Here is a 57671-nt window from a genome sequence, read left to right as displayed (position 1 = left end):
CAGATCCGCGACGTCATGCTGCGTTACGCGCGCGGGGTGGATCGACGCGATTGGGAACTGGTCCGCGCGACCTTCTTCGAAGACGGCTACGACGATCACGCGGATTTCAGCGGCAAGCGCGACGATTTCGTCGCGTTCGTCCGGGAGAAGCACGATGCGAGCAGCTTTTGCAAATCCACGCATCTGCTCGGCAACTGCCTCATCGAGTTCGCATCGGATCACGTCGCCGCAGTGGAGACCTATTTCGTGGCGAAGTTGCAGATGGGACCGGACGCCGGCAGCCAGCGCGCCATGCTCGGCGCGCAGCATGCCGACAGTCGCGAGAACATGCGGGTCGAAGTCGTCGGGCGCTATGTCGACCGGTTCGAGAGGCGCCACGGCGAGTGGCGTGTCGCGCGGCGGCGCACGGTGTTCGATACGATCCGCACGGAGCTCGGCGGATCGCCCGACGGCGGGCTGAATCCCGCATGGGTGCTCGGCAGGCGTGACGCGCAGGACCCCGTCTTCGTCTCACGCGCCGAAGCGGGGCTGCGATAGTCGGCGTCTCGTTTCAGAGTACGGATCGGATTCTCAGGTTGCATTGACGGTCTTTTTTGCGGCCAATTAAATGGGCCGGCAGTTCGATGGCGAAGCGCCTGGCATTGGGTTGTCAACGATTAGTAATCCAAAGTGTTAAGGACGCTGAAAGAGCTGCAAAGAAACTCAAAACAATCATGGAGACGTTCGATGAAGAAAGCGATTGCGCTCTGCGCGGCGGCAGGGTTCGTAACCGGTGTTGCGCATGCGCAGAGCAGCGTGCGGTTGTACGGCATTCTGGATGAAGGCTTGAACTACAACAGCAACGCAGGCGGCAGCCATCAATACGCGATGGCAAGCGGCGTACTGAATGGAAGCCGCTGGGGATTGCGCGGACAGGAAGATCTCGGCGGCGGATTCAATGCGATCTTCGTGCTCGAAAACGGCTTCGACATCAACACGGGCAGACTGGGTCAGGGCGGCCTCGAATTCGGGCGACAAGCGTATGTGGGCGTGTCGAGTCCATACGGCACCTTCACGTTCGGCCGTCAGTACGATTCCGTCGTCGATAACCTCGGTATTCTGGAAGTCGGCGATCAATGGGGCGGCTATATGGCCGCACATCCTTCCGATAACGACAACTTCAACAACACGAACCGCACCAACAACGCAATCAAGTACACGAGCCCGACTTTTCATGGCGTGACGGCGAGCGGCCTGTATTCGCTGGGCGGTGTGCCGGGAAGCGTGGGACGCAATCAGGTCTGGTCGGTCGGTGCGAACTATTCGCAAGGTCCGCTTTACGCGGGCGTCGGCTACCTCAACGTGCGCAACCCGAATACCTCGTTCTATGGCGCGGGCGGCACCGTCGCGCCGACCGTGGGCGGCGTGCCAGGCTCCAACTTCGGCTCGTCTCCGGTGATCTCCGGGTATGCGTCGGCACGCACGCTGCAGGTGATCGGCACCGGCGCGGCCTATACGTTCGGCGCGTTCACGCTCGGCGCCACGTACTCGAACACGCAGTTCCGGAATCTCGGCGATACGTCCTCCGGGCCCGTGCCCGCCGGTGGCATCAGCGGGACGGCGAAGTTCAACAACGTCGAAGTCAATGCGAAGTATCAGATCACGCCGGCGCTGCTCGTGGGCGCCGCGTATGTGTACACCCACAACGACGGCGCGGATGGCAGGGGCAGCGCGCGCTACAACCAGGGATCGGTCGGCGTGGACTACTTCCTCTCGAAGCGCACGGACGTCTACTTCGTGGGCACGTATCAGCACGCGAGCGGGACGGATTCGACCGGCAGGGAGGCGGTCGCGTCCATCAACCAGTTGACGGCCTCGACGACCGATCACCAGACCGCGCTGCGCATTGCCATCCGCCATAAGTTCTGAGCGCCGGACGAGCGCCGGCGCTGTCCGATCCCACGCCGCCATTTTCTGGCGGCGATTTTCGAAGTACGGATCACTTTGCGCGGCCTGATTGACCCGCGCACGCCGCGCTCGTCAAATGAGCCCACCAGAACGAAACCATCAGGAGACACAGATGAAGCGCAGAGCGATCAAACGCGCGACCTTGCTTTGGCTCGCCGCACTGAGCGCGGCGCCCGCAGCCTTCGCGGATACGCCGAATGTCATCAAGCTCGGACTGTCCGTGCCGCTTTCGGGGTCCGGCGCGAACTGGGGCAAGGGCAGTGAATGGCTGTGCAAGCAGGCCGCCGACGAAATCCGCAAAGCCGGTGGCGTGAAGATAGCGAACAAGGTCTACAACTACGAATGCGTCGCGTACGACAACAAATACAACGCGGCGGACGGCGCGAAGGTCGCGCAGACCCTGCTGAACCGCGACGGCGTGAAGTACATCGGCGGCAGTCTCGGCACCGCGCCCGCGCGCGCAATGCAGTCGCTCACTGAACGCGAGGGTGTCCTGCTGTTCACGACGGCATGGGGGGCGAGCATCAAGGGTCCGAAGTTTCCGCTGACCTTCACGCAGATGAATACGCCGATCGAGATCGCCCCGCCGCTGGTGCGTTACGTGAAGCAGGTCAATCCGAAGATCCAGACGGTCGCGTTGCTCAATCCCAACGACGCCACGGGCCAGGAAACCGAGAAGATCGCGCGCAAGGCCTGGGAAGCGGTGGGCGTGAAGGTCGTTTCGAGCGACTGGTACGAGCGCGGCACGACGGAGTTCCAGCCTGTCGCGGCCAAGGTCGCGGGCCTCAAGCCGGACGTCGTCGATCTGTGTTCCAGCCCGCCCGCCGATGGCGGCCTCGTTTTCAAGGAGCTGGACGCGCTGGGCTGGAAGGGCGTGAAGGTCGTCGAAGTCGGCACGGGCGCGGACGGCTTGCTCGCGACGGGCGGAGGCGCGGCGAACAGCGCGTATCTCGGCGCGGCGATGACCTTCGACGGACCGGCCGTGACGCCGCGTCAGCGCGAGCTGAACCAGGGCGCGCGCGCGGTGACGGGCGAATCGCTGAACGCCATCCAGATCGGCTTCTACGACTCCGTGAAGGCGCTCAAGGCCGCGATGGAAAAGGCGCAGAGCACCGATCCGGCGGCGGTGGCGAGCGCCTTGCCGGCCATCACCTTCGATTCGTTCTACGGGCGCGCCGCGTTCGGCGAGAAAGCCGTTTATGGCAGCGCGCAGCAGATTCTCGTGCCGGTCATCGTCACGCAGATCCAGGGCCAGAAGCTCGTCGAACTGGCGCGCATCAGCCCGGACGAGCTCAAGCAACGCACGGGTCAATGAGGTCATCGCGAATATCATGCAGACACTCTTCCAACTCATGCTGACCGCGTTGCAGATCGGCTCGGTGTACGTGCTGTTCGCACTCGGGCTGACGCTGATCTTCGGCGTGCTGCGCATCGTGAACTTCGCGCATGGGCAGTTCTTCACGCTGTCCGCGCTGATCGTGTCGGTCGCCATTCCGTGGCTCGTCGCGCGCGGCGTGCCCGTGCAACTCGCGTATCTCGGGGCCTTCGTCGCGGGCGTCGTGCTCGCGTCGGGCCTCGGGGCGATCGTGTTCCGCTTCGCGTTTCGCCGCTTCCAGCGCGATCTCGCCGGCTCGTTCATCCTGTCGGCGGGCTTCGTGCTGCTGTTCGAAGGCATCTTCCGCGAAGTCTTCGGCGGCGCCGTGCGCTCGGTGCCGCCGCTCGTGAGCGGCAATGTCGAGATGTTCGGCGCGACGCTCGCGGCGCAGCGGCTGATTCTCTGCGGCGTGGCCGTGGCGCTGGCCGGCGCGCTCCTGTGGTCGCTCAGCGCGACGCGCATGGGCCGCGCGATGCGCGCCGTATCGATCGATCACGAAGCCGCGATGCTCCAGGGCATTCCCTATAACGCGATCGCGTTTCGCGGCTTCGTCGTCGCGACGGCGCTCGGCGCGATCGCGGGCGCGCTGATCGCACCGGTGTCGATCGTGTCGCCGGAATTCGGCGAAAGCTATCTCGTGAAGGGCTTCATCGCCGTGGTGATCGGCGGGCTCGGATCGGTGCCCGGCGCGATCCTGGGCAGCGTGTTCATCGCGCTCATCGAAAGTTTCGGCGGCTTCTATTTCGATCCGTCGAGCGCGAATCTCGCGATCTTCGTGCTCGTCATGCTGGTGCTGCTCGTGCGTCCCAAAGGAGTGCTCGGTCATGCCTGACAAGTCTTTCTCGTTCTGCGCGCTCGCGGTGCTGGCGATTAGCGCCGCGAGCCTTCTCGCCGGCAACGGCTATGCGGCCACGCTCGTCGTGTGGTGCGCTATCGCGGCATTGAATGCGTCGAGCCTGCGCTTCGTGCTCTTGATGGGCGAGCTGAACTTCGCCACCGCGGCGTTCTTCGGCATCGGCGCCTATGCCGCGGGCGTCTCCACGACCTTGTGGGATGTGCCCTTCGCGCTGGCCTTGCTGCTGAGCGGCGCGCTCGCCTGCGGGATCGGCGCGGTGTTCGGCTTCATCACGCTGCGCACGAAAGGGCCGTATTTTCTGCTGATCGGCTTCGCATTCTCCGAAGTGATGCGCATCGTCTACACGCGCTCGGACTGGCTCGGCGGCAACTCGGGGATGGTCGGCATCTTCCCGCCCGCCGCGTTCGGCACGGGTTTTCCGGCCTTCGTCGTGCTGATCTGCGGCGTGCTGCTGCTCGCGCTCTTCGCGATTGAAACGTCGCAGTTCGGCAAGCTGCTGATCGCCGTGCGCGACAACGAGAACGTCGTGCGTTCGGTCGGCATCCGCGTGCATCTCGTGAAGATTGCCTGCTTCTGCATCTCGTGCTTCGTGACGGGCATCGCGGGGTCGCTGCATGCGTTCGCCAACAACGTCATCAGCCCGCCGGATTTCGGCTTTCTGCTCTCGACGCTGGCGCTTGCGTATCTGAAGGTCGGCGGCGAGCATCATCCGCTCGGGCCGGTTGCGGGCGCGGTGCTGCTCGTGCTGCTCGGCAGCGTGACGCTCAGCTTCGGCGCGAGCGAGCATATCTTCTACGGGGCGGCCATCGTGCTGGCGATGCTGCTCCTTCCCGGCGGCATCATGGGACTCGTGCATGGACGCATCGCGCGGATAAAGTCGCGCCGCGCGACGCTCGTGCGTTCGAACGGAGGCGCGTGATGCAGACATCCCTAACCAAGCCGCTGCTCGAAGCGCGGGACATTGCACGGCGTTTCGGCGGATTGCTCGCGGTCAGCGACCTGAGCTTCGAGATTCGCGAGCGCGAAGTGCTCGGGCTGATCGGACCGAACGGTGCGGGCAAGAGCACGACCTTCAATCTGATCAGCGGCTTCATCGCGCCGACGCGGGGCACGCTTGCGATCGACGGCGAGAATGTGACTGGCGCATCGCCGGAACGCATCAGCAAGAAAGGCCTCGTGCGTACGTTCCAGCATGGCAGCCTGATGAAGAGCATGAGCGTGGCGGACAACATTCTGATCGGCACGATCGGTGCGGTGCCACGTGCCGAGCGCGCGGAGCGCGTGCGCGAGACCGCGCGTCTGCTCGGGCTTCACGGCAAGCTCGCCGACATCGCCGGGACCTTGCCGCACGGTCTGCAACGGCTCGTGAGCATTGCCATCGCATTCGCGGCGCGGCCGCGCATTTTGTGTCTCGACGAACCGCTCACCGGTCTGAATCAGACGGAAGTCGCCGCGACGCTCGACGTGTTCGAGCGCATCCGCGACGAGTACGGCAGTTCGGTGCTGCTTGTCGAGCACAACATGAAAGCGGTGATGCAGGTCTGCGACCGCATCGTCGTGCTGCATCACGGACGCATGCTGGCGACGGGCACGCCACAGGACATTCGCCGCGATCCACGCGTGATCGAAGCCTATCTCGGAGCCGAGCATGCACATTGAGAAGAGAAAGGACGATATCGTGCTGGACGTGTCCGGCGTGTCGATCAACTACGGCACGGTGCCTGCCGTGCGCGGCGCGAGTTTTCAGGTGCGCGGCGGGCAGATCGTGACGCTAATCGGCGCGAACGGCGCGGGCAAGTCCACGCTGATGAAGTACGCGGCGGGACTCGTCACGGCGCAGGCGGGCAGCGTGAAGCTGAACGGACGGGCGCTGGACACGGCATCGGCGGATACGCGGGTTCGGCACGGGCTGTGTCTGGTGCCGGAAGGACGGCGTCTGTTCGGCAGCATGACGGTGCGCGAGAACCTGGAATTGGGCGCCTATTGCCGCGACGACGCGCGCGCCATCAGCGCCGATCTCGAGCGTTGTCTCGATTACTTTCCCGATCTCGTTGCGAAGCTCGGCGCGCCCGCCGGCACGCTGAGCGGCGGCCAGCAGCAGATGGTGGCGGTCGCGCGCGCGCTGATGGCCGCACCGCGCGTGCTGCTGCTCGACGAGCCGACCATCGGACTCGCGCCTGCGGTGGTCGAGAAAATCGCGCAGGTGATTCATGTGATTCGCGACACGGGCGTTGATGTGCTGCTGGTCGAACAGAACGCGGAGGTTGCGCTGCGCATCGCGGATTACGCCTACGTGCTGGAGGGCGGCACGGTTGTGCAGCACGGCGACGCGCGGGCGCTTGCGGGCGATGAGGGCGTTCAGCGTGCGTATCTTGGGATGTAGGGTGAGGCGGTGTAGGGGAGAGGGGGCGCGATTCGGCGGCGATGTCGTCGAACGTTGATCTTGATTCGACGCGCGTCCTGTAGCCCGAACCACAAGCCCATTGCGGCGAACCGACGACCACGGGGATACGTCGCCCGATGCGGTCCGACAGCTTTCCGACGACACGGATTCAGGGGCCGTCCGGAATAGGTTCTATGCAGCCGTCAGCGTGCGCGGTGCATGTCCGAACCGCTGCATCGCCCGCCGATTCGTCCCTGCGGAAGTGGCGTGCGGCGTGATAGGCTGCACTCTTCTCGCGGCAATCGCACGGTCGACACGCACGCGAGCGACAGATACCCGCGCACACACAAGGACAAACAAGGCTGTGATAAAGGCAATTCTGTGGGACATGGACGGCACGCTCATCGAGAGCGAGTCGCTGCATCTGGCCACGCTCGTCGAGGCGCTCGCGCATCACGGGGTGCAGGCGGGCGATGAAATGCATCCGTTCGTCTTCGGCAAGACCGGGCGCGAAGTGCATGCGCTCGTTCGCGAACGTTTCGGGATTGCGGTCGATTTCGGCGAATGGTCGGCGTTTCGCGCGCGGGCCTATCTGAACGGCGCGCAAAGGCTCGCGCCGCGTCACGGCGCGCTCGAGGTGTATCGCGCGGCGAAGGCGGCGGGCATCACGCAGGCAATCGTCTCGAACGCGTCGCGCATGCTGCTCGAAGCGAATCTCCGCACCCTCGGCATCGAAGAGCCTTCGCTCATCACGGTCAGCGTCAACGACGTGCGTCACGGCAAGCCAAGCCCCGAGCCGTACGAACGCGCAGCGTGGCTCCTGCGTCTCGCGCCGGAAGAGGTCGTTGCCGTCGAAGACAGTCCGACCGGCGCGGGCGGCGCCATCGCCGCGAACATGCGTGTGATCGGCTGGCCCGTCGATGACGAAGCCGCCGCGCTCTTTCCGTCCGAAGCGCAGATCGTGCGGTCGCCGGACGAGTTGGCCGCGAAGCTCGGACTCGACGCATTCTCGATGTCAATCGACCCGTCGCTTCAACAACGCCGCTGACGATCGTGCGATTTCGACCCTCCGGCGATTTTTGACGACCGTTGACAAGCAAAAATTTGACGCATTAGACTTGCCTCCATACCTCGCGGCCTGACAAAGATGTCCGCCCGAGGACCCGGCACAGAAGCCCCCTGACGAACCCGCGGTTCGTCAGGGGGCTTTTTTTTGTCCGCGTTTTTCCCCGTTGCAGCCCTCATTTCTGGAGAATCCGCATGTTGCTGAAGCCGTCGGGCTGGATGCGTCTCGCCCTTACCGCAGGACTTGCACTGACTTCGCTCGCATCGAGTGCCGCCGATCCCGTGAAAATAGGCCTGCTGGAAGATGCCTCGGGAAACTTCGCACTGGCGACCATTCCGAAGATTCACGCCACTCAACTCGCAGTCGATGAGATCAACGCCAAGGGCGGCATCCTCGGACGGCCGGTTTCACTGATCGCCTACGACACGCAATCCGACAACACCAAGTTCCAGGAACTCGCGCGGCGTCTCGTCCAGACCGACAAGCCCGATGTGATCTTCGGCGCATTCTCCAGCGCGTCGCGCGAAGCGATACGGCCGATCATGGATCGCGCGCATCAGCTTTACTGGTATGACAACCAGTACGAAGGCGGCGTGTGCGACACCAACACGTTCGTCACGGGCGCCGTTCCCGAGCAGCAATTCTCGACGCTGATCCCGTGGATGATGCAGAAATACGGCAAGAAGGTGTACACCATCGCCGCCGACTACAACTTCGGGCAAATCTCCGCCGAGTGGGTGCGCAACATCGTCAAGGAGAACGGCGGCACGATGGTCGGCGAGGAATTCATTCCGCTGTCCGTGTCGCAGTTCGGCCAGACGATCCAGAACATCCAGAAGGCCAAGCCCGACTTCGTGGTGACGCTGCTGGTCGGTGCGAATCAGGCGTCGTACTACGAGCAGCAGGCATCGGCCCATCTGAATCTGCCGATGGCGAGTTCGGTGAACGTCGGTCAGGCGTATGAACACAAGCGCTTCAAACCGCCTGCGCTCAAGGACATGTACGTGACGGCGAACTACGTGGAAGAGGTCGACACGCCTGCGAGCAACGACTTCAAGAAGCGCTTCCACGCGAAGTTCCCGAACGAGCCGTACATCAATCAGGAAGCAGCGAACGCGTACGACGCCATCTATCTCTATAAGGCCGCCGTCGAAAAAGCCAAGACGACCAATCAGGATGCGGTGCGCAAGGCGCTCGAAACCGGCATCTGCACGGAAGGCGCGCAAGGCAAGGTCTGTATCGATCCGAAGAGCCATCACGCGAGCCACACCATTTACCTCGTGCATGTGAAGGACGATCACTCGGTCGATATTCCGAAGGTCTGGGACGACGTCCAGCCGTACTGGCTCGGCAAGGTGGGCTGCGATCTGCCCAACAAGCCGGATCATCGCCAGTACACGCCGTCGAACCTGCCCAAGAAGTCCTGATCCGGGCCGCCGCGCGCTCGCTGACAGGGCGAGCGCGCGTCAGCCTTTTGAACGTGGAGCATGCATGGCCACCTTTTCGGTTCTCTATTCGCTCGTCTATCAGTTCGGCGACAGCTTCGCCTATCTGGTCCTCGCGGCGCTCGGTCTCGCGGTGATCTTCGGCATGATGGGCGTCATCAATCTCGCGCACGGCGAGTTCATCATGTGCGGCGCATACGTGACGATCATCGCGGCCAAGCGCGGTTTGCCGCTTCCGCTCGCGATGCTGCTCGGCGCGCTCGCGGCGGCGCTCGCGGGCGTGGTGATCGAACGGCTCGTCATTCGTCACCTGTACGACCGCTTGTTCGATTCCGTCGTGGCGACGTGGGCGATCAGCCTCATCGTGCAACAGACCATGCTGCTCGTCGCGGGACCGTCGATAGAGGGCATCGGCACGCCGTTCGGGTCGTTCTCGCTCGGCGACTATTCGTTTTCGACGTATCGCGCCGTGCTGCCAGGCATCGCGCTGGCCATTCTGTTCGCGCTCTATCTGCTGTTCTTCAAGACGAATTACGGCGTCTGCGCCCGCGCGACGATCCAGAACGCCAACATCGCGCAATGTCTCGGCCTGCGCACGGACCGTCTCTATACGCTGACCTTCGCGCTCGGCGCGGGGCTCGCGGGGCTGACCGGCGCGCTCTATGCGCCGACCATGACCGCCGTGCCGACGATGGGCAGCAACTTCATCGTGCAGGCGTTCGTGTCGGTGGTCGTTGGCGGCGCGAACGTCATCGCGGGGACGACGCCCGCCGCGGCCGTGCTTGCCGTCATCCAGACCGCGCTCACGGCGTCGTACGGCCAGTTGTTCGGGCAGATCGGCTTGCTGGTCACGGTCATCGTCGTGATCCGGCTGATGCCGCAAGGGCTCGGCAATCTCTTCTCCCGCGCGCGCTAGGAGGCCAACGTGAAGCAAACGAAAGCGCCTTCGCAGCACTCTCCGGCGAGCGTCACCACTCGCGCGGCGCAGTACGTGCCCTGGCTCGTGGCGCTCGTGCTGCCGCTCGTCGTGGACGCCACCACGAGCGGCAATCTCGCGTACTGCCTGTTGTGGGCGTTCGGCGCCGTTGGCCTCGCCGCCATGTGGGGCTATGGCGGCATCCTGTCCTTCGGGCAGACCGCCTTCTTTGGATTGGCCGGCTACAGCTACGGCATCTTCACGCTCAACTACGGCGACGCCTGGTTCGATTCCTGGCTGGGTCTCGGCGCGGGCCTGGTGGTGAGCCTCGTCGCGGCGGCGCTGATCGGCTACATGATCTTCTATGGCCGCATCAAGGGCGTGTTCATCGGCATCGTCACGTTGTCCGTGACGCTCGTGCTCGAAACGTTCATGTCGCAGACGGCGGGTCCGCAATGGGCGATCGGCGAAGCGCGCCTGAACGGCTACAACGGCATGGGCGGCATGCCGCCGCTGACGATTCCCTGGCCGGGCGGACCGCTCACGCTGGAGAACGCGAGCTTCTATTACCTCGTGCTGATCCTGCTGATCGTCGTCTATGCGGCGATGCGCAAGCTGCTCGACGGCACGTTCGGCCTCACCCTCATCGCCATTCGCGAGAATCCGCAACGCGCCGAGATGCTGGGCGTCGATATCCGCCGGCATCAGCTTCTCGTCTTCGTGCTCGGTTGCACGCTCGGCGGATTATCGGGCGCGCTGTACACGATCTGGGGCTCCTACATCACGCCCTCGACGATGGGCCTCACCTCCGCCGCCATGCCCGTCATCTGGGTGGCGACGTCGGGCAGGAAGAGCATCGGCGGGACCATCCTCGGCACCGCGCTGCTCGTGTGGCTTTCGCAGAATCTCGCGGTGTACGGCAGCCAGTACGCGCTGATCCTGCTCGGCGCGATCCTGTTGATCGTCGTGCTGGCGGCGCCGGAAGGTCTGCTGCCGTTCGTCACGCGGCAATTGCGGCGTCTGCAGGGGCGCGCGAGTCAGGGCGCGCATCGCGGCGGCGCATGTCTCAAACGCGAGGAGGGCAAGTCATGACCACGCTGCTGGAAACGCGCGGACTCAAGAAGCACTTCGGCGGCGCGCATGTCATCAACGGCATCGATTTCAGCATCGATGCCGGCGAGATCCGCTGCGTGATCGGGCCGAACGGCGCGGGCAAGAGCACGTTCTTCAAGCTCATCACGGGAGAACATCGGCCGTCGGAAGGCAGCGTGATGTTTCTCGGCCAGGACATGAGTCATGTGCTGCCGCACGAACGCATCCGCATGGGTATGAGCATCAAGTTCCAGATTCCCGGCGTGTTCCCGGATCTGAGCGTGCGCCAGCATTTGCAGTTGTCGCTGCATCGCGCGAAGGACGACCGGCCCGAAAGCCTTGATGAACTGCTGCAGCGCTTCATGCTGGAAAACGAGGAGCATGTGCTCGCGCGCCATCTGTCGCACGGCAAGAAGCAATGGCTCGAAATCGCGATGGCGGTGTCGCTGCGTCCGAAGCTGCTGTTTCTCGATGAACCCGTCGCCGGCATGTCCGTGGAGGAAACGCATGCGACGGGCGAGCTCATCAAGCGTCTGTCGGCCGCGGGTCTGACGATGATGGTGGTCGAACACGACATGACCTTCGTCAAGCAAATCGCGTCGCGCGTGACGGTGTTGCACGGAGGAAGCCTGCTCGCCGATGGTCCGCTCGACGAGATCCTCGCACGCGACGATGTCGCGGAAGTCTATCTGGGGAAGAAGAAATGAGCGCGTTGCTTCAGGTGTCGGGCGTGGAAGCGGGCTACGGCGGCGGACGCGTGCTCAACGGTGTTTCGCTGAGCGTCGGACAGGGCGAAGTTCTGGCGCTGATCGGGCGCAACGGCGTCGGCAAGACGACGCTGATGCGCGCGTTGATCGGTCTGATCGGTCTCGATGCGGGGAGCATCGAACTCGATGGCGAATCCCTCGGCCACGAAAAGCCGTATGTCCGCGCGCAGAAGGGCATGGGCTACGTGCCGCAAGGCCGCGAGATCTTCGGCGCATTGACGGTCGCGGAAAACCTGCAGGTCGGCGCGCAGGCGAATCGCGCGCAGGCGGCGCAGATGAAGGACAAGGTGGTCGGCTACTTTCCGATCTTGAAGCAACGCTATCAGCAGAAAGCGGGAACCATGAGCGGCGGCGAACAGCAGCAGCTTGCGATCGCGCGGGCGCTGATCAGTTCGCCGAAGGTGGTGTTGCTCGATGAGCCGTCCGAAGGCATTCAGCCATCGATCGTCGATCTGATCGGCGAGACGCTTCAGCAGATTGCGCGCGAAACGGGCATCGGCGTGGTGCTGGTCGAGCAGGACATGGGGATGGTCGAACGCATCGCGACGCGCTGCTGCGTGATGGACAAGGGCCGCATCGTCGATACGCTGAGCCCCGCGCAGCTCGCGGAGGAAGACTTGATTCGCCAGTATCTGGCACTGTGACGGAGACGAAGCATGAAATGGCTTGAAGACTCGATCATGATGAAGCGTGGCGTGGGCGCCGATCGTGAGCCGGTGGAGCACCACCTGACCGAGGAAATGCAGAAGACCTATCACTACACGATCGGGCCGTACTCGCAGCCGGTCCTGCACGTGAAGCCCGGCGATCGCGTCGTGGTGGAAACGCGCGATGCGTTCGAAGGCAAGATCAAGGAGGAGACGGACAAGCCGTCCGAAGTGCTGCAGGTGCCGTTCCTCAATCCGCAGAACGGACCGATCATGATCGAAGGCGCGGAGAAGGGCGACGTGGTCGCCGTGTACATCGAAAAGATGGCGCCGCGCGGCGACGACCCGCACGGCTTCTGCTGCATGATTCCGAACTTCGGCGGACTGACGGGCACGGACTACACCGCGCTCTTGAACGAGCCGTTGCCGGAAGTGGTGCGCAAGATCAAGATCGACGAAGAGAACGTGTACTGGAGCAAACGCAACACGCTGCCCTACAAGCCGCATATCGGCACGCTGAGCCTTTCGCCCGAGATCGATTCCATCAATTCGCTCACGCCCGACAATCACGGCGGCAACATGGACGTGCCCGACATGGGGCCGGGCAGCATCACATACTTGCCGGTGCGCTCGCCGGGCGGGCGGCTCTTCATCGGCGATGCGCACGCGTGCCAGGGCGACGGCGAAGTCTGCGGCACGGCCGTCGAATATCAGAGCACGACGACCGTGCGCGTCGATCTCATCAAGAAGTGGCAGATCGACTGGCCCCGGCTCGAAAACGAAGATGCGCTGATGAGCATCGGCAGCGCGCGTCCGCTGGAAGACGCGACGCGTATCGCGTACCGTGAACTGGTGTTGTGGATGGCCGCGGAATACGGCTTCGACAAGTGGGACGCGTACATGATGCTGAGTCAGGTCGGCAAGGTTCGACTCGGCAATTTTGTCGATCCAAAATACACGGTTGGCGCGATGGTCGCCAAGCACTACCTCAAATAACGCGTCGGTCAGACGAATCCAGAGCAGTTGGCATCACGCGCGGGGCGGCCGTTCCGCGCGCATTCGAGAGCGTGTCACGAAATGGCTTTATCCGATCCCATCCGAGTGGGCCTGCTGTGCTCGACGAGCGGCTCGACCGCTCTGCTCGAGCAGTCTCAATGGCGCGGTGCGCGCCTCGCCGTCGAGGAGATCAATGCGCGCGGCGGCATCGGCGGGCGCGAGCTCGTCGCGATTCACTACGATCCCGAATCCGATCCGGCTGCGTTCCGCGAGCTCGCCGAGCGGCTGATCGTGAAGGACGGCGTCAATACGATTTTTGGCGGATACACATCGACGAGCCGCAAGGCGATGCTGCCCGTCGTCGAGAAGCACAACCGTCTCTTGATCTACGCGCAGATGTACGAGGGCTTCGAGTATTCGGACAACATCATCTACAGCGGCGCGTCGCCCAATCAGAACGGCGTGCAACTCGCGGACTTCATGACGGAAACGTTCGGCGCGCGCGTGTATTTCGTCGGTTCGAGCTATGTCTATCCGTACGAATGCAACCGCACGATGCAGGAGTTGCTGCTTCAGCATCCCGAAGGCGCGATCCTCGGCGAACGCTATCTCTCGCTCGACGCCACGCGCGAGCAGTTCGAACAGGTCGTCGCGGACATCCGGCGCAAGTCGCCGGACTGGATCTTCAGCACGGTCATCGGTGCGACCGTGCCTTATCTCTACGATGCCTACGCGCACGCGGACTTCGATCCGTCGCGCATGCCCATCGGCAGCCTCAATACATCGGAAACCGAGATCCACGCGATGCAGCCTGGCATCGCGGCAGGGCACATCACGGCGGCGCCGTATTTTCAGAGCATCGACACGGCGGAGAATCACCGTGCGGTGGCGCATCATCAGTCGCGCTACGGCTCGGATACCCCGACGGACATGAACTGGGAGGCTGCGTACTATCAAATGCACATGTTCGCCGAAGCCTACGCGCGTTCGGGTTCCGACGAGATCGGCGCCATCATGCCGCATCTGCTCGGCTCGGAATATGCCGCGCCGCAGGGCCGGGTTCGCATCGATCCGGTCAATCATCACATGGCGCTCTATCCGCGTATCGGCCGCGCGAATGCCGACGGCCAGTTCACCGTCCTGCGCGAATCCAAGTTCGCCGTCGGCCCCGACCCGTACATGACGCGTCAGACGCTCGGGGACTGGGTCACGAAGCTGAGCACGCGAGAATACTGACGTGAGCGCGCGAACAGACAGAGGCCAGCGAAGCCTGACGGGTTCGATTCTCGAGCGCAATGCGCGCGTCGTGGTTTTTCATCCGGACGACGACGACGGGCTGACGCTCACGAACCATCTGAGGCGCATGGGCTTTCAGGTCGAGCGATGCTGGCCGCCCACGGACACGCTGCCTGAGAACACCGATCTGGTGTTTCGCGCGTTGCTGCCCGAAGAGCGCGCGCCGAAAGGCGAGTGGAGCGGGCCGGATGGGCCGCCCGTCATCTGCGTGGTGGCGTACGAGAATCCGACGTTCATCGATCAGGCCATCAAGATGGGATCGGACGGCATCGTCACGACGCCGATTCGCGCCTCCGGGCTGCTGTCCACCGTGGTGATGGCGCTCTATCACGCGAGGCGCGCGCGTCAGCATACGCAGCGCATCGCGAGGCTCGAGCAGAAACCGCTGGACAGCCGGCATCTGCGCGAAGCCAAGAACATCTTGATGACCATGCATCGCGTGAGCGAGCGCGAAGCATACGACATGCTGCGCGCGCAGGCGATGGAAAAGCGCGTGACCATCGACGATATCTGCCACTCCGTTATTCAGGCAGGCGAAGTCCTGCAGATTGCGCGCGGGCTGGGAACGGAGGACGGGCGCGACCGGGAATGAGCGCGCCGTGCCGTCATTTTCATCGACACACAAAGGAGCGACGAACTTGGACCTGGAACTGAAGGGCTTGAAGGCGATCGTCACCGGCGGGACCAAAGGCATCGGGCTCGCGATTGCGCGGACGCTGGCTTCCGAGGGCGCTGACGTGGCCATTTGCGCACGCGACGAAGCCAGCGTCGCAGCGACTGCGAGCGCGCTGTCCGAACTGAGCGGCGCGCGGGCGTCGGGCGCGGCGGTCGATGTATCGGATGGCCCCGCGTTGAAGGCGTGGGTCGAGCGCGTCGGCGCGGAGTGGGGCGGGCTGGATATCGTCGTGGCCAACGTGAGCGCGCTTGCCATCGGCAACGACATCGAATCCTGGCGCAGGGAGTTCGAAACCGATCTGCTCGGCACGGTCAATCTCGTCGATGCCGCCATGCCGTATCTCACCGCGAGCAAAGCTGCTTCGATCGTCGCGATTTCGAGTGTGTCCGCACGCGAGATCGACTTCGCGGCGGGACCTTATGGCGTCTTCAAGGCCGCGCTCGTGCATTACATGCAGGGGCTCGCGAATCAGCTGGCATCGAAGGGCATTCGCGCAAACACGGTTTCGCCCGGCAATGTGTACTTCGAAGGCGGCGTGTGGGACTGGATCGAGCACAACGATCCGGCGCTGTTCGAACGGGCGCTCGCGCTGAATCCGACCGGGCGCATGGCCAGGCCGCAGGAGATCGCGAATGCGGTGGCGTTCGTCGCGAGTCCGGCAGCGAGCTTCGTGAGCGGCGCGAACATCGTCGTCGATGGTGCGCTCACGCGCGGCGTACAACTCTGAGGCACGGATCAACTCAACGGGGGCATCGAATGGAACCACGCAGTGCGAGCGACATCGATCTCGTCAACCTCACGGTCGAGCGCGTGCAGGACGGATTCAAGAGCGGCAAGTTCACGGCCGAACAACTGGCGCGTGCCTGCTTCGACTGGATCGAGCGCCATAACGGCACCTACAATGCGCTGATCTTCCTGAATCCGGCGGCCATCGACGATGCGCGCAGGATCGACGAACGGCGCGCGGCCGGTGAAACACTGGGGCCGCTCGCGGGCGTGCCGGTCGTCATCAAGGACCCGATGGACATGGTCGGCTTCCCGACCACCGCGGGATGGTCGAAGCTGTATAGCAAGACGGGCGGCATCGACCTGATGCCCGAGCGCGATGCGCCGGTCGTGGCGCGCATGCGCCGTGCGGGCGCGGTTCTGCTCGGCAAGACGAACGTTCCGATCCTGAGCCACACCGGGTCGCATGCCAACGATAGCTGGGCGGGCCCCACGATCAATGTCGCGATGCGCGACCGCGTGCCGGGCGGCAGCAGCGCGGGAACGGCGTCGGCGGTGGCATCGGGCATGGCGGTGCTCGGACTTGCCGAAGAAACCGGCGGCTCGATCCAGAATCCCGCATCGGCGCAGGACCTCGTGGGCATCAAGCCGACCATCGGATTGGTGCCGAACACGGGCGTGGTGCCGTTGTCGGGCAACCGCGATGTCGTCGGGCCGATCGCCCGCAATGTGCGAGATGCCGCGCTGTGCCTCGACGTGCTCGCCGGCTACACGAGCGAAGACCCGAAGACGCTCGCGGGCGTCGGCCGGCAGCCGGAAGGCGGCTATGCGGCCGCGCTGGACGGCAATGCGCTGCAGGGCAAGCGCATCGGTCTGTATGGCCCCGGATGGCGTAAGCAGCCGCTTTCCGAAGAAGCGGCCGCGTTGTATGAGCGCGTGAAAGGGGAACTCGTATCGCTTGGCGCGACGCTCATCGACGATCCGTTTCAAGGCTCGGGCTTTGCCGATCTGCGCAAGACGACTGCGCCGCTTGGCAATTTCGATGCGCGCGGACTCGAATCCATTCCTTACGATGTCGAGAAGTACCTCGAACGGCTCGGCAAGGGCGCGGCGCTGAAGACTTTTGCCGAGTTCGCGAAGGCGACGCAGGACGAAGACGCGTTCGGGCCGGACGGCGTGTTGAACTACATGCATAACCTGGCGGATTTCAAGGCCGCGCTTGAGAATCCGTCGCTGCCGCCGGAGATGCCCGAATTCGTCGACCTGAAGGCGCGTTATCTGCGCATCTTCGAAAAAGTCTTCGACGAGCAAAGGCTCGATGCCCTTGTCTTTCCGCAGATGCGCTGCGAGCTTCCGCCCTTGCACGGGAAAGACACCATTCAGGAGACGACGGTGGGCGAGATCAACATCGCGGGTCTGCCGGGTATTGCGGTGCCGGCGGGTTACTACGCGTCGGGCTCGCCGTTCGGGCTCATCTTCGTAGGCCGCCAGTGGGATGAAGCGGCTTTGCTCGGGCTGGCCTATGCGTATGAGCAAGGCGCGGGCAAGCGCAAGGCGCCGCTGCTCGGTTGATGCGGGTTGCATGCGCGCCATGAAGCGCACCCGCAGCGTCACGACCCAGGCCATCGCGAAGATCAAGCCAGAATCTGCTTGATCAGATCCGCGGTGGTCCTGACTTCATACTTGCGCAAGAGGCTCGCGCGATGGATATCCACCGTGCGCGGGCTGATATCCAGTTCGCGGCCTATCTCCTTGCTCGTCATGCCGTGCACGACTAGCGCCGCGACATCGCGCTCGCGCTCCGTGAGCAAACGCGCAACGTCCGTGTGCTTTTCATTCTGCGAGAGGTCGGTGAAGGTCCAGAGCGCGAGTTCGTATGGGCGCTTCTGATTGAAGCCGAAGCCGCACACGGTCACCCAGAAATGACTTCCGTCGATGCGCCGCATGATGCGGTCATCGCTGAACACGGCGCGTTTCGCGATCAGCGGCGCGATGCGCCGGCCGGTGCTCGCGAAGTCCTTCTGTTCGGGGTACAGGACCGCGAACGACTGATCCACGATGTCCTCGCGCGCGGCCCGGAACAGCGCCAGCGCACGGTCGTTGCAATCGACCATCACGCGTTCGCGCGCGACGATGACCGCCGTCGGCAACTTGAGAAACACCTCCCGATAGTCGAGAGCGGAAGAGGGAACGTTCATATGAATGCGCGTTTTCCGGTGACGGTTACCTAGGTATTCGATACGTATAGACCTATGTAATTGTAGCGCCTACATTTCTCTCAATCGTGACGAACTGGCGAAAACTTGGGGGAGAAATGACTCTGCATGACCGATGCATCGTGATGGACGGACTGATCGTTTCGAAATGGGACCAGTCGATTTTCGAGGATATGCAGCGTGGCGGGCTTACCGCCGCGAACTGCACGGTTTCCATATGGGAAGACTTTCTCGGAACCGTGGATAACATCATCGAGATGAAGCGGCTGGTCGCGGCCAACCGCGAACTCGCGACGCTCGCGCGCAGTGTCGACGACATTCGCGCAGCGAAACAGGCCGGGAAAACCGCGATCATTCTCGGTTTTCAGAACAGCCACGCGTTCGAGGACCGCATCGAGTATGTCGGGCTTTTCAAGGAACTCGGCGTCGGCATTTCGCAGCTCGCCTATAACACGCAGAATCTTATCGGCACGGGCTGCTACGAGCGCGACGGCGGGCTGTCGGGCTTCGGACGCGAGATCGTGGCGGAGATGAACCGTGTCGGCATGCTCGTCGATCTTTCGCATGTCGGGCCGAATACATCGCGCGAGGCGATTCTCGCTTCGACCAAGCCGGTGTGCTATTCGCACTGTCTGCCGTCGGGGCTGAAGGAGCATCCGCGCAACAAGTCCGACGAGGAACTGCGCTTCATCGTGGATCGTGGCGGGTTTGTCGGCGTGACCATGTTTTCGCCGTTTCTCAAGAATGGACCGAATTCGACGGTGGAAGACTATGTCGAGGCCATTCGGTACGTGATCGATGTGGTGGGCGAAGACGCGGTGGGCATCGGCACGGACTTCACGCAAGGCTACGACAAGGGCTTTTACGACTGGATCAGTCACGACAAGGGCGCATACCGCAGGCTCACGGATTTCGGCACGGTGCTCAATCCGCTCGGCATCCGGACCATCGGCGAGTTTCCCAATCTGACGGCGGCCATGCAGAAGGCGGGCATGAAGGAAAGCGTCATCGAAAAGGTGCTGGGCGAGAACTGGCTTCGCGTGCTGCATGAAGTCTGGTCGGTTTGAAACGCGGCGCACGATATATACGGAGGCAACATGTACGAAAAGATCCAGCCGCTCGCAAGCAATCTGACGCTCGGCGAGGCGGACACGCATTCGGATGAAAAGCTCTATCGCAAAGTAGCGTGGCGGCTGATTCCGCTGCTCTTCATTTGTTATGTGGTGGCGTATCTGGACCGCATCAACGTGGGTTTCGCCAAGTTGCAGATGCAGGACGCGCTCGGGTTCAGCGACACCGTGTACGGGCTCGGCGCGGGCATTTTCTTCATCGGCTACTTTTTGTTCGAAGTGCCAAGCAATATGATCCTCGAACGCATCGGGGCGAAGCGGACCATCGCGCGCATCATGATCTGCTGGGGCGTGGTGGGATGCCTGATGGCAAACGTCTCGACGCCGACCGGCTTCTACGTGTTGCGCTTCCTGCTCGGCGTATTCGAGGCCGGCTTCTTTCCGGGCGTCGTGTACTACCTCGGCTGCTGGTTTCCCGAGTCGCGGCGCGGTCACATGCTCGGCATCTTCATGACCGGCATTCCGATTGCGGGCCTTTTCGGCGGCCCCGTCTCCGGCTGGGCGATGTCGAGTCTCAGTGGCTTCGGTATGCAGGGCTGGCAATGGCTCTACATCATCGAGGCGGCGCCGGCGGTGCTGCTCGGCTTTGTCGCGATCGCGTATCTCGACGACAGTGCGGCCAAGGCGAAATGGCTCACGTCCGGTGAGCGCGACCGCCTGAGCGCCGCGCTCGCGGCGGAGTCGCAGCGAAACTCGGCCCGCGCGGATTCCGGCCTGCGCACGGCCATGACGAGCCCGCGTCTCTACGCCCTGGCGTTCGCGTACTTCGCGTTCATCTGCGGGACGTATGCCGTGAGCTTCTGGCTGCCCACGCTGCTCAAGTCGAGCGGCGTCACGGACCTCGCGAGCATCGGCTGGTATTCGGCGATTCCTTATGGCCTGAGCGCGGCGGGCATGGTCTGGCTGTGCCGCCGTTCCGACCGGACGATGGAGCGGCGCCTGCACACCTCGCTCGCGGCGATCGCCGGTGCCGTGGCGCTCGGGCTCTTGCCGTATATCCCCACGAATGTGGCGATGACGCTCGCGCTTCTGACCGTTGCCGCAACCGGAATTTTCGCGACAATGCCGCTCTTCTGGTCGATCGCGACGGACTATTTCGCCGGAACCCCTTCGGCGGCGGTGGCGATCGCGTTTATCAACAGTCTGGGGCTGATCGGCGGGTTCGCCAGCCCGTTCGCGATGGGCTGGCTCAAGACGGTGACGGGTTCGCTCACGTCCGGTCTGTACCTCGTCACGGCGGTTGTCCTGCTTGGCGCGATCACACTGATTCTGTTCGCCCCGCGTTCGATGAAAAAAGCGTAGAGCGAACACGTTCACGCGCGTATAACCGAAAGCCCATCCATCATCCGGCAGCGGGGTCGCTCTCTCCGCTTGCCGTCAGCCAGTCGACGAAATCTCTCATGTGCACGGGCTTATCCGCATCGAGCGGGACCAACGCATGGTAAGTCGCTCCCCTGGAAGTCAGATCGGGAAACGGCTTCTGCAGACGGCCTGAAGCGCAATCGGCCTCGAGCGTGGGAAACGGCCCGATACCGAAGCCGAGGCCGTCTGCCACGGCTTGCAAGGTCACGAAGAAGTGATCGAATCTCAACGTGCGACTGGCCCGAAGCGTGGGATGACCCACGGCTTCGGTCCATCCTTCCCAATCCCCCGGTCGCGACTCCGTGGTAAGCCACGTTTCGGCGCCGAGCTGTTCAACCGACGATATTCCCGTTCGCGCGATCAGCGCCGAGCTCGCGATGACCGTGTTGCGCTCCTCGAATAACGGCCACGCCTGAAATTGCCCCTCGACGGGGACTTCACGACGAATCGCCAGATCGAAGCTGCCGCGCAGCGCGGAGTCGGTCGTCAGTGTCGTCGAGACACGCACGTCGACATCCGGGTGGATCGCGGTGAACAACGGCAGGCGAGGGATCAGCCAGCGCATTGCGACGGTCGCCGCCGCGCTGATTCGAATCACCTTGCGATGCTGGCTCTTGCCATAGCGCTCCGCCGCGTCCGCGATATGGTCGAAGGCCGCGCTGATTTCGTTGGCAAACGCGCGCGCATGCCCCGACGCGACCATGCTTTGCCCGGCACGAACGAATAGCGGTTGGCCCAGCCAGTCTTCAAGAATCGCAATATGACGGCTCACTGCGCCGTGCGTCAGGTTCAGCTCGCGTGCAGCCGCGGAATAACTGCCCGCACGTGCGGCGACTTCGAACACGCGCAGTGCGTTGAGGGGAGGAAGCTTCGATCGCATATGTGAGTTTATTTAACGGGCAGTGGGATATTTTGTCGATTGTGTGAGCGGATTGATCATCATACGCTGACGTCACTCCCCTCACTCGATCCGAAAAGGTGTCCCCATGACCCGGCAAATCAACGTCAATTCCCGGACTTATCAATGGCCTTCTGCGCCGACGATCGTCGTGTGCGTCGACGGTTGCGAGCAGGAGTACATCAATCAGGCGATCCTCGCCGGCAAGGTGCCGTTTCTGGCCAGCCTGCAATCGACGGGCACCGTGCTGGCGGGCGACTGCGTCGTGCCGTCGTTCACCAACCCCAACAATCTGTCGATCGTCACGGGCGCGCCGCCATCGGTTCATGGCATTTGCGGCAACTTCTTTTTCGACAAGGAGACTCAGTCAGAAGTACTGATGAACGACGCCAAGTACCTGCGCGCGCCGACCATTCTCGCCGAGATGGCGCGGGCGGGCGGGCGCGTCGCCGTCGTGACCGCAAAGGACAAGCTGCGCAGCCTGCTCGGTCATCGTCTGGAGGGCATCTGCTTTTCTGCCGAGAAAGCAGATCAGGTGACGCGTCGGGAGCACGGCATCGACAACATCCTCGCGCGGGTCGGCATGCCTGTGCCGTCCGTGTACAGCGCGGAGCTGTCGGAATTCGTGTTCGCCGCCGGCCTGTCGATTCTGCGCGAAGAGCGCCCGGACCTGATGTACCTGTCCACGACCGATTACGTGCAGCACAAGCACGCGCCGGGCACACCCGAGGCAAACGCCTTCTACGCGATGATGGACGGTTATCTGCAGCGTCTGCACGACGAGGGCGCCGTGCTGGCGCTCACCGCCGATCACGGCATGAACGCGAAAACCGATGCTATCGGCCGGCCCAACGTCGTGTACCTGCAGGACGCCCTCGACGCGCGATACGGCGCGCAGAGCACGCGCGTGATCTTGCCGATCACGGACCCGTACGTCGTCCATCACGGCGCGCTTGGATCCTACGCCACCGTCTATCTGCACGAAGGCGACGATGAAGCGCGTCAACGCGACGTGATGGCGTTCATCGCGGCAATCAACGGCGTCGAGGCGGTGTTGACGCGTGCCGAGGCGAGCGAGCGATTCGAACTGCCGCCGGACCGGACCGGCGAGCTCGTGGTGCTCGGCGAGCGGCTCACGGCGCTCGGCAGCGCCGCCGTCAATCATGACCTGTCCGGGCTCACCGTGCCGCTGCGCTCTCACGGCGGGCTGTCCGAACAGAAGGTGCCCCTCATTTTCAACCGCAAGCTCAGCGGCATCGACGGCACTCGGCGCCTGCGCAACTTCGACGTGATCGATCTCGCACTCAACCACCTCGCCTGATATCGACAAACGGCCAGCGCGGCAAAGACCGCGCGCCAAATGGAGACACCCATGCCCTCTGATACGCCTGACGTCTTGCGATACACGACCCACGACACGGCCACGACTTTCGCGCAGTACAAATGGCGTGCGCTGATTGGCGTGACCTTTTGCTATCTGTTCTATTACACCGGACGGCAGACGCTGGGTTTCGCCGTCGCCGGCATTCAACATGATTTCGGCCTGTCGAAGTACGAACTCGGCTGGATCAGTGCGACGATGCTCTGGTGTTATGCGGGCGGGCAGTTCATCAATGGCAACCTGGGCGACAAACTGGGCGGCAAGACGATGATGATCGCCGGGGCCATTCTTTCATTGGCGGCGAACTGGCTATTCAGTTTCGGCCATACGTTCCTGTTCTTTCTGCTGGCGTGGGGACTCAACGGCTATTTCCAGTCGATGGGATTCGCGCCAGGCAGCCGCTTGCTATCCAACTGGTGGGACCATAAGCATCGCGGCTTTGTGTATGGCGTTTATGTGGGCTTTTCCGGTTTCTCTTCCGTGCTTGCCTATATTTTCCCGGTCATCATTCTTGGCACGATGCAACTCGGCTGGGTCTGGATCTTCCGGCTTGCACCGTTGTCGATGCTGCTCGGAGCGCTGGTTCTGTTGCTCTTCGTTTCGGAACGACCCAAGGCTCGCGATCTGCCGGCAGCGGATCAATCGAACGAAGGCGCGTCGTCCGACGCACTAGAAGGCGAGCTGACGAGCGCGCAGCGTTATGCGCTAGTGATGAAGAACTGGCGGCTCTACGTCACGGGTCTCGCGATCGGCTTTCAGAACGCCGCACGGTATGCGCTGGTGGTCTGGGTGCCGGTGCACTTTCTCGGCATCGGCTGGAAGACCTCATCGACAGTGATCGACCCCAAGTGGATCACGGTTGCGTTACCGGTGGGCATGGCGCTCGGCTCGCTGTCGAATAGCTGGATTTCCGACGTGCTGTTCCAGGGACGCCGTTATATGGCAATCGTCTCGTACATGGTGCTGGCTTGCGCGACAGCCATCTTCATGATGTTTGTACCGCACGGCGGCATGCTTGCGATCGCGCTTCTGTTCCTGTGCGGCTTCTTCGTCTTTGGGCCCGCGTCTTCGTTCTGGGCTTTGTGTCCTGATCTTTTCGGACGCCGCGCCGCGGGCACAGCGACAGGCGTACTCAACACCATGTCGTACATGTTTGCGGGCGTCGGCGAACCGGTTATCGGCCACATCATCGATACGACCGGCCATACATCGATCATCTTTCCGATTGTCGCGGGGCTTTGCGCTGCGAGTGCGGTTCTTTCGATGTTGATAAGACGGTGATCGGGCTGGGCTTTGGGTCGCAAGTGTGAGTCGAATGGTTCGGTGCGAGTTTTGCGCGGCGAATGCGGACATCTTGGCCCAAAGCGAACACTACAACTTAGCTGCTACCGCCGGGTTTCGCCGAATCAAAAGTTATGTCGAATGCCCGCTCGGACAGCGACCTGATTGGCCGAGGAGGAGGGCGTCAGGAATGCCAGCGCGGCGACCGCGGCATTGCCAGTCGAGTCGATGCCCGTCGCGCGCTCCCACGAAGTCGTCGCATAGAGCAGCGTTCGCTTGGACAGGCTGTACCAGGTTCCCGCATTGAGCTGCAGGTACTTTGCGGTCTCGGCCTTCGTGTAGTCGTATGAGGTCCCGAGCATAAAAGCCGGAGTCAGGTTGTAGGTCGCGAGAACCTCGAAATTGTTGAACGTCGCGGTTCCGGAAAATGGCGTCGACGAAGTGCGAACCACGTTTTCAAAGCGAGTGTTCGTATATGTAAAGCCGATGAGCGCTTGTCCCACCCGATAGTTGATACCGGCTCCCGCGACCTGCAAGGTTTGTGCGGACGTGTAGCCGCTGAACGTCGGATTGGAAATCGGGTTAGCGAAGGCGCCTCCCGCGACGGGAGCGGCCGTTGCATCGTAGATGGACGTGGCAGGATTGTTGATGCGCGAGAAGACGGCTCCCGCGCTTAACGCGTCGCCCGCATAGCTGATGCTGGCCGACTCTTTTTTCCCATTCGAGAAATCGCCGGGGACGCCTCCAAAGCTGAACAGCGCCGAAACCTTCAGGCCACCGTAGATCGGTGAGACATATTTGATTGAATTGCTCAACGAATAGTTGCCCCAGACATTGTCGACATCTGCCGCGTGTGACGCGAGGATCCCGCCGAACCGGCTTGACGCAGAAAGACCGATCAGTGAGTCCAGAACGAGGTCGTACTGACGGCCCAGTGTCACGGTGCCGAACTGAGATCCTATGCCCACGTAGGCCTGTCGCCCGAACAGGCGGCCCCCGTTGTTCAGCTTCCCGCTGTTGATGTCGAACCCGTTCTCCAGACGCGCGAGCGCGCTGTAGCCGCCGCCGAGATCCTCCTTGATCTGGAAGCCCCATTTGCTGCTTCCAAGTGCGCCGTTTGAAGCCTGGACATTGCTGTGTCCGCCTTGATTGTTGGTGTAGGTAATACCGTCATCCGCTGTTCCGTATAACGTAACCGCGCTCTGCGCATGGCTACTCATTGCAGCCGAGATCGATACTGCTGCAAGACATATCTTTTTCATTGAATCTCCCCAACCTGTGATGTGAATTCTTCCTCTAAACCTTGTAGAACAACTGATTTGTACTACGAAATTTTGTAATGCCGTGATATTGCAAAAATAGAAACAAAAGAAGAATCGGCGTTAAACGCTGTCCAGCTTGGAAGCATCCAGTTCCGCCGCTGCCCCTCGTTCCGCCTCGTGCGCCAACATAAACGTAGGCGCGCAAATACCTGCGAAAAGATTCATCACCCGCTCGTCGAGATGATCGTACGCATGTCGCCTATCCAATAGATTGAGCGAGCCGATCACGTTGCCCTCGCAACAAACGGGGAGATTGAGTACGGAATGCAGGCCGCGGTCGATGAGCATTTCAGATTCGGAAAACACCGACCGAATATCGGCCTCGTCGCTTCCAACGTAGGGCAGCCCTTGCTCAAGTACCCGCGTCGACCAGGGTCCCTTGCCCGTTGCCTTGAAGCCGCCCAGCGGACTCACGGTTTCGTCACTTGAGAAGATACGGCGCATCAGCCGCTGCTCCTTCAGGTAGACAAGTCCCGTCAACAGGCTGTAGCCGAGGACGGACTCCGCTACACGTGAGATCTCTGACCACCGCGCCTCGGCGTCCTTGGCGCGCCCCAACGCATGCGCGGCTTGCGCGAGGCGATCCAATTTTTGCTCTAGTGTCATTCGTTGATGCCCTCCAGGGTAATGCCTTGAGTGTTCTTGCCAAAGAAGAGAATGCCGAGCCCTCCGATAAAGAGCACCGTGGTAATGAGCACGAACACCCCGCCGAAGCCGAGCACCGGGTAGGCAGCCCCGACGATCGTCGGCGATGCGATCGAGCCGATGCGAGCCAACGCCGACGCGGTACCCATACCCGTGGCGCGGATGGAGGTGGGATAGATCTCGGCGGTATAGGTGTACTGGCCGGCGACTACGCCGTTCATGCCGAAGGACAGCAGCATGCTGTAGAGGACGATGTGCGCATCGCCACTTGCAAAAGCCAGTCCGAGTGCGGCCAGACACGACGCCAGCATGTAGACCAGGATGGTGTACTTTCGGCCAATCTTGTCGTTAAGATAGGCGGCTGAGTAATAGCCTGGAATCTGCGCCAGATAGATCAGGATGGTGAACGAAAAGCTCTTGGTAATGGCGAAGCCCTTGGTCACCAGCAGGCTCGGAATCCAGACCAGAAAGGCGTAATAGCAGAAAATAACGGCAATCCAGAAGACCCAGACTACGATGGTCGTGGTGAGGTAATGCGGCTTGAACAGCAGAGCCAGTCGGCCAAAAAAACTTCCGCGTTCGTCGGGGCTCGCTGGCGTCGCACGATTGGGCGCTCTCTCCGGCTCCGGCAACGGCTGGCCAGTCGCCTTTTCGACCTGCACCTCGATCGCATCGCAGATACGCGCCGCTTCGTCGAAGCGGCCCATCTCTTCCAGCCAGCGCGGCGATTCCATCAATGCGCGCCGCATCCACAACAGGAACACCACGGGCAAGGCCGCGATGGCCATCAAATAACGCCAGCCATCGTCGCTCGTCGGCACGATTAGATAGCCCAGTAACGCGGACAGGACGAACCCGAACGAGAAGAATCCCGCCAGTGCTCCTGTGAAGCGGCCGCGATAACGGCTGCTGACAAATTCGGCCAGATACGGTGCGACAATGGCCCCCTCGGCACCCATTCCCACACCCGCAATCATGCGCAGCATGTAGAACTCGTGGAAATTGGTCGCGAAGGCGTTGGCGAACGTGGCAACACAAAAGAGCACCAGCGCCCACATCATGACGACCTTGCGGCCGAACCGGTCGCCCATCAGACCTGACAGGAGCGCGCCGACCAGAAAACCAACATAGGTACTGCTCGCGATCCATCCCGCCTGGCCGCCGGTCAAGTGCCATTGTGCGCGCAAGGAGGGCAAGATAAAGGCGATGATTCCCGCGTCCAGCGCCTCAAAGGCGAGCCCCAGGCCGCCAATGAATAGAAGTTTGAAATGAAAGCGGCTGAACGGCAGCCGCTCCAGACGTTCCGATACGGTATGCATGAGCTGCTCCGAAGGAGGGCGGAGAAGTTGCCAATCAGAGGCAATTCTTGTGGATGACGCCGTCCTGCATGATCAGCTTGATGGCCGTGTCATGCCGGGTCAGCAGCGCGATGTCGTCGAGCGGGTTGCCGTCGATCAGCAGCAGATCGGCATAGCCTTGTTCGACGATCTCGCCGAGCAGGCCCTCGTGATTGAGGATCTCGGCACCGATCAGTGTCGCCTGCTGAATCGTCTTGGGACTGCCCAGGACTTTGGCTCGCAACAGCAATTCATCGGACTGCAGGTAGTGCGTTTCGCCCAATAGGTCCGAGCCATAACCCATCTTTACGCCTGCGTTATCCAGCACCTTTAGCGCCTCGAGGCCGTTGGTCCGTACCTTGGCGATCTTGCGCACCGATTCTGGTGGAAGGCCGTACTTCGGGCCGTCGTTGGCCAGACCCTCGTAGGTGATGAGCGTCGGCACCATGTAGGCGCCTTTCTCCTTCATCAGTCGCGCCGTGGCCTCATCCACCAGGTTGCCGTGCTCGATCGTGCGCGCGCCGCATTGGATGGCGCGCGTTATCGCCCTCGGCGTATAGGCGTGAGCCATGACGTATGTGTTGGCGTTACTGGCTTCCTCCACGATGGCACGCAACTCCGCCTCGGAAAAACCCATGTTGTCGATGGGATCATTCGGCGAAGCCACGCCGCCGGAAGCCATGACCTTGATCTGCGCAGCGCCTTTCAGGATCTCCTCACGCACGGCAAGGCGGCAGGCATCGACGCCATCCACGATGCGGCCAATGTTGCCGATCTTGTAGGCGCAAGCGCAGGGGTCTTCCAATATGTCATTGCGCGCACGAAAGTCGCCGTGCCCGCCCGTCTGGGACAGGGCCTTGCCAGCACAGAACATCCGCGGACCCACTATCTGACGGGTCCTCACCGCCTCGGCCAGCGCCCAGTCGGCACCGCCGGCGTCGCGTACCGAGGTAAAGCCGCGGTCGAGCATGCCCTTCATGATCGGCAGCGCGCGGAGCAGCGCCAGCGCGTTGGGCAGACGCGCAACCGTGCCCAAGTTGAACGAAGAGGCCATCACATGCACGTGACAATCGATCAGACCGGGCATCAGCGTCATGCCTTTGGCGTCTATTTCGAGCGCGCCTTCGCAAGAGAGGTCACCGCCACCAATTTTCTGGATCGTGCCGTCCGAGATCAGTATGCTATGAGTAAACTGCAGCTTGAGATTTCGAGTGTCGAGAATTGCTGCATTGCGGATGATGGTTGGTCGCATAATCGAGCTTGCCGCGGGGCGCGGCCGTAGTTGTCTCCATGCAGCTGACTGTAACCACGACGAAAACCGCAGTCCGTCAATTTTTCGATGTAGCTCCTGCCAAATATTTCTACCCCCATGAGCTTACTCATACGTATGCGCAGACGCTGTCCAACTATTTCGGAACTGAACGCGTTCATCGTTTCCGCGCGGCACATGTCGTTCTCGAAGGCGGCGAAAGAATTGTTCGTGACGCAAAGCGCCATCAGCAGGCATATTGCCGAGCTTGAGAACTACCTTGGCCATCCGGTATTCATCCGGTCCCGAAACGGTCTGGCGCTTACGCATATCGGAGAGGTTTACCTCAAGCAGGTGAGGTCCGCCCTTCAGACGCTGGAGAGCGCGACGACGCAGGTGATGTCCACCGCCAGGCACACTCATTTGTTGAATCTTTCCGTGGCGCCGACCTTCGCGGCGAACTGGCTGCTTTGCAGACTGGAATCGTTCAGGTCGCTCAACCCCGATATATCAATCAACTTCGTGCGCTATTACACGATCGACAGCATGGATGCCGGACCCGATCACGACGCGTCGATCCAATACGGCTATGGCGACTGGGCAATTGCAGAGGCTACTTACCTGATCGGCAAAGAAACGAGCGTCGTTTGCTCGCCTGGCTATGTGCGCCGCCATAACATCAAGAACTTTTATGATCTGAAAGACCGCACGCTGTTGCAGCACAACGAGATTCCGTCGGCTTGGGAAGACTGGTTCATCGCTTACGCCGGCGAGCACAAAAGCGCGCGCATCGGCCCCAGCTTCAATCTTTTCAGCTTGATTATCCAGGCTGCGGTGTCTGGGTTAGGGGTTGCGCTGGTTCCCAGTTGCCTGGTGAGCGACGCGTTGACGAGTGGACAACTGATTGAGCCCTTCGAGCAGCGCTTCGAGAGCCCGCTCGGCTACTACCTTTGCGCGCCTAACCGGCGTAGCAATATGGAAAGCTATCAGCGATTCGGCGAGTGGCTGCATCATGAGTGCCACCACGTAGATCGTAGTCAAGGCTCATTCACCGAACAGGCGCGGTTAGAGACGCAGCAATGTCGTTATTGCCGGCAGCATGAGGAGCAAAGCACGGGGACGCCAGGTGCTGTCAGTTGATTTTGTTGTCCTGCCACGGTCACTTCCTCATCGAAAAGATCCTTCCCCAGCCCCCAAGCGCGGACATATCCACGTCGAGCATGCTCAGCGCCTTCCATACGACAGTCGTGACCGTGTCGTAGGCGGGAATGTCCGTCGCGGCTTCGAACGGGCGCGCGAGATGCGCCGCATGCAGGTTCGTGCAGAACGTCGTCACCGCGTCGGGACGGGCGAACGCGGTTTCGTGCATCATCTCGGCGAGCACCTTATCGGGCACTTCGGCGAAGCGGAAATTCTCGGTCAAGCCCAGATGACGCTCCGCGACGCATTCGATCCCCAGCCGCTCGTAGTTGCACATGATGCGCTCCTGCACGTCGTCGGTATACGGCGAGACGAGCCCCAGACGCCGCACGCCCGTTTTCGCGAGCAGTTCGTTCAGCGCAAGCACGGAAGTCGTCGCGGGAATGCCGAGCGCCTCTGTCAATTGAGCGCATAGCGCTTGGTCGCGCTCGAAGCCGAGCCATCCCGCCGATGTCCCGCTCCAGCCGATGACGTCAACGCGGGCATCGGCGAGTTGCCGCGCGGCGTCGATAATGCGGTGCGCATCGAACTGGCCGAGCGCGTGTTGCGTGAGGCCGATCTCCGTCACCGTAAAACGCGCGAAGTGCGCGCTCACGTTCGGCAATGCGCTCAGCATCGCCGACGTGACCGGTTCGAGCGCAGTGTTCGACGATGGCGTCAATATGCCGATACGAACGCGTCGCATGCGTCAATCCTCCAACAGCAGCTTCACGCCTTCCGCCGCCTGATGGCGAAGGGCGTCGAGATCGAGACCGGGAATAACGCCGTCATCGACGACGACGCGGCCATTCACGATGTTGTAGCGCACGCGCGCGGGTTCGCCCGCAGTGACCGGCGCAACGGCGAGATCGTGAAAGCCGTAGAACCGCGGATTGTCGATGTCGTACAGCACGAGATCCGCGGCCTTGCCCGCTTCGAGCGTGCCGACCGCATCGAGACCGAGCACGCCCGCACCGCCCGCGCTGCCCCAGTGGACGATCTCATCGACGGTGGTCGCCGATGCGCCCTGCGCCGCGCGATGCACGAGCCACGCGAAGTGCGCTTCGCTGGTCATGCTGCCCGATTCGTTCGATGCGACACCGTCCACCGCGAGCGACATCGGCACGCCTGCCGCGGCCATCCGCGGCGCGGGCGCGATGCCGCTGCCGAGCCGCGCATTGCTCACGGGGCAATGAGAACAGCCGCTGCCGGTTTCGGCGAGCATGGCGATTTCGCTCGCTTCCAGATGCACGAGATGCGCGAACCACACGTCCGGTCCGAGCCATTCGTGATCGGCGACGAACTCGACGGGCAGCTTGTCGAAGCGCTCGCGGCAGAAGTCGACATAGCGCTGCGTCTCCGACAGATGCGTATGCATGCGCAAGCCCATGCGCCGCGCCGCGCGCGCGATTTCGGGCAGCAGCGCGGGCGGCAGCGAGAACGTCGGCGTCGTCGGCGCGACCACGACGCGGCGCATCGATGCGGGCGTCGCATCGTGATAGCGCGCCTTCAGGCGTTCGATATCGGCCAGCATCTGATCGAGCGACTCGGGCTTGAGCGCGACCTTCGAGAAGCCGGGATGATCGCCCGCCGCCTGCAATGCGCCGCCACGGCACAGCACGAAGCGCAGGCCGAACGAGGCGGCTTCGTCGAACAGAAGATCGCCGGTTTCGGTCGTGCCGTCCGCGTGATAGAGATAGTGATGATCCGCGCAGGTCGTCACGCCCGAGAGCAGCAGTTCGGCCATGCCGAGACGCGCCGCGACGCGTGCGAGTTCGGGCGTAAAGCGCGCGAGACGCGGATACGGCACGGCCGCGAGCCATTCCTGCAAGTCTGCGTTGATGCCGGACGGCACCGCTTTCAGGAGGTTCTGGAACAGATGATGATGCGTGTTCACCCATCCCGGATACACGACGCACGAACGGGCATCGATGACGCGCTCGTCGGCGCGCGCTTCCAGATTCGGCGCGATGGTGTCGATCACGCCATTGCGGATGCGGATATCGACAGCGCCAGGACGCGCGGCGCCGCCCTTCGATCCGCTCATCACAGCGACGGGATTCTTGATCAGTAAGGCTTGCGTGTTCATCGTGGATCCTGTGGTTGCGTTCATTCGCGCACCATGTTGTGCGCGGGCACGACGTCTTCCTCATGCGCGCCGTTGAGCACGGCGTTCAGCACGACCGATACGAGGCAGGCGAGCACGACGCCGCTATGCACGAAGGGCTGCGTCCACTCGGGCATCTTCCCGAAGACCTGCGGCGCCATCACGGGGATGAGCGCGGTGGCGATCGTGAAGCCGACGATCAGCACGTTGTATCGATTGCGCTCGAAGTCCACTTTCGCGAGCGTCTGCACGCCGGCCGCGACCACGACGCCGAACATCGCGATCCCCGCGCCGCCGAGCGCGGCCGATGGCGTCGAGGCCACCACCGCGCCGATCTTCGGCACGAGCGCGACGACGCACATCAGCACGCCGCTCACCGCGACGACCCAGCGGCTGCGCACGCCGGTGAGAATGACGAGTCCGACGTTCTCCATGAACGCGATGAACGGGAACGCGGCGAACATGCCCGCAATCGCGCTCGCGAGCCCGTTGGCGCGCATGCCGCGCACCGCGTCTTCCTCGCTGATGTTCTTCTCGACGATATCGCCGATCGCGACGAAAAGGCCCATCGACTCGACCATCTGCACGACCATTACGACGATCATCGTCATGACGGGCACGAAGGAGAACACGGGCATGCCGAAGTGAAAGGGCAGCGGCATGGTGAACCACGGCGCGTTCGCGACGTTCGCGAAGTCGCCCATGCCGAGCGCGCAGGCGAGCACGCTGCCTGCGACGAGACCGATCAGCACGGAAAGATTGCGCAGAAACGCATTGGCGAAGCGATTGACGGCGAGTATCACGAGCGCGACGAACAGCGCGACGCAGAGAAAGGGCAGTGCGCCGAAGTGCTGCCGCGCATGCTCGCCGCCGCCTGCCCATTGATACGCGACGGGAAAGAGCTGCAAGCCGATCACCGTGACGATGCAGCCCGTGACGACCGGCGGAAAGAAGCGCCGCAAGCGTCCGACGAGGGGCGCGGCGAACATCGTGAAGATACCTGCGCCGATCACCGCGCCGCACACGCCCGCGAAGCCGACGCCCGGACTCAGGCCGATCGCGATGACCGGTCCCACGCTGCTGAACGCGACGCCTTGCAGAATCGGCAGGCGCACACCGAACTTCCAGATGCCGACGGTCTGCAGCACCGTCGAAATACCCGAGCAGAACAAGGCCGTGCTGATGAGCACGGTGGTATCGGCCGGCGACAACTTCAGCGCCGACGCGACGATCAACGGAACCGCGATCGCGCCGATATACGCGACCAGCATGTGCTGCAAGCCGAGCGTGATCATCTGCCGCTTGGGCAGGACGCGGTCGACCGGGTGGTGTTCGGTGTTCATCACGTGTCTCCTGATTATGTTTTCCGCCGGCGCGTCGCTGTGCGCGCCGGACGCTATCGCTCGTCAGGCTGCGACCGGCACGGCGAGGCAGGCATGGAAGCGCTCGTTCAGCGTGGCGCGATCCAGCTCGCGTCCGATGAACACCATGCGGCTCGAACGCGGCTCGCTGCCCCACGCCTGCGCCGCTTTCAGTTCGATGATGTCGTGTACCCCTTGCAGCACGTAGCGGTAGGGCTGACCCTTCACCGCGAAGATGCCTTTCATGCGAAAGAGCTTCGTCGCATCGGCTGCGCGCAGTTCGGCGAGCCAGGTTTGCAGCGCATCGAGATCGATGTCCGCGTCCACTTCGATACCGACGGAAGACACGCTTTCATCGTGATGGTGATCGTCGTGATCGTGCTCATGTTCATGATCGTGATGGTGATGTTCCTCCGCTTCGACGAGCTGTTGCGCGAACTCGTTTGCGCCCACGCCGAGAATCCTGCGCAGATCGATTTGCGCATAACTCGATTCGACGATCTCCGCCGTCGCATTGAGTCCGCGCAGCCGCTCTTTCAACGAAGCGATTTCCGCAGACGTCACGAGGTCCACCTTATTGATGACGATGCGATCCGCGCACACGATCTGATCGACCGCCTGGTTGTCGCGGCCGTCGAGCACGAGATCGTCGAGATGCGCGGCGATGTGCTTCGCATCGACCATGGTCACGACGGCGTCGAGCGTCACGCGTTGCGCGATCGGGTCGTCGATGAAGAAGGTCTGCGCGACCGGATACGGATCGGCGAGCCCGCTCGTCTCCACGATGATGTGATCGAGCCGTTCCGGCCGCTCGACGAGCATGCGCACGATGCGCACGAGATCCTCGCGTACCGCGCCGACGCAGCACACGCAGCCGTTGGTCATCTCGTAGATCTCTTCGGTCGATTCGAGTACGAGCCCGCCATCGATGCCGACTTCGCCAAACTCGTTTTCGATCACCGCGATCTTGTGGCCGTGCTTCTCGCGCAGAATGTAGTTCAACAACGTGGTCTTGCCTGCGCCGAGAAAGCCGGTCAGCACCGTGACGGGAATTTTTTCGAATGCGTTATGCGTCGTGTGGATATGCGTCATCATCTTGTCTCCTTCGAGTGAGTCATGCTTCGTGTTCTTTCCAGCGCGTGACCGCGCCGCAATCGAGTCCGAACAGATCGAGCACGCGGCCGAGCGTGTGATCGATCATCGCGTCGAGCGAGGCCGGGCGCGCGTAGAACGCGGGCACCGGCGGCGCGACGATGCCGCCCATTTCCGTGACCGCGACCATGTTGCGCAGATGCGCCAGCGTGAGAGGCGTTTCGCGTGCGAGCAGCACGAGCGGACGGCGTTCCTTCAACGTGACATCGGCGGCGCGCGAGATCAGGCTCGACGAATGGCCGCTCGCAATTTCGGCGAGCGTCTTCATCGAGCAGGGCGCGACGATCATCCCCAACGTGCGAAACGAGCCGCTAGAGATGGCCGCGGCCATGTCGTCGCAGCGATACGTGACGCTCGCGAGCGCGCTGACATCGGCGAGCTTGTAGTCCGTTTCGTGCGACATCGTCAGCAGTGCGCTGCGAGATACGGTCAGATGCGTTTCGATGTCGAGTGCGCGCAGCAATTGCAGCAGCCGCACGCCATACACGAAGCCCGACGCGCCGCTGATGCCCACCGCGATGCGCCGCGTGCTCATTGTCCGGCTCCTTTGATGATGTCCATCGCGCGCCGCATCGCTTCATCGCCGATGCGCGCGCGTATGCCGTCGAACTTCGCGCCGCGCGTCGCATCGATGCCCATGCGCGATGTCGTGCCGTTAGCCGACGAAGACGGATCGAGCGGACTGCCCGGCAAGCCATCGACGATGAACACGTCTTCGTGCGGCTGCGCATGCGTCGCCATCGCCCAGAGCACCTGCGAGTCGTCGCCGATGTCGATATCGCTGTCCACCGCGACGACATGCTTGAGATAAGGATCCCAGCCGAGCAGCGCGAGCATGATCTGGCGCGCTTCGCCGTCGCGTGTCTGATTGAGCGCGACATAGCAATGAAAATGCGTGCCCGAGTTCGGATAGTGCAGCGCGGTCACCGAAGGAAAACGTGCCTTGAGCTTCTCGCTCATTTCGGCTTCGCGCGGCAGACGTGCGAGCGTGAGATGCTCGGCATACGGACCGCCGACGACATCGATCAGCCACGCATCGCGGCGGCGCATCATCGTATCGATGCGCAATACGTTGTTGGTCGAACGATCCGATGAGTAGCCTGTGAATTCGCCGAACGGGCCTTCTTCGGCGTGCTCATCCGGATCGATCGTGCCTTCCAGAACGAACTCGGCCGCGGCCGGCACGCCGATGCCATGACGCGGGGTGCGCACCAGTTCGAGCGACGCGCCGAAGAGTCCGCCCGCGATTGCGCGCTCATCCATGCCGAAGGGCACGCGCGCCGCCGCGGCAAGCATGAACAAGGGATGCGCGCCGATGACCATCGCGACCTTCAACGTGCCGCCGCGCGCCTTCGCGGTTTGAAGCATGCGCCACGCATGGCCGCGCGAATGCAGGCTCGTCGCGAGCGCGTTGCGTGCATGGCGCATCGAACGGTGATAGCTGAGATTGGCGATGCCCGTCACCGGGTCTTCCGCGACGATCACGGCATTCGTCACATAGGGACCGCGATCGGTGTCGAAGTGGCGGATCATCGGCAGTTGCGCGAGATCGACGCAATCGCCTTCGATGACTTCATCGAGCACGGGACCGCTCGATACATGAACCGGCGCGATGGGCGCGTTGGCGCGCTGCTGATAGGCGTCGAACAAGCCGCTCGCGTTCGTATCGAACAAACGCGCGATGCGTTCACGCGATGCGAAGAAGTTGGTCGCCAGAGGCGTCGAGATGCCGTCGACGTTCTCGCACACGAGCATCGGATGTTGTCCGCGCGCGGCGAGTTGCGCGACGATCGCGGTCACGTCCTGATCGGCGGAAACGGATTCGCGAAGCGTCAGCACATCGTCGGGATATCGCTCGCGGTATATCTCCGCGAAACGATGAAAGTCCTGCGTGGCGCGCAAGAGGTTATCGGCCATCGTGAACTCCGTCGTGAGAGAAGCGAGGGCGCGTGGACGACCGCGCCCATGTGATGTCAGGCAGGCTGAGCGATGTCGTCGTCGCTCTTCACGTAAGTGGCCTTCAGCCGCTTCTCCGCTTCGGCAAGATCCTTCGGCGGTTTGGTCGGCTCGATGCCGACCAGCCGCGCAATGTTGTTGCCCATGTAGTCTTCGAGTCCGTCTTCGTCGAGATCCATGCCTTGCGGCGCGGGTCCGCACAACATCTCCAGCTCGCGCAGCCACATGCCCGGCTCGTTCGGCGGCGAGTCCGTGCCGAACACGATCTTGTTGCGCGGCAACTCGCGCGCGAACTCGACGATGCGCGACTGATAGCACCAGCCCGATTCGCAATACACGTTGGGCGTGTCCATCGCCATCCAGAAGGCTTCGAACGAGTAGTTGCCGCCCGTCTGAATGCCGAAGTGACCGATGATGAAGTTGACCATCGGGAACTCGCGGATGATCGGATAGAACTGGGTGGGAATGGTGTACGGCCCGTCGCCGGTATGGATCAGCACGACGACGCCCAGCTCCGCGCATTTCTTCATCGCAGGACGCAGCCAGTCGAGCGCGCGATCCGGACGGTAGCCGTGCATGTTCGCGTGCAGCTTGAGCATCTTGAAGCCGTACTCCTTCACGTGGAATTCGAGTTCGGCCGCGCCGTTTTCCGGGCCCCAGCGCGGGTTGTACGTGAAGTTGCCGATGAAGCGGTCGGGATACTTCTGCGTCAATTCGGCGATATACGACATGTAATCGCGAATGCCTTCGCGGCCGCGCCGGTTGCCGTCGCGATAGCCGGTATTGCCGGGGGGCGGCTGAATGAAGCCCATGTCGATGCGGCGCGGCTTGCCGTTGATGATGTACGGGCCGTCCATCATCTTGAGCAGGCGCTCGCCGGTGAAAGGCTCGCCCGTATGACGCCAGGCTTCGTCGACGAGATTGGTCGGATGCAGATGGGTATCGATGATCATCAGCGGGCTCCAGCGTAGTCGGCTTCTTTGCATTGGTCGAGATAGGCTTGCGCTTCTTCGACTGTCTTGGGCGGCGCGCTCGGTTCGATGCCGAGCATGCGCGCGAGGTTGTTGCCGAGATAGTCCTCGAGCGTGTCCTCGTCGAGATTCAGGCCTTGCGGCGGCTCGTGGCAGAGCACTTCGAGCAGGCGCAACCACATGCCGGGCTCGTTCGGCGGCGTATCGGAGCCGTAGAGAATCTTGTGCGTCGGCAGCACCTTCGCGAATTCGACGATGCGCGATTGCAGGCACCAGCTCGATTCGCAATACACGTTGGGCGTGTCGAGCGCCATCTGATACGGCTCGAAGCAGTACACGCCGCCCGTCTGCACGCCGAAGTGCGCCATGATGAACGGCACGGACGGAAACTCGCGGATCAGCGGATACCATTCGCTCGGAATGCTGTACGGGCCGTCGCCGGTATGCAGCTTGACGATCAGGCCGAGGTCCGCGCATTTGCGCAACGCCGGACGCAGCCAGTCGAGCGCGCGATCCGGACGATACGCGTGCATGTTGGCCTGCAACTGCACCATCCTGAAGCCATGCTCCTTCGCGTAGAACTCGATGGCGTCGGCGCCGTTTTCGGGACCGCAGCGCGGGTTATAGACGAAGCAGCCGAGCAGGCGGTCGGGATACTTCTGCGTCATCTCGACGGTGTACGCCATGTAGTCGTCGATCGACTCGCGGCCCGTGCGCACGCCATCGGTCCATGTATAGATGGTGTTGCCCTGCGGCGGCTGGATGAACGCCTTGTCGATGCGTCGCGGCTTGCCGTTGATGATGTACGGCCCGTCCATCACTTCGATGAGACGCTCGCCGGAGAAGGGCTCGCCGTCATGGCGCCAGGCGAGGTCGACGAGATTCGTCGGATAACAGCTTGTGTCGATGATCATTGTTCTCGATCTCCTTGAGGGAATCGCTAACAGGCGTATCGATGGAACGAAAGCGCTCGAAACGAGGCTTTTCCATGCGGCCCTTTGCAAGACACATCGCGGTGTCTTCCCCTCGCCGGCATCGAGTGTCACACTGATGCGCACTGCTGCTTGCGATGCAGTCTCACAAGTAACGCGCGCTCTGTACAATATTTTTTAACCACGATCTTGATACGTTAGCGATATGGACATGCGGCTTTTGCGGTACTTCGCGGTGCTCGCCGATGAACTGCATTTCGGCCGCGCAGCCGCGCGGCTGCACATCTCGCAGCCTCCCTTGAGCCAGCAGATCCGAATCCTCGAAGAGGAGATGGGTACGGCGCTCTTTCTGCGCTCGCAGCATCGCGTCGAACTGACGGAGGCAGGGAAAACACTGAAAGAACAGGCGCCGCTGATCTTCGCGCAGTTCGAGCGCGCGATCGATCTCACGCGTTGCGCGGGGCGCGGCGAAGTGGGCAGCCTGGAGATCGGCGTCATCAGTTCCGCAATGGTCGAACCCATTCCCCGCACGCTCGGGGTGTTCGCGCGCAAGCATCCGCAGGTGCGCTGGACGCTGCACGAAATGACGCCCGCCGCGCAGATTCAGGCGTTGAAGGAGCGCAGGCTCGACGTGTGTTTCTTCCGCGTATCGCACGACGATCCGGAGATCGTCAGCGAGGTGGTTTTGCGCGAACCCGCGATGGTCGCGCTGCCGCTCGCGCATGCGCTCGCATCGCACGGGGAGATCGCGTTGCGCGAACTGGAAGGCGAGCGCTTTCTATCGTTCGGACTGTTGCAGTCGCAACTCGCGCGTTTTCTGCGCGACTGCTGTGTCGAAGCGGGATTCACGCCGCGTATCGAGCAGGAAGTCGTCGAGTTGCACACGCTGCTGTGTCTCGTGCGCGAAGGGCTCGGTGTCGCGCTCGTGCCCTCTTCGGCGCGGCAGTTGTCGAGCGGCGGCGTCGCATTCGTGCCGCTCGCCGAGCCGTCGCCGGAAGTGTCGCTGCATGCGCGCTATCGCGCGGAAACGCCGTCTCCGGTGCTTGCGCGATTCCTCGAAACCGTGCGCGAAACGGCTACGGCGCAAGGTCCAGCCTGACCGTTTGCGCGACGAGTTCGCGGATTGCCTCGACGAGCGGGGCGACGCGCGCCGCTTTCTCGTGCGGCCACACGGCGTAGAGGTTGTAGTGCGTCGGAATCTCGATGTGCGTTAGCTCAACCAGCCTGCCGTCGCGCCGCGCATCTGCGGCGAGCAGGCCGCGCGCGAGTCCGACGCCCGCGCCCGCACTCGCTGCCGCGATCAGTCCGGCGGCGTTATCGAAGATCGCGATCGCTTCGGGTTCGACGGCGGGCAGGCCGGCCGCATCGAGCCACGGAATCCATGAGCGCTTCGTGTAGCCGAGCAAGGGCAGTTCGAGCACCTGTTCGGGTTTCAACGGCGCAACGAACCCGCGCGCTTTCAAAAGCGCGGGCGAACCCACGACTGTCAGACGATCGCCGCAGATCAGCGCGTTCTCCAAGCCATCCCATTCGCCGTAGCCGTAACGCAGCGCGAGATCCACGCGTTCGAACGCGCTGCGATCGTGACGCGGCGCGGACAGCAGCGTCAGCGACGTGGCCGAGAGTCCGCCGAGCAAGGCGGGCAGCCGGGCGACGAGCCAGCTTTGCGCGAGTTCCGGATCGACGTCGAGCGTGATCGACTGTTTCACCGCGCGCTCCTTCACGAACGACAACGCGCGATCGATCTGCTCGAAGCCATCGGTCAGTTGCTTGGCGAAGAGCGCGCCCGCATCCGTCAGCACGACGCGCGCGCTTTCGCGCACGAAGAGCGGTTGCCCGACGAAATCCTCGAGCGTGCGGATCTGCTGGCTGATCGCGCTATGCGTGAGCGACAACTGGCGCGCCGCGCTCGAAAAGCTGCCGGCGCGCGCGGCGTGCAGAAAGGCCTGCATCGACTGGATCGAAGGGTAGCGCTTGAGCATGGGTGTTAGCCCGGCTTACGGATGATGGAAGAAATCGTCGCTGGCGCTCTTTTCGAGCGCTTCCAATAATGGCCGCAAACACGACGACATTCAGGAGACGGCGCATGATCGAAATCATCGTCAACGACACGCGGCACTCGCTCGACAATGTACCGGAAGACATGCCGCTCTTGTGGGTGCTGCGCGAGCGCATCGGGCTGACGGGCACGAAGTTCGGCTGTGGCGGCGGCTTTTGCGGCGCATGCACGGTGCATCTGGAGGGCGAAGCGGTGCGCGCCTGTCTGCTGCCTGCCGTGGCCGTCGCGGGCAGACACGTCACGACGATCGAAGGCTTGTCGAAGGACGGCATGCATCCGTTGCAGCGCGCGTGGGTCGCGGAGGACGTGCCGCAGTGCGGCTACTGTCAGTCGGGGCAACTGATGCAGGCGGCGGCGTTTCTGAAGGGCAAGCCCGCCATCGACGATGCGAGCATTACCACCGCGATGTCCGGCAATATCTGCCGCTGCGGGACGTATGCGCGCATTCGCCGTGCAATCAAACGCGCGGCATCGGAGGCATGATGCGTATCGATCATCATGGCGCGGCGCGGCGTCGCTTCATCAAGCAAAGTTCGGCGTTGCTCGCTTCGGGGCTCGTAATCGGATTGCATCTGCCCGACGCGCTCGCGAAAAACGGCGATGCTGATCCGCAACGCGGTGAGTTCAAGCCCAACGCATGGGTCCGCGTGCTGCCCGACGACACGATCAAGCTCGTCGTCCACAAGCACGATTCGGGCACCGGCACGCACACCGCGCTCGCGGCGCTCGTCGCGGAGGAGCTCGATGTCGATCCGTTTCGCATCGAGGTCATCACGCCGGAGGACCCGTTCTACGCGGACTACATTCATCCCTTGTGGAAGGTGTTTTCGACGGGCGGAAGCACGAGTGTGTCGCTCGAATACGATCGCTTGCGGCACGCGGGCGCGACCGCGCGCGCGATGCTGATCGCGGCGGCGGCGAAGCAATGGAACGTGCCGCCTTCCGCCTGTTCGACCGACAACTGTGTCGTCGTCGACGAAGCGAGCGGTGCGCGCGCGAGCTATGGCTCGCTCGCTGTCGTCGCGGCGAGCCTTCCCGCGCCGAAAGACGTGCCGTTGAAAGACCCGTCGCAGTTCAAGTACATCGGCAAGTTGAAGAAGAAACGCGACGCCGCGCCGAAGACCACGGGCGCGTTTCAGTACAGCATCGATGTGCGCCTGCCCGGCATGCTGGTGGCGGTCGTCACGCGCGCGCCGGTGATCGATGCACGCGTGCGCAGCGTCGATGCCGGGGCCGCGCTGGCCATTCCCGGCGTGCGGCGCGTGTTGCAGATTCCCGGCCGTCCGGATGTGCTGGGCGGCAATCAGGCGGGCGTCGCCGTCCTCGCCGACGACTACTGGTCGGCGCACAAGGGTCAGGCTGCGCTGCACATCGAATGGGAGGACAGTCCGTTCGAAAACTTCGACAGCCGCGATCTCTCCGCGCGTCAGGCCGCATGGCTCGATGACAAAGAAGCGCGCGTCGTGCCGACCGTGACGAACGGCGATGCGCAAGCGCTGCTCAAGCGCGCCCCGCGCGTGATTCAGGCGTCGTATTCGATGCCGTACAAGGCGCAGAATCCGCTCGAACCGATCAACGTGACCGCATGGGCGAAGGACGGCGGCATCGAGTATTGGGGCGGCTTGCAGGTGCCGTCGACGGTGCAGGAGGCGACCGCCGTCATCGGCCATATTCCGGCGGAGCGCGTCGTGCTGCATGAGCGCGTGTCGGGCGGCAGCTTCGGCGCGCGCGAATCGAAATACTGGCTGTTCGAAGTGACCTGGCTCGCGTTGCAAACGAACAAGCCCGTCAAGCTGATGAATAGCCGCGAGGACGAGATGCGCGCGCTGTTCTATCACGCCGCGAGTCATCATCGCGGACGCGCCGTGCTCGATGCGAAAGGCAATCTCTCCGCGCTGGAATTGCGCGCCGTGATGCCGGCCTCGCCGGAACAATGGGAGCCGGGTTATTTCGATCGGCCCGATCGCATGGACTACAGCACCACGGAGGCGATCAGCAAGTACGAGTTCGCGTATGGCGCGCCGAACGTCGATGTCGGCTGGGTGCGTCACGAGACCGGCGTGCCGACCGGCTGGTATCGGGCGGTGAGCTATATCCCGAACGTGTTCGCGGTTGAGTCGTTCATGGACGAAGCGGCGCATGCGGGACATCGCGATCCCGTCGATTTTCGCCTCGCGCATATGAAGGATCCGCGCCAAGCCGCCGTGTTGCGCGAGGCCGCCGCGCGTGCCGGATGGAACACGCCGATCCCGCACGGAACCGCACTCGGCGTCGCGACGAATCGGGCCTACGGCAGCTATATCGCGGTGATCGCGCGGGTGGCGCGGACGAAGGACGGCATCGTGATCGAGAAGCTCACGTGCGTCGCCGACTGCGGGCTGGCCGTGTCGCCGGGGGGCGTCGAGGAGCAGCTATACGGCGGGCTGATGTGGGGACTCGGACACGCAACGGCCGATCGCATCGATATTCGTCACGGGCGCGTTCAGCAGACCAGCTTCGATTCGTATCGCGTGATGCGGATGAGTGATATGCCGGAAATCGATATCGTCATCGTGCAGGGCGATGCGTCGAAGCCCGGCGGCGTCGGCGAGTTGTCGAGTCCTTCGGTTGCGCCCGCGGTGGCGAACGCGGTGTTCCGGCTGACGGGCAAGCGGCTCCGGCACACGCCGTTCGATCTACGCAGCGTGTAGGCTCGCGCTCACCCGCTCGGCGCTCGCGCGAGGTAAGCGCGGCTCAAAGCCAGGTGCCGCCCTGGCGTTCCGTCGGCTCTTGCGCGAGCGCGTCGAAATCGTGAATCCAGTCCAGATGATGCAGCAGGCTCTCGCGTGAGCGAAGGCGGGCGTTGCGCGCCTGCGCCTCGGGTCCGTCCGGCAGATGCAGCACGTCGGCGGTCGTGATCGAGGCGTACTGCACTTTGCGCGTGCGGCCCCGGCGCAGGCGCTCGTAGGCCTCCTGCGCTTCGCGCCAGCGGCCCGGGCCGGCCTTGGCCAGTTGCGCGGCCAGCACCACGGCGTCTTCGATCGACTGATTCGCGCCCTGGCCGTGATGCGGCACGAGCGCGTGCGCGGCATCGCCGATGAGCGTCACGCGCCCCTTGCTCCAGCGCCCGAGCGGCGGACGATGAAACAGCCCCCAGCGCTGGCTGATCGGCACTGCCGAAATCATCTGCACCACCGCCGGATGCCAGTGCTTGAACAGGCGCAACTGCTCGCCCTCGCTCGCGGGCGTGACCCAGTCGCGCGACGCCCACGGCGACGGATGGCGCTCGACGAGCAGGAAGTTCTGATCGCCTTTGTCGCCGATCGGATAATGCAGCAGATGCCCCAGCGGTCCGACCCAGAACTGGATGGCCTCGGGATCGGGCAGCAGATCCATGCGTTCAGCCGGCACCACGCCACGAAAACCCGAGCAGCCTGAATAGAGTGCGTCGTCGTAGCCGAGCATCCAGCGGCGCGTGATCGAGCGCGCACCGTCCGCGCCGATCACCAGATCCGCGTCGATGCGCTGGCCGTCGGCGAAGCTCAGACTCACGCGATCCGCATGCTGCACGAGATCGGTCAGCCGATGACCGAGATGGATGCGTTCCAGCCCGACCGCGTTCGACAGCACGGCCTGCAGGTCCGCGCGATGCACGCCCCAGTACGCGCCTCCGAACTGCTGGCGATAGCTCGGTTCGCCGCGATGCTGTCCGATCACTTCGCCGCTGCGCCCATCGCGATAGATCAGCGCGGGAATTTCGGCGCACACCGCATCGAAGGCCGCACGCAATCCCATGCGCTCATAAAAGCGCGTCGCGTTCGCCGAGAGCGCGACTGCCGCGCCGACCTCGCGAAGCTCGTCGGTCTGCTCGTAAAGCTGCACGTCGATGCCGTGTTCCCGCAGCGCGAGCGCGAGCGTAAGGCCGCCGATGCCCGCGCCGATGATCGCGATCTTCATATCCAGCCGTTCCATGCGATGTCTCCAGTGGTCCGACTCCGTGTTCGAGTCGGTGTCTGAATTCTCGGTACGGGGCGCGTATTTCACAATAAAATGGCGCGAATCAGCATCATCACTGAAATCAATAAGTCCGGACGCGCGCCATGAATCTCGATGAAGTCGATCTCAATCTGCTGCTGCTTTTTCAGCGCCTGATGCAGGAACGGCACGTCTCGAAGGTGGCCGAGCAGATGAACATGAGTCAGCCGGGCGTCAGCAACGCGCTCGCGAAACTGCGCCGGCGGCTCCACGATCCGCTGTTCGTGCGTGGCCCCGGCGGCGTCGTGCCCACGCCGTTCGCATTGCGTTTATCGGAACCGGTCGATCAGGCGCTCGCGATCCTGCGCGACGCGCTTAATCCTGCAACGGGTTTCGATCCGCTGCGCGTCACGCGCACGATCACGATCGGCATGACGGATATCGGCGAGGTCGTCTTTCTGCCCGCGCTCGTCGAACGGCTATCGCGCGAGGCGCCCGGCATCGCGCTCAATACCGTGCGCGACACGAGCGTCAATCTGAGCAACGAAATGGCCGAGGGCAGGGTCGATCTCGCCATCGGCCTGTTGCCGCAGTTGAAGGGCGGGTTCTATCAGCGCCGCCTGTTCGATCAGGGCTATGTGTGTCTTTTCAGGCGCGGCCATGCGCTCGACGATGCGCCGCTCACGCTCGCCGCGTGGCGCGAAGCCGAGCATCTGGTGGTGGTGTCGGCGGGCACCGGACACGGCCAGGTGGAAGATTGGCTGAAACAGCGGGGCGTGCAGCGCCGCGTGCGCCTGACGGTGCCGCACTTCATGAGCGTGGGCTATATCCTGCAACGCACCGATCTGATCGCCACGGTGCCGGAACGGCTGGCATTGCAGCTGGCGGCGCCGTTTTCACTGAGCCTGCGCTCGTTGCCCGCGACGTTGCCCGCCGCGCCGATTCATTTGTTCTGGCATGCGCGCGTCCAGCAGGACGAAGGCAATCGATGGTTACGCGGGATGGTGATCGACCTGTTCGCGAACTCGGCGACACGTACGCGCGTAACGAAGACCGCGCGGACGAAACAGATGCCTTCTCCTTCTGCCTGAACAATGCGACTCGGTAGATCTGTCACCCGCGGCTGCTTTCGTTGTTCGCGGGCACCAGTTGAGCCGGTAGCGGGAAATCGATCACGGTATCGTTGATCCGGTTCACCAGGTTTCCAAACGTGATGGAAGCGATCGCCAGAGACACGCCGATCACCTGATGTTCGCTGTAGCCAGCCGCGCGAAACGCATCGAGTTCGGCAGCGGGCAGCGTGCCCCGGGTTTCGACAAGAACCTGGACAAAACGTATCAATGCATCTCGCCTGGCGTCGCCCGTAGGCTTTCCTGCGAGGATCAGGGCCATGACGTCCTGCGACAGGCCCGAGAATTTGCCTTTCAGCGCGTGAGCCGCTACACAGTAATCGCAGCCCGAAATCTCGCTGACGACCAGCTTGAGCGTTTCGATATCCGCGTTCGACAGTTCGCTTCGGGTGACCGCTGCGTCGATAGCGAATATGGCCTGAAGTCCGTCAGGACTGTGGGTGCCGATCGTCGCAAATGCATTGGGAACTTTACCAACGCTTTTTTTGACCTTCGCGAATACGTCCGCGGTTGCGCCAGTCGCGGTTTCAAGCGTGGCGGTAGTAAGACGGGTCATGCCAACTCCTTTGATGTTTCGGGTTAAGAGATATAAAACAACGAGCCCACACTCAACGCTGAGGCGCTTCACGGCTTCCGGTCGCAGTAACCGTAGGCACGAGAACCGTGAACACGACGATTGCCAACGCGACGATCAAGAGTCCGACGAACGTCAGATGAACCGAATGGTGCAACGCCAACCGAATCGCGGCAAAGCTATCCATGCTGGCCGGTGCTGACTCGATCACCTTGCGCAGTTGATCGGACGTGACCACGCCAAGCGTCTTCGAATGAGCGAGTCCGTAGTTGAGCACCGCGCCGAAGACGGTCGCGCCCAGTGTGCTTCCAAGATTGCGCGAGAAAAGGTTCGACGCGGTAGCGCTGCCGCGCTGCGACTTGTCGACCTGCTCCTGGATGAAGACGAGTGAAGTGACGCTGAGCGCGCCCATTCCGAAGCCCATGACCAGCGATCCGATACCGGCCAGAAGCGGTGCGCTATGCGGGGTCAACGAGACGAAGACCATCGCGCCAACCGGGATCACCGCGCTTCCACCGATCAGCAGCTTGCGCAGATCGAACCGGTGAAAGGAGCGGGCGGAAAGCGTGGCGCCCAGCGGCCACCCCACCATGACCATGGTTAGCGCAAAGCCTGCGACCACCGGCGTGCGATGCAGCACACCCTGAACATACATCGGCAGGAACGTTGTCAGCCCCATCAAGGCCATGCCGGAGAAGGCCGTCGCGAGGTTGGTCATCGCAATGGGCCTATGCCCCCACAGGCTAAACGAGATCATCGGGTCCGGGCTTCGCCGTTCCTGCCAGACAAAGAGCGCTGCGCTTGAAATGAACACGCTGGCGCTGAGCATCGCGTGCGTATAGTTCGCTGTACTCAGGCTCGTCAAGCCGATCATGAGCGCGGCGATGGCGACCGTGAAGAGAACCGCACCGCCGATATCGATCGACGACCGGGCATCTCTTTCGTCTTCATGCAGGAACAGGACAAATCCCGCCGCCGAAATCAATCCTATCGGGATGTTGATCCAGAAAATCCACGCCCACGAAAAGTCGCGCACGATAAAGCCGCCGATCATCGGTCCGAGGACCGCCGCCGTCGCCCACACGCTGGCCAGATAACCCTGGACCTTGCCACGCTCTTTTGCCGGATAGAGATCGCCGACGATGGTCAGCGTGACCGGTTGTATTGAACCGGCGCCGATGCCTTGAATGAGTCGGGAGACGATCATCGCGGGCATCGACCAGGCGAAGCCCGCCAGCACCGATCCGACCAGAAAAATGGCGATGCCGGTCAGCATGATGCGCTTGCGGCCAAAGATATCGGCGAGCTTGCCGAAGACCACCGTCATGGCGGTCTGCGTCAGCAAAAACGACGAGAAAACCCAGCTATATAAATGCAGTCCGCCGAGTTTCGTCACGATCTGCGGCATGGCGGTCGAGACGATCGTCGCTTCGATGGCGACCATCGCGAGCGAGGCCATCACGGCTGCGATGACAAGGGGCCTGGATGTCTTCGATCTGGAAGACAGGTTGCCTAACATGGTGCTCATGATGTTCCCGCTTAAATGGCGACGGTTCAGGACATGGTTTTCGCGTCGACCATGTCGATAGACTTGGCAAACCGTCTATCCCAAATAAGCGGGAATCTCCGGATGGCCCATGCTCAACTGTAGGGCCGTGCTACCCGTTTTTCACTGTCCAGAAGGCTCGAAAATAGGCTCAGGCGTCTCAAACGCATGAGAAGCAAGGTTGCAGACCCGTTCTCAATCCAGGTGCTTCCCAAGCCGCTCAAGCGGCACGTTGTAGGTTTCTCTCATCGAGTAGATCGACGCCGCGGACAGCAGACACACGAGCGCTGCGAAGACTGCCGGCATCACCCAGGGCGCGGTGCCGAACTTGCCGATCAGCGCCGTCTCGATCAGCGGAGCAAATCCGGCGATCGCGAAACCGAACTGAGTCCCGATTGCCATTCCCGAGAGTCGCACTTGCGTGGGAAAGCGCTCGGCGTAGGTCGCCGGCCAGACGGCATTCGTGATGCTGTACACGACGCCACCGAGAAAGACGCCCGTAACGAGCACCAACGCATCGCTGCCCGTCGTGATTGACCACAGGAATACCGCGGCGCCGATCGCGCACAAGATGTTGCCCGCGATGAACACCGGGCGTCGCCCGATGCGATCGGAAATCGTCGCATAGACCGGGATCGTGAAAACGGCGATCAGATTGCCGATGATCGCCGTCCACAGCATGGTCGACGTGCTGACATGGTGCTCCATCGTGCGCGAGAACGACAACGCGAACACGGCAAACGTCGTCCCGATGGATGCGACCAGGGCCGCGAAGAACACTTGCAGCAGTTCCTTTCGGTACGTCGTCAGGAGCGTCTTGAGCGGTGCCGGCGGAACTTCGCCGTGCGACGCCTCGCTCTGGAAAGCCGGTGTTTCGTCGAGTCGCGAACGTACGATGAAGCCGACGACGACAACCGCCGCGCTCAACCAGAACGGCACCCGCCAGCCCCACGAGAGCAATTGATCTTCCGACAGCAAGGCGGCAAGCGGCAGTACGACTGCTGGCGCAAGCACCTGACCGCCTTGCGTTCCGCTCAACGTCCAGCTCGTGTAATAGCCGCGACGGTGCGCGGGAGCGTGTTCGAACGACATCGAATTCGCACCGGCCTGTTCGCCAGCCGCCGATATGCCTTGCAGAATACGCAACACGACGAGCAGCGCGGGCGCGAGAAGCCCTGCGCTCTGATAGCTCGGGAGGCAGCCGACAAGAAACGTCGATACGCCCATCAAAAGCAAGGTGCCGACCATCACGACTTTTCGGCCCAGACGATCGCCGTAATGCCCCATCAGGAACGAGCCGAGGGGACGGGCCGCATAGGCGACACCGAAGGTTGCCATCGATGCAAGAGTTGCGGCAGCCATGTCGCCCGGCGGAAAGAAGATGCGCGGAAAGACGAGGGCGGCCACCGTACCGTAAATGAAGAAGTCGTAGTACTCGAGCGCACTGCCGATCCATCCGGCGATGGCGGCTTTCCTGGCCTGCCGCCGGCTGTCGGCAGGTGCATCCGCGAGTGCGGCGCTGTCTTGTATTGTGTTCGTCGTCGTGTTTGTCTCCGTATATGTGTTTGCAAGTTCAGATCAGGGGCCGGGCACTGTCCTGTAGCAGCTGGTCGGTGGCCTGTCGAAGGAGGGCCGCCCGTTTGGCCGAATGCGGTTCGTGGGCGAGCGGCACTTCCACCGATAGCGGCACGTCCTTGGGCAATGCAGCGAGCAAGGCCAGCAAGGGCAGGTTGCCTTCGCCGGGCAAGAGCCGATTTCCGCGTGCCTCGTCGATGATCGCTGAAGGCGGCGGCGATTCGATCGGCGCATCGCAAAGCTGGACGCTGCCGATCAGCGCGGGGTCGAGCGCCGCGACCGCTTCGACGGTGCCGCCCGAGCGGATCAGATGTAGCGCATCGATCAGCACGAAAGCGTTGTCCTTGCCGACCGCCTTGACGATATCGACCGCGTCTTCGAGCCGGGCGACCGGGCGCCAGATCATGAATTCGATGTCGAGCGCGAGTCCGAACGGCCGGGCGAGATCGCATAGCGAGCCCAGACAGTCGATCGCGCGTGCGCGCTCCGGATCGTCGATATTGATGCCGACGCGCCGTGCGCCGAGTTCCGCGCCTGCCTCGAACGCAGGCGCGTAGTCGTCGACGCGCGTATTCGCGGCGATGCGAACCACTTCGATGTCGGACACCACGACATCGTGCGCTTCCATGAGACGCTGGGTGGCGCGCAACTCGGGCGAGCCCGCGCGCAGCGGATACGCAATTCCACCGGGCATGGGAGAACACAAGCGGATGCCGACGGCTCGAAAGCCGGCTTGCGCGGCGAGCGGAATCAGATGTGGCGGCCCGACATCGAGCACGGTGAGATGAGCAAGGGAAAGCCTGTTCATTGGATCGTGTCCCGGCGGTCAGTACGTGGCACGGCCGCCCGTCAGATCGAATGTGGCGCCCGTCGTGAACGAGCACTCTTCCGTTGCGAGCCAGGCGACCATCGACGCGACTTCGTCGGGACGGCCCGCGCGCCCGAGCGGAATCTTCGCGAGCACGAAGCTGCGCGCATCGGCGGTCATGTTGCGCAGCATGTCCGATTCGATGGCGGCGGGCGTGACGCAATTGACGCGAATGTCCGTGTCCGCGAGCTCCTTGCTCAGCGATTTGGTCAGGGCGATCACCCCGGCTTTCGACGCGCCGTAGGCGCCCTGATTGGGATTGCCTTCCTTGCCGCCGACCGACGACAGGTTGACGATACGTCCATGCCGCGCACGGCGCAGGTACGGCAGCACTTCGCGGCAGCAGATGAACACGCCCGTGAGGTTGATATCGATGACCTGCCGCCACGCGTCTATCGCATACGTTTGGACGGGGCCGATCGGGCCGTTGATGCCCGCCGCGTTGATCAGAACGTCGATGGAGCCGAAGCGTTCGGCGGCAGACTGTGCCGCGGCGGCAACGCTGGCGGCGTCCGTCACATCGACCTGAGCCGACGAAACAGCACGAACGTTCTCGGCTGCCGCATGAGCGGCCGCGCCGTCGATATCCCAAAGCACGACTTTCGCGCCGGAAGCGACGAATCGTTCCGCGATCGCATAGCCGATCGCGCCGGACCCTCCGGTGACGACGCATAGGCGATCCTGCAAGTCCAGCTGGTTCATCTTTCCTGTCTCCGTGAGAGGGTGAATTCGTTTGAACCGATACTAGGGACTAACGCCCGCTTTGTCGTATGCCGAAAGTCCGCTAACGTATAACTTTTGGTTAATCGTCGGGGCGGCTGCAATGCGGTTCAAACTTCGCCACATGGAGGTTTTTCGCGCGGTCATGCTGACCGGGTCGGTCAACGCGGCGTCGAAGCTGCTTTTCGTCTCACAGCCCGCCGTGAGCAAGCTCGTGTCCCATGTCGAGACGACGCTCGGCTTGCGCCTGTTCGAGCGCTCGAAAGGCCGTCTGGTGCCGACGGCGGAAGCGCATGCGCTTTTCAGGGAAGTCGAGCAGGTCTATCAGGCGGCGGTGCGCGTGGACGAGTTCGCTCACGCGCTTGCGCTCGGACCGTCGAGTCTGCTCCGGGTGTCGTGCAGCGCGTCGCTGGCGATGAGCGTGGTCGCGCCGGCGCTCGTCGAACTCAAGAGAAAGCTCCCTGCGCTGACCGTAAGCTGGCAGACCACGCTGATGGCCGACATGCCGATGGAGTTGCTGAGCAAGGAAGCGGAGGTCGCCATCGCCGCCATGCCGGTGCTGCATGAGCACCTGGAAAACGTGCCGTTCATGTACGGGAGCATGGTCTGCGCCATGCCGAAGGGGCACAGGCTGGAGGCTCAACAGGAAGTCTCGCTCGCGGATCTGGCGGAAGAGCCCGTCGTGCTGTTCAAGCGCGATATTCCTTTCGGAACGGTGATCGCGCAAGCCTGTCAGCAAGCCGGCGTTGAGCTCAAATCGACGATCGACGTGATGCGTGCGGACCAGGCGCTCGCCCTCGTGGAAGGCGGCCTTGGCGTGACGATCGTCGATAATTTCGCTACGACGGGAAGTGCGCTGGTCATTCGCCCGCTGCGTGAAGCTATCGACTTGACAGCGCACTTCGTCTATTCGCGTTTTGCACCGCCATCGCGTAATGCGAGCGTTTTCATGCAGGCCGTGTACAAGCGGGCGACTCTCTTGCAACGAGCGATTCCGGAGGCTTTCGTTCCTGAGTGAGGTCTTGTAGCGAAGGGTGTATCGACATATGGAGCAGATTGTGCAAGAAACGCGTATCGTGTCTCGTATCGCATACCTGCCTCGACTTTATGACCCATATTCGGCTTGTTCGGGCGCGCACCATCACGATCGCCGCGACCTTCTTCATTGTCACGCTGGCCGGATGCGCGTCCTCCGCACCGGATGCGCAGAATGCATCGCGCGATTCGCAATCGAAGATTGCCGGCGCCGCGCCGCTGGATGCAGCCATTAGCGGACCACAACGAAGCGATAGGGCGCGTGCACGCGATGTCTATCGTCATCCGAAGGAAACGCTCGAGTTCTTCGAGATCGCCCCGACACAGGCGGTGCTGGAGATCGCCCCGGGAGGCGGATGGTACACGGACATTCTCGCGCCCTATCTGCACGATGCGGGTCAGCTTTACGAAGCGCAGTATCTCAGCACGTCTGCTGATCTCGCCGCCGAGGACAATGCAACGGATACGGCCTATCGGCGCAAACTCGCGAGCGCACCGGCGGTGTATGCAAACGTCGTGGTCGGCACACTGCACGCGGGCCGGTTTATCGACTTCGACGCGCACGAACGCTTCGATCGTGTGTTGACGTTTCGAAACATCCACAACTGGATCAAGGACGGGCAACTCGATGCGAACCTGCGTGCGTTCTTCGACGCGCTGAAGCATGGCGGCGAGCTTGGCGTCGAGGAGCATCGCGCGCGGGCGGGGACGACTGTGCAGCAGATGATCGATTCGGGCTACGTGACGGAAGCGTTCGTCATCGAGCACGCCCAGGCGGCGGGTTTCGTGCTGGTTGGGCGCAGCGAGATCAATTCGAACGCGAAGGATACGAAAGACCATCCACACGGCGTTTGGTCGTTGCCGCCCACTTATCAGGGTGGGGACGTCGACCGGTCGCGCTATGCCGCGATCGGCGAGTCGGATCGGATGACGCTCAGGTTCATCAAGCCATAGCGAATGGATTGATACATCGATGGACGCGTTGCGCCTGCTCGCAATCCACATCATGCGACAGACGCGCTGACCTGGGGCACGGTCAGCGCGTTGGCTCGCCGGGACGAACGACTTACTTCGGCTGTGCGACCGTGCGCAAATAAGGCTTGAGCGTTCGGAATCCCTCCGGGTACTTCTGCTTCGCATCTTCATCCGATATTGAAGTCGGAATGATGACGTCTTCACCCGGCTTCCAGTTCACCGGCGTCGCGACCGTATGCTTCGCGTTCAGTTGCAACGCATCCAGCAGGCGCAGGACTTCGTCGAAGTTTCGGCCCGCACTCATCGGATACGTGAGGGTGGCCTTCACGCGCTTGTCCGGACCAACCAGAAAGACCGCGCGGATGGTCGCGTTGTCGTTGGCCGTGCGCGGACTACCGCCGCTCGCGTTCGGATGAATCATGTCATACAGCTTCGCAACGACGAGCTCGGCATCGCCGATCAACGGATAATTGACCGCCGTGCCTTGAGTCTCCTCGATGTCCCTGGCCCATTGCGAATGATTCGTGACGGGATCGATGGACAAGCCGATGACTTTGGCACCGCGCTTGTCGAACTCGGGCTTCAGCTTGGCCAGATACCCGAGTTCCGTGGTGCAGACGGGCGTAAAGTCCTTGGGATGCGAGAACAGTATTGCCCAGTTGTCGCCGATCCACTCGTGAAAGCGGATTGACCCTTCGGTCGTCTCCGCCGTGAAATCGGGGGCTTCATCGCCAATGCGAATTGACATGTCTTTTCTCCACGTTACTGCATAAGGAAAGTCTCTAAGCGAATCTGCCCGCCGCATCGCTCAGAACGTGCGACCTTCGATCAAATGCGTCTTCACGTCATTGAGCACGTAATCGCCGACGACCTTCGCCTTGTGATGCAGCGGATTGTGGCTGAAGATCGTGCGCAGGTTGCGCCAGTGGCGGTCGAAGTTATGCTTGCGCGACGTCGCCGATGCGCCGCCCGCATCGAAGAGCCGCTCGCCCGCCTGCAACGCGAGCTTGCCCACGACGATCTGCGTGCGCGCCGTCGCGAGCGCGCCCTGGAGCACCAGCTCATCGGCGCCGGGATCGTTGCGCAGGATCGCATCCGAAGACACGCCGAGCGTGCGCGCATTCTCGCGCACCAGTACGTCGATGGTATGGCTCAGCGCCGTCAGTTCGCCCACGACTTGCTGGATGAACACGTCCTCGCGCGCGCTCGGCGCGGTGGAGTGCATGACGGGGCGCCCGTGCCCGGTGACATAAGCGCGTGCGTCAGCGACGATGTTGCGCACGATGCCCGCCGCCACCGCCACCAGATGCAATTGCCGATATGCGCCGCCATGCCGGCCGATTAGCGAGCCATAGCCTTTCTCGACGACCTCGCTGGCATCGACGCGAACGTCGTTGAACATCGTGCTGCCGCTTGCCGTCATGCGCTGGCCCATGCCGTCCCAGTCGTCGAGCACGTCGACGCCTTCGGCGCGCACCGGAATGATCGCGGTGACGCCTTTGCCCTGTTCATCGACGAGATTCGTGCGGACGAAATCCGCATACGCGGTGCCGGTCGTGTAGTACTTCTTGCCCGTCACACGAAAGTGATCGCCTTCGCGGCGCAGCACGGTTTCGATCTCGCCCGCGCGCGCCGTGCCCTGTTCTCCCGATGCGCCGCCGAACAGCGCGCCCTCGACGATGCGGCTCACTTGCCGGTCGTGAAACGCCGTGCGCGGTGCGAGGCGCAAGGACTCGACCACGTCGAAATGCACGCGCAGCGCATGCGCGACGTTCGACTCGGCCGCGGCGAGCGTTGTCACGACGTGAAGCGCGTTTTCGAGCGTGCCGCCGAGGCCGCCGCGTTCGACCGGAATGCGCAGTGCTCCGAGACCCGAGCGACGGAACGCGTCGAAGGCCGCGAAGGGTAGTTCGCGGCGGATTTCGCGCTGTGCGGCATCGACGCCAATTTCTTCGGCGAGTGCGGGCAAGGCGGCGAGGGCGTCGGATAGTTTGCTGGTCTGAGTGCTCATGATGGAGTGGAGTTGTTATCGAAGGCGAAACGCCGCGCCGGGGTGACGGTCGTTCAGCCGGCTGCCCGTACCGCCGAGTTTTTCGCGCAGTGCCGGTGGCGTAGCCGGTCTTGTAGCGGCCGCGCGCCTGTAGTTCGGGCACGATGAAATCCGCGAAATCCTCGTACGCCTCCGGGGTGACGGCATAGCTCAGGTTGAAGCCGTCGATGCCGGTTTCGTCGACCCATTCTTCGAGCGCGCTTGCCACCTCGTCGGGCGCGCCGATGAACACCGGCCCGCGCCCGCCGATCGCGTTGTGCAGCGCAAGCTCACGCACTGTCCACACGCGTTCCGGATCGAGCTTCGTGAAGCCTTCGAGCGCGGACGACGTGCCCGCGTCGAGCTGCATGTAGCGGATCGGCTCGTCGGGGTCGTAAGTCGAGAAGTCGATGCCGGTCCAGCCCGAGAACATCGCGAGCGCGGCTTCGGGCGTCACGTAGCGGCGATAGTCCTCATACTTGTCGCGCGCCTCTTTCGATGTGCGGCCGGTGATGATGGTCGCCATCGTGAAGAACTGGATATCGCCCGGATCGCGCCCGGCCTTCACCGCCTCGGCCCGCGTTCCCGCGACGACCGGCGCGAGCACCTTCTTGCTCGGTCCGCTCAAATAGATACCTTCCGCATGACGTCCCGCGAAGCGCTGCCCGCGCGCCGACGATCCCGCCTGAAACAGCACCGGCGTGCGTTGCGGCGAAGGCTCGGTCATGTGGATGCCCTGCACCCTGAAGTACTTGCCCTGATGATCGACGCGATGCACCTTCGACGGATCCGCGAAGATGCCTGTGGCCGTATCGCGCACGTTCGCGCCGTCCTCCCAACTGCTTTCCCAGAGCTTGTAGACGACATCCATGTATTCGTCGGCGATGTCGTATCGTTCGTCGCGCGATGCGATGCCGTCCTTGCCGAGCACCTTCACGCTGCTTTGCGCGAAGCCCGTCACGATGTTCCAGCCGATGCGCCCGCGCGTCAGATGATCGAGCGTGGACATGCGGCGCGCGAACACATAAGGTGGCTCGTGATTCGCATTGCTCGTCACGCACAGGCCGAGATGCTGCGTGGCGTAGGCCATCGCGGAGAGCGCCATCATCGGGTCCTGCTTGGGCACCTGCGCGCCGTGGCGCAAGGCGGTGTCGATGCTGCCGCCAAACACATCGTTCACGCCGATGCTGTCGGCCATGAAGAGCGAATCGATCAGCCCGCGTTCGAGCGTCTTCGCCAGATCGACCCAGTAATCGAGCGTGTTGTAGTGCAGCGAACGGTCGCGCGGATGCCGCCACATGCCCGGCGAATGATGCACCGGACTATGCAACGCGAAGGCGTTGACGCGTATTTCCTTCTTCGGGCTCATAGAAACGGCTTGTCTCCGTTGATCGTCACGCGATAGCCCGAGCGCACTTCCGGGTAGTAGTCCCATACGGCCAGATGCTGCACGGCGCGGTTGTCCCAGAAGGCAATGGAATGCGGCTCCCAGCGAAAGCGCACCTGAAACTCCGGCGACGCGAAGCGTTCGTACAAGAGGCGCAGAATGCCTTCGCTCTCGGCGGCGGACACGTTGTCGATATGCGTCGTGAAGTTCGAATTCACGAAGATGCCCTTGCGGCCCGTTTCCGGATGCGTGCGCACGACCGGATGCGAGGCGCGGGGAAACGTCTTGCCGGTGTCGTCGATGCCGCGCAGCCGGTTGCGGTGACGATAGGTCGGCTCGCCATCGTGCGTCGCGGTCAGACCTTCGAGATAGGTGCGCAAACCGGGCGACAACGATTCATACACCGCGTACGAGCTGGAAAAGAGCGTGTCGCCGCCGTGCGACGGCAGTGTATGGAGATGCAGGATGCTGCCCATCGGGGGCGCTTCGTCGCACGAGACATCGGAATGCCAGCGGTCGCCGGCGACGCGCTTCGTGGTCTCATCGCTATGTATGGTCAGGATCTCCGGATAGCCCTGCGGTCCGGGACTGTTCGGATGCACGTGCAGCGTGCCGAAGTGCCGGCCGAGCGCGAGATGCTGATCGAGCGTGATCGGCTGATCGCGAAAGAAGATGACCTGATGGGCGAGCAGCGCGCGGCGCACGTCCGCGATCTGCTGTTGCGCGAGCGGCCGCGTCAGATCGATGCCGCCGATCAGCGCGCCGATATGACGCGTGAGCGGCTGCACGGTGATGCTTTCGTATGCGGTATCAAGCATGAGTGTGTTCCTCGATGTGAGCGGCGCGATGAGCCGCCGCCGGATGCGGCGCGCGAAGATGCGCGTGGCCTTCGCCGTAGAGTTTTTCTCGCAACGTGCCCTTGGCGTAGGCCTGTTTGTAGATGCCGCGACGCCGCAGCTCCGGCACGACGAGATCGACGAAGTCCTCGTGTGTGCCCGGCAGCAGCGCATGACTGAGATTGAAGCCGTCGACGCCGGTTTGCGCTTTCCAGCATTCGAGCGCATCCGCGACCTGCGCGGGCGAGCCGATGAACACCGGCCCCTTGCCGCCGATCGCATTGAAGATCGCCAGCTCGCCGATAGTCCACACGCG

54 protein-coding genes and 1 pseudogene (2 of these 55 cut by a window edge) are annotated in these 57671 nt (G+C 62.8%); 29 read left to right on the top strand and 26 right to left on the bottom strand.

Annotation, left to right across the window (positions count from 1 at the left end; translation table 11 throughout):
• From AWB70_RS08250 to AWB70_RS08165, 18 genes are all read left to right on the top strand, one after another.
• A protein-coding gene (locus AWB70_RS08250) for a nuclear transport factor 2 family protein (protein WP_053571338.1) crosses the window boundary here: on the top strand, positions 1–537 show its 3' portion. 36 nt of this gene lie to the left of the window's left edge; only the last 537 of its 573 coding nucleotides appear in the window; its start codon lies beyond the left edge, outside the window; it ends in the stop codon at positions 535–537.
• 189 nt (positions 538–726) lie between these two features.
• Positions 727–1908, top strand: a complete 1182-nt coding sequence (locus AWB70_RS08245; RefSeq protein WP_053571337.1) for a porin — start codon at positions 727–729, stop codon at positions 1906–1908.
• Positions 1909–2059: 151 nt separating this feature from the next.
• Positions 2060–3262, top strand: coding sequence for an ABC transporter substrate-binding protein (locus AWB70_RS08240; protein ID WP_045460632.1), 1203 nt, complete (start codon positions 2060–2062; stop codon positions 3260–3262).
• Positions 3263–3278: 16 nt separating this feature from the next.
• Positions 3279–4154 (top strand): branched-chain amino acid ABC transporter permease, encoded by an 876-nt coding sequence (locus AWB70_RS08235; RefSeq protein ID WP_045460630.1) that lies wholly within the window; start codon positions 3279–3281, stop codon positions 4152–4154.
• Entirely contained in the window at positions 4147–5097 is a 951-nt protein-coding gene (locus AWB70_RS08230; protein WP_053571336.1) for a branched-chain amino acid ABC transporter permease, read from the top strand. The genes AWB70_RS08235 and AWB70_RS08230 overlap by 8 nt, the downstream gene beginning before the upstream one ends.
• Positions 5097–5837 carry an ABC transporter ATP-binding protein gene (locus AWB70_RS08225; RefSeq protein ID WP_053571335.1) on the top strand — a complete coding sequence of 247 codons (741 nt, stop codon included), beginning with the start codon at positions 5097–5099 and terminating at the stop codon, positions 5835–5837. Before AWB70_RS08230 ends, AWB70_RS08225 begins: the two co-directional genes overlap by 1 nt.
• A complete protein-coding gene (locus AWB70_RS08220) occupies positions 5827–6561 on the top strand; it encodes an ABC transporter ATP-binding protein (RefSeq protein ID WP_053571334.1) in 735 nt (244 codons plus the stop codon). Before AWB70_RS08225 ends, AWB70_RS08220 begins: the two co-directional genes overlap by 11 nt.
• A gap of 364 nt (positions 6562–6925) precedes the next feature.
• A complete protein-coding gene (locus tag AWB70_RS08215) occupies positions 6926–7609 on the top strand; it encodes an HAD family hydrolase (protein ID WP_050878680.1) in 684 nt (227 codons plus the stop codon).
• 212 nt (positions 7610–7821) lie between these two features.
• On the top strand, positions 7822–9054 hold the full coding sequence (locus AWB70_RS08210) for an urea ABC transporter substrate-binding protein (RefSeq protein ID WP_014252316.1): 1233 nt from the start codon (positions 7822–7824) through the stop codon (positions 9052–9054).
• Positions 9055–9118: 64 nt separating this feature from the next.
• The gene (locus tag AWB70_RS08205) at positions 9119–9988 is read left to right on the top strand and encodes an ABC transporter permease subunit (protein WP_014252315.1); all 870 of its coding nucleotides are present in this window, start codon (positions 9119–9121) and stop codon (positions 9986–9988) included.
• Positions 9989–9997: 9 nt separating this feature from the next.
• On the top strand, positions 9998–11080 hold the full coding sequence (locus AWB70_RS08200; RefSeq protein WP_053571333.1) for an ABC transporter permease subunit: 1083 nt from the start codon (positions 9998–10000) through the stop codon (positions 11078–11080).
• The gene (locus tag AWB70_RS08195; protein WP_053571332.1) at positions 11077–11787 is read left to right on the top strand and encodes an ABC transporter ATP-binding protein; all 711 of its coding nucleotides are present in this window, start codon (positions 11077–11079) and stop codon (positions 11785–11787) included. The genes AWB70_RS08200 and AWB70_RS08195 overlap by 4 nt, the downstream gene beginning before the upstream one ends.
• Positions 11784–12491 carry an ABC transporter ATP-binding protein gene (locus tag AWB70_RS08190; RefSeq protein ID WP_053571331.1) on the top strand — a complete coding sequence of 236 codons (708 nt, stop codon included), beginning with the start codon at positions 11784–11786 and terminating at the stop codon, positions 12489–12491. Before AWB70_RS08195 ends, AWB70_RS08190 begins: the two co-directional genes overlap by 4 nt.
• Positions 12492–12503: 12 nt before the next feature.
• Complete coding sequence (locus AWB70_RS08185; RefSeq protein WP_014252311.1) at positions 12504–13490, top strand: acetamidase/formamidase family protein; 987 nt, start codon at positions 12504–12506, stop codon at positions 13488–13490.
• An 81-nt stretch (positions 13491–13571) separates the two neighbouring features.
• Complete coding sequence (locus AWB70_RS08180) at positions 13572–14726, top strand: transporter substrate-binding domain-containing protein (protein WP_053571330.1); 1155 nt, start codon at positions 13572–13574, stop codon at positions 14724–14726.
• A gap of 1 nt (position 14727) precedes the next feature.
• Positions 14728–15378 carry an ANTAR domain-containing response regulator gene (locus AWB70_RS08175; protein ID WP_053571329.1) on the top strand — a complete coding sequence of 217 codons (651 nt, stop codon included), beginning with the start codon at positions 14728–14730 and terminating at the stop codon, positions 15376–15378.
• A 46-nt stretch (positions 15379–15424) separates the two neighbouring features.
• The gene (locus AWB70_RS08170) at positions 15425–16189 is read left to right on the top strand and encodes an SDR family NAD(P)-dependent oxidoreductase (protein ID WP_053571328.1); all 765 of its coding nucleotides are present in this window, start codon (positions 15425–15427) and stop codon (positions 16187–16189) included.
• A gap of 29 nt (positions 16190–16218) precedes the next feature.
• Positions 16219–17760, top strand: coding sequence for an amidase (locus AWB70_RS08165; protein ID WP_053571327.1), 1542 nt, complete (start codon positions 16219–16221; stop codon positions 17758–17760).
• A gap of 62 nt (positions 17761–17822) precedes the next feature.
• Here AWB70_RS08165 and AWB70_RS08160 read toward each other — a convergent pair whose 3' ends face one another.
• Positions 17823–18386 carry a PAS and helix-turn-helix domain-containing protein gene (locus tag AWB70_RS08160; protein ID WP_045460597.1) on the bottom strand — a complete coding sequence of 188 codons (564 nt, stop codon included), beginning with the start codon at positions 18384–18386 and terminating at the stop codon, positions 17823–17825.
• A 116-nt stretch (positions 18387–18502) separates the two neighbouring features.
• Between AWB70_RS08160 and AWB70_RS08155 the strand changes: the two genes are divergently transcribed.
• Positions 18503–19471 (top strand): dipeptidase, encoded by a 969-nt coding sequence (locus AWB70_RS08155; protein WP_053571326.1) that lies wholly within the window; start codon positions 18503–18505, stop codon positions 19469–19471.
• 30 nt (positions 19472–19501) lie between these two features.
• Positions 19502–20836, top strand: a complete 1335-nt coding sequence (locus AWB70_RS08150) for an MFS transporter (RefSeq protein WP_053571325.1) — start codon at positions 19502–19504, stop codon at positions 20834–20836.
• A 40-nt stretch (positions 20837–20876) separates the two neighbouring features.
• Here the strand turns inward: AWB70_RS08150 and AWB70_RS08145 are convergent, their stop codons facing one another.
• Positions 20877–21776, bottom strand: a complete 900-nt coding sequence (locus AWB70_RS08145) for a LysR substrate-binding domain-containing protein (protein WP_053571324.1) — start codon at positions 21774–21776, stop codon at positions 20877–20879.
• Between the two features lie 106 nt (positions 21777–21882).
• Here AWB70_RS08145 and phnA point away from each other — a divergent pair, with 106 nt between their 5' ends.
• Positions 21883–23115: a phosphonoacetate hydrolase gene (phnA, locus tag AWB70_RS08140; RefSeq protein ID WP_053571323.1), complete on the top strand. Its 1233-nt coding sequence runs from the start codon at positions 21883–21885 to the stop codon at positions 23113–23115.
• A gap of 51 nt (positions 23116–23166) precedes the next feature.
• On the top strand, positions 23167–24456 hold the full coding sequence (locus tag AWB70_RS08135) for an MFS transporter (protein WP_082378194.1): 1290 nt from the start codon (positions 23167–23169) through the stop codon (positions 24454–24456).
• 125 nt (positions 24457–24581) lie between these two features.
• Here the strand turns inward: AWB70_RS08135 and AWB70_RS08130 are convergent, their stop codons facing one another.
• The 4 genes from AWB70_RS08130 to AWB70_RS08115 all read right to left on the bottom strand — a co-directional run bounded on the left by AWB70_RS08130 (position 24582) and on the right by AWB70_RS08115 (position 29012).
• Positions 24582–25718 (bottom strand): porin, encoded by a 1137-nt coding sequence (locus tag AWB70_RS08130; protein ID WP_053571322.1) that lies wholly within the window; start codon positions 25716–25718, stop codon positions 24582–24584.
• Positions 25719–25838: 120 nt separating this feature from the next.
• Entirely contained in the window at positions 25839–26384 is a 546-nt protein-coding gene (locus tag AWB70_RS08125; RefSeq protein WP_053571321.1) for a GAF domain-containing protein, read from the bottom strand.
• Positions 26381–27742: an MFS transporter gene (locus tag AWB70_RS08120; RefSeq protein WP_053571320.1), complete on the bottom strand. Its 1362-nt coding sequence runs from the start codon at positions 27740–27742 to the stop codon at positions 26381–26383. Before AWB70_RS08120 ends, AWB70_RS08125 begins: the two co-directional genes overlap by 4 nt.
• A 34-nt stretch (positions 27743–27776) precedes the next feature.
• Positions 27777–29012, bottom strand: a complete 1236-nt coding sequence (locus tag AWB70_RS08115; protein WP_053571319.1) for a metal-dependent hydrolase family protein — start codon at positions 29010–29012, stop codon at positions 27777–27779.
• Between the two features lie 117 nt (positions 29013–29129).
• Between AWB70_RS08115 and AWB70_RS08110 the strand changes: the two genes are divergently transcribed.
• The gene (locus AWB70_RS08110; protein ID WP_321167025.1) at positions 29130–30149 is read left to right on the top strand and encodes a LysR substrate-binding domain-containing protein; all 1020 of its coding nucleotides are present in this window, start codon (positions 29130–29132) and stop codon (positions 30147–30149) included.
• Between the two features lie 19 nt (positions 30150–30168).
• Here AWB70_RS08110 and AWB70_RS08105 read toward each other — a convergent pair whose 3' ends face one another.
• From AWB70_RS08105 to AWB70_RS08070, 8 genes are all read right to left on the bottom strand, one after another.
• A complete protein-coding gene (locus AWB70_RS08105) occupies positions 30169–30894 on the bottom strand; it encodes a maleate cis-trans isomerase family protein (RefSeq protein ID WP_053571318.1) in 726 nt (241 codons plus the stop codon).
• A gap of 3 nt (positions 30895–30897) precedes the next feature.
• On the bottom strand, positions 30898–32277 hold the full coding sequence (locus tag AWB70_RS08100; RefSeq protein WP_235024165.1) for an isoxanthopterin deaminase: 1380 nt from the start codon (positions 32275–32277) through the stop codon (positions 30898–30900).
• A gap of 20 nt (positions 32278–32297) precedes the next feature.
• Complete coding sequence (locus tag AWB70_RS08095; RefSeq protein ID WP_053571316.1) at positions 32298–33638, bottom strand: nucleobase:cation symporter-2 family protein; 1341 nt, start codon at positions 33636–33638, stop codon at positions 32298–32300.
• Positions 33639–33701: 63 nt separating this feature from the next.
• Complete coding sequence (locus tag AWB70_RS08090) at positions 33702–34748, bottom strand: CobW family GTP-binding protein (protein ID WP_053572074.1); 1047 nt, start codon at positions 34746–34748, stop codon at positions 33702–33704.
• A 22-nt stretch (positions 34749–34770) separates the two neighbouring features.
• On the bottom strand, positions 34771–35343 hold the full coding sequence (locus tag AWB70_RS08085; protein ID WP_053571315.1) for a UbiX family flavin prenyltransferase: 573 nt from the start codon (positions 35341–35343) through the stop codon (positions 34771–34773).
• The gene (locus AWB70_RS08080; protein ID WP_053571314.1) at positions 35340–36725 is read right to left on the bottom strand and encodes a UbiD family decarboxylase; all 1386 of its coding nucleotides are present in this window, start codon (positions 36723–36725) and stop codon (positions 35340–35342) included. The genes AWB70_RS08085 and AWB70_RS08080 overlap by 4 nt, the downstream gene beginning before the upstream one ends.
• A 56-nt stretch (positions 36726–36781) precedes the next feature.
• On the bottom strand, positions 36782–37717 hold the full coding sequence (locus AWB70_RS08075; RefSeq protein ID WP_053571313.1) for an amidohydrolase family protein: 936 nt from the start codon (positions 37715–37717) through the stop codon (positions 36782–36784).
• Positions 37717–38649 (bottom strand): amidohydrolase family protein, encoded by a 933-nt coding sequence (locus AWB70_RS08070; protein ID WP_053571312.1) that lies wholly within the window; start codon positions 38647–38649, stop codon positions 37717–37719. Before AWB70_RS08070 ends, AWB70_RS08075 begins: the two co-directional genes overlap by 1 nt.
• Positions 38650–38872: 223 nt before the next feature.
• Here AWB70_RS08070 and AWB70_RS08065 point away from each other — a divergent pair, with 223 nt between their 5' ends.
• Positions 38873–39766, top strand: a complete 894-nt coding sequence (locus tag AWB70_RS08065; protein ID WP_053571311.1) for a LysR substrate-binding domain-containing protein — start codon at positions 38873–38875, stop codon at positions 39764–39766.
• Here AWB70_RS08065 and AWB70_RS08060 read toward each other — a convergent pair.
• Positions 39744–40649 carry a LysR substrate-binding domain-containing protein gene (locus AWB70_RS08060; protein ID WP_053571310.1) on the bottom strand — a complete coding sequence of 302 codons (906 nt, stop codon included), beginning with the start codon at positions 40647–40649 and terminating at the stop codon, positions 39744–39746. The two genes, AWB70_RS08065 and AWB70_RS08060, sit on opposite strands and share 23 nt — an antisense overlap.
• Before the next feature lie 104 nt (positions 40650–40753).
• Between AWB70_RS08060 and AWB70_RS08055 the strand changes: the two genes are divergently transcribed.
• Positions 40754–41209, top strand: a complete 456-nt coding sequence (locus tag AWB70_RS08055) for a (2Fe-2S)-binding protein (protein WP_053571309.1) — start codon at positions 40754–40756, stop codon at positions 41207–41209.
• Positions 41206–43416 carry a xanthine dehydrogenase family protein molybdopterin-binding subunit gene (locus AWB70_RS08050; protein ID WP_087086241.1) on the top strand — a complete coding sequence of 737 codons (2211 nt, stop codon included), beginning with the start codon at positions 41206–41208 and terminating at the stop codon, positions 43414–43416. Before AWB70_RS08055 ends, AWB70_RS08050 begins: the two co-directional genes overlap by 4 nt.
• 43 nt (positions 43417–43459) lie before the next feature.
• On the opposite strand, the gene AWB70_RS08045 is transcribed toward AWB70_RS08050, so the two are convergent.
• Positions 43460–44677 carry an FAD-dependent monooxygenase gene (locus AWB70_RS08045; protein ID WP_053571307.1) on the bottom strand — a complete coding sequence of 406 codons (1218 nt, stop codon included), beginning with the start codon at positions 44675–44677 and terminating at the stop codon, positions 43460–43462.
• Positions 44678–44805: 128 nt separating this feature from the next.
• Between AWB70_RS08045 and AWB70_RS08040 the strand changes: the two genes are divergently transcribed.
• Complete coding sequence (locus AWB70_RS08040; protein WP_053571306.1) at positions 44806–45771, top strand: LysR family transcriptional regulator; 966 nt, start codon at positions 44806–44808, stop codon at positions 45769–45771.
• A gap of 22 nt (positions 45772–45793) precedes the next feature.
• On the opposite strand, the gene AWB70_RS08035 is transcribed toward AWB70_RS08040, so the two are convergent.
• From AWB70_RS08035 to AWB70_RS08015, 5 genes are all read right to left on the bottom strand, one after another.
• The gene (locus AWB70_RS08035) at positions 45794–46366 is read right to left on the bottom strand and encodes a carboxymuconolactone decarboxylase family protein (protein WP_053571305.1); all 573 of its coding nucleotides are present in this window, start codon (positions 46364–46366) and stop codon (positions 45794–45796) included.
• Positions 46367–46418: 52 nt separating this feature from the next.
• On the bottom strand, positions 46419–47891 hold the full coding sequence (locus AWB70_RS08030) for an MDR family MFS transporter (protein ID WP_053572073.1): 1473 nt from the start codon (positions 47889–47891) through the stop codon (positions 46419–46421).
• Positions 47892–48125: 234 nt separating this feature from the next.
• Positions 48126–49460 carry an MFS transporter gene (locus AWB70_RS08025; protein ID WP_053571304.1) on the bottom strand — a complete coding sequence of 445 codons (1335 nt, stop codon included), beginning with the start codon at positions 49458–49460 and terminating at the stop codon, positions 48126–48128.
• Between the two features lie 43 nt (positions 49461–49503).
• Positions 49504–50313, bottom strand: coding sequence for a sugar phosphate isomerase/epimerase family protein (locus AWB70_RS08020; RefSeq protein ID WP_063786748.1), 810 nt, complete (start codon positions 50311–50313; stop codon positions 49504–49506).
• Positions 50314–50331: 18 nt separating this feature from the next.
• Positions 50332–51075 carry an SDR family oxidoreductase gene (locus tag AWB70_RS08015; protein ID WP_053571303.1) on the bottom strand — a complete coding sequence of 248 codons (744 nt, stop codon included), beginning with the start codon at positions 51073–51075 and terminating at the stop codon, positions 50332–50334.
• 121 nt (positions 51076–51196) lie between these two features.
• Between AWB70_RS08015 and AWB70_RS08010 the strand changes: the two genes are divergently transcribed.
• Together AWB70_RS08010 and AWB70_RS08005 are read left to right on the top strand one after the other, a co-directional pair.
• Positions 51197–52111 (top strand): LysR family transcriptional regulator, encoded by a 915-nt coding sequence (locus AWB70_RS08010; protein ID WP_053571302.1) that lies wholly within the window; start codon positions 51197–51199, stop codon positions 52109–52111.
• 89 nt (positions 52112–52200) lie between these two features.
• Positions 52201–53082: a class I SAM-dependent methyltransferase gene (locus AWB70_RS08005; protein ID WP_053572072.1), complete on the top strand. Its 882-nt coding sequence runs from the start codon at positions 52201–52203 to the stop codon at positions 53080–53082.
• Positions 53083–53194: 112 nt separating this feature from the next.
• Here AWB70_RS08005 and AWB70_RS08000 read toward each other — a convergent pair whose 3' ends face one another.
• The 5 genes and pseudogenes from AWB70_RS08000 to AWB70_RS07980 form a co-directional block, all read right to left on the bottom strand.
• Positions 53195–53851, bottom strand: a complete 657-nt coding sequence (locus AWB70_RS08000; protein WP_053571301.1) for a peroxiredoxin — start codon at positions 53849–53851, stop codon at positions 53195–53197.
• 60 nt (positions 53852–53911) lie between these two features.
• Positions 53912–55114: an acyl-CoA dehydrogenase family protein gene (locus tag AWB70_RS07995; protein WP_053571300.1), complete on the bottom strand. Its 1203-nt coding sequence runs from the start codon at positions 55112–55114 to the stop codon at positions 53912–53914.
• Between the two features lie 15 nt (positions 55115–55129).
• Positions 55130–56501: pseudogene (locus AWB70_RS07990) on the bottom strand (LLM class flavin-dependent oxidoreductase).
• Positions 56498–57337 carry a TauD/TfdA dioxygenase family protein gene (locus tag AWB70_RS07985; protein WP_053571299.1) on the bottom strand — a complete coding sequence of 280 codons (840 nt, stop codon included), beginning with the start codon at positions 57335–57337 and terminating at the stop codon, positions 56498–56500. The pseudogene AWB70_RS07990 and the gene AWB70_RS07985 overlap by 4 nt, the downstream one beginning before the upstream one ends.
• On the bottom strand, positions 57330–57671 hold the 3' portion of the coding sequence (locus AWB70_RS07980; protein WP_053571298.1) for an LLM class flavin-dependent oxidoreductase. Its footprint extends 1050 nt past the window's final position; the window shows 342 of its 1392 coding nt (coding positions 1051–1392); the start codon falls outside the window, past its right edge; the stop codon is at positions 57330–57332. Before AWB70_RS07980 ends, AWB70_RS07985 begins: the two co-directional genes overlap by 8 nt.

The organism is Caballeronia cordobensis (assembly GCF_001544575.2).
Lineage (GTDB): Bacteria > Pseudomonadota > Gammaproteobacteria > Burkholderiales > Burkholderiaceae > Caballeronia > Caballeronia cordobensis.
This window is presented reverse-complemented; position numbering and strand designations above follow the sequence as displayed.

Bases quoted from the DNA above. Each gene is read 5' to 3' on its own strand.
- AWB70_RS08145 (WP_053571324.1), bottom strand. From the start codon at position 21,776: ATGCGATCGAAGCTTCCTCCCCTCAACGCACTGCGCGTGTTCGAAGTC.
- AWB70_RS08035 (WP_053571305.1), bottom strand. From the start codon at position 46,366: ATGACCCGTCTTACTACCGCCACGCTTGAAACCGCGACTGGCGCAACC.
- AWB70_RS08075 (WP_053571313.1), bottom strand. From the start codon at position 37,717: ATGATCATCGATACCCATCTGCATCCGACCAATCTCGTCGACGAAGCC.
- AWB70_RS08040 (WP_053571306.1), top strand. From the start codon at position 44,806: ATGAATCTCGATGAAGTCGATCTCAATCTGCTGCTGCTTTTTCAGCGC.
- AWB70_RS08125 (WP_053571321.1), bottom strand. From the start codon at position 26,384: ATGACACTAGAGCAAAAATTGGATCGCCTCGCGCAAGCCGCGCATGCG.
- AWB70_RS08065 (WP_053571311.1), top strand. From the start codon at position 38,873: ATGGACATGCGGCTTTTGCGGTACTTCGCGGTGCTCGCCGATGAACTG.
- AWB70_RS08230 (WP_053571336.1), top strand. From the start codon at position 4,147: ATGCCTGACAAGTCTTTCTCGTTCTGCGCGCTCGCGGTGCTGGCGATT.
- AWB70_RS08190 (WP_053571331.1), top strand. From the start codon at position 11,784: ATGAGCGCGTTGCTTCAGGTGTCGGGCGTGGAAGCGGGCTACGGCGGC.
- AWB70_RS07995 (WP_053571300.1), bottom strand. From the start codon at position 55,114: ATGAGCACTCAGACCAGCAAACTATCCGACGCCCTCGCCGCCTTGCCC.
- AWB70_RS08165 (WP_053571327.1), top strand. From the start codon at position 16,219: ATGGAACCACGCAGTGCGAGCGACATCGATCTCGTCAACCTCACGGTC.
- AWB70_RS08100 (WP_235024165.1), bottom strand. From the start codon at position 32,277: ATGAACACGCAAGCCTTACTGATCAAGAATCCCGTCGCTGTGATGAGC.
- AWB70_RS08080 (WP_053571314.1), bottom strand. From the start codon at position 36,725: ATGGCCGATAACCTCTTGCGCGCCACGCAGGACTTTCATCGTTTCGCG.
- AWB70_RS08020 (WP_063786748.1), bottom strand. From the start codon at position 50,313: ATGAACAGGCTTTCCCTTGCTCATCTCACCGTGCTCGATGTCGGGCCG.
- AWB70_RS08090 (WP_053572074.1), bottom strand. From the start codon at position 34,748: ATGACGCATATCCACACGACGCATAACGCATTCGAAAAAATTCCCGTC.
- AWB70_RS08160 (WP_045460597.1), bottom strand. From the start codon at position 18,386: ATGAACGTTCCCTCTTCCGCTCTCGACTATCGGGAGGTGTTTCTCAAG.
- AWB70_RS08060 (WP_053571310.1), bottom strand. From the start codon at position 40,649: ATGCTCAAGCGCTACCCTTCGATCCAGTCGATGCAGGCCTTTCTGCAC.
- AWB70_RS08150 (WP_053571325.1), top strand. From the start codon at position 19,502: ATGTACGAAAAGATCCAGCCGCTCGCAAGCAATCTGACGCTCGGCGAG.
- AWB70_RS08195 (WP_053571332.1), top strand. From the start codon at position 11,077: ATGACCACGCTGCTGGAAACGCGCGGACTCAAGAAGCACTTCGGCGGC.
- AWB70_RS08225 (WP_053571335.1), top strand. From the start codon at position 5,097: ATGCAGACATCCCTAACCAAGCCGCTGCTCGAAGCGCGGGACATTGCA.
- AWB70_RS08110 (WP_321167025.1), top strand. From the start codon at position 29,130: ATGAGCTTACTCATACGTATGCGCAGACGCTGTCCAACTATTTCGGAA.
- AWB70_RS08105 (WP_053571318.1), bottom strand. From the start codon at position 30,894: ATGCGACGCGTTCGTATCGGCATATTGACGCCATCGTCGAACACTGCG.
- AWB70_RS08120 (WP_053571320.1), bottom strand. From the start codon at position 27,742: ATGCATACCGTATCGGAACGTCTGGAGCGGCTGCCGTTCAGCCGCTTT.
- AWB70_RS08055 (WP_053571309.1), top strand. From the start codon at position 40,754: ATGATCGAAATCATCGTCAACGACACGCGGCACTCGCTCGACAATGTA.
- AWB70_RS08045 (WP_053571307.1), bottom strand. From the start codon at position 44,677: ATGGAACGGCTGGATATGAAGATCGCGATCATCGGCGCGGGCATCGGC.
- AWB70_RS08240 (WP_045460632.1), top strand. From the start codon at position 2,060: ATGAAGCGCAGAGCGATCAAACGCGCGACCTTGCTTTGGCTCGCCGCA.
- AWB70_RS08205 (WP_014252315.1), top strand. From the start codon at position 9,119: ATGGCCACCTTTTCGGTTCTCTATTCGCTCGTCTATCAGTTCGGCGAC.
- AWB70_RS08135 (WP_082378194.1), top strand. From the start codon at position 23,167: ATGCCCTCTGATACGCCTGACGTCTTGCGATACACGACCCACGACACG.
- AWB70_RS08115 (WP_053571319.1), bottom strand. From the start codon at position 29,012: ATGCGACCAACCATCATCCGCAATGCAGCAATTCTCGACACTCGAAAT.
- phnA (WP_053571323.1), top strand. From the start codon at position 21,883: ATGACCCGGCAAATCAACGTCAATTCCCGGACTTATCAATGGCCTTCT.
- AWB70_RS08085 (WP_053571315.1), bottom strand. From the start codon at position 35,343: ATGAGCACGCGGCGCATCGCGGTGGGCATCAGCGGCGCGTCGGGCTTC.
- AWB70_RS08000 (WP_053571301.1), bottom strand. From the start codon at position 53,851: ATGTCAATTCGCATTGGCGATGAAGCCCCCGATTTCACGGCGGAGACG.
- AWB70_RS08070 (WP_053571312.1), bottom strand. From the start codon at position 38,649: ATGATCATCGACACAAGCTGTTATCCGACGAATCTCGTCGACCTCGCC.
- AWB70_RS08010 (WP_053571302.1), top strand. From the start codon at position 51,197: ATGCGGTTCAAACTTCGCCACATGGAGGTTTTTCGCGCGGTCATGCTG.
- AWB70_RS08185 (WP_014252311.1), top strand. From the start codon at position 12,504: ATGAAATGGCTTGAAGACTCGATCATGATGAAGCGTGGCGTGGGCGCC.
- AWB70_RS08095 (WP_053571316.1), bottom strand. From the start codon at position 33,638: ATGAACACCGAACACCACCCGGTCGACCGCGTCCTGCCCAAGCGGCAG.
- AWB70_RS08005 (WP_053572072.1), top strand. From the start codon at position 52,201: ATGACCCATATTCGGCTTGTTCGGGCGCGCACCATCACGATCGCCGCG.
- AWB70_RS08220 (WP_053571334.1), top strand. From the start codon at position 5,827: ATGCACATTGAGAAGAGAAAGGACGATATCGTGCTGGACGTGTCCGGC.
- AWB70_RS08155 (WP_053571326.1), top strand. From the start codon at position 18,503: ATGACTCTGCATGACCGATGCATCGTGATGGACGGACTGATCGTTTCG.
- AWB70_RS08245 (WP_053571337.1), top strand. From the start codon at position 727: ATGAAGAAAGCGATTGCGCTCTGCGCGGCGGCAGGGTTCGTAACCGGT.
- AWB70_RS08015 (WP_053571303.1), bottom strand. From the start codon at position 51,075: ATGAACCAGCTGGACTTGCAGGATCGCCTATGCGTCGTCACCGGAGGG.
- AWB70_RS08210 (WP_014252316.1), top strand. From the start codon at position 7,822: ATGTTGCTGAAGCCGTCGGGCTGGATGCGTCTCGCCCTTACCGCAGGA.
- AWB70_RS08235 (WP_045460630.1), top strand. From the start codon at position 3,279: ATGCAGACACTCTTCCAACTCATGCTGACCGCGTTGCAGATCGGCTCG.
- AWB70_RS07985 (WP_053571299.1), bottom strand. From the start codon at position 57,337: ATGCTTGATACCGCATACGAAAGCATCACCGTGCAGCCGCTCACGCGT.
- AWB70_RS08180 (WP_053571330.1), top strand. From the start codon at position 13,572: ATGGCTTTATCCGATCCCATCCGAGTGGGCCTGCTGTGCTCGACGAGC.
- AWB70_RS08050 (WP_087086241.1), top strand. From the start codon at position 41,206: ATGATGCGTATCGATCATCATGGCGCGGCGCGGCGTCGCTTCATCAAG.
- AWB70_RS08130 (WP_053571322.1), bottom strand. From the start codon at position 25,718: ATGAAAAAGATATGTCTTGCAGCAGTATCGATCTCGGCTGCAATGAGT.